Annotated in this window: 40 protein-coding genes (1 of these 40 only partly in view); 12 read left to right on the top strand and 28 right to left on the bottom strand. The window is 43.4% G+C overall.

What is annotated here, in order from left to right:
• Nucleotides 1–241: 241 nt before the first annotated feature.
• On the top strand, nucleotides 242–601 hold the full coding sequence (locus tag E1163_RS28015) for a winged helix-turn-helix transcriptional regulator (RefSeq protein WP_155176702.1): 360 nt from the start codon (nucleotides 242–244) through the stop codon (nucleotides 599–601).
• A 42-nt stretch (nucleotides 602–643) separates the two neighbouring features.
• On the opposite strand, the gene E1163_RS28020 is transcribed toward E1163_RS28015, so the two are convergent.
• The 16 genes from E1163_RS28020 to E1163_RS28095 form a co-directional block, all read right to left on the bottom strand.
• Entirely contained in the window at nucleotides 644–1,594 is a 951-nt protein-coding gene (locus tag E1163_RS28020; RefSeq protein ID WP_155176704.1) for an alpha/beta hydrolase, read from the bottom strand.
• A gap of 118 nt (nucleotides 1,595–1,712) precedes the next feature.
• A complete protein-coding gene (locus E1163_RS28025; RefSeq protein WP_155176706.1) occupies nucleotides 1,713–3,752 on the bottom strand; it encodes a pectinesterase family protein in 2,040 nt (679 codons plus the stop codon).
• A 185-nt stretch (nucleotides 3,753–3,937) separates the two neighbouring features.
• Nucleotides 3,938–5,014: an oxidoreductase gene (locus E1163_RS28030; protein ID WP_246223962.1), complete on the bottom strand. Its 1,077-nt coding sequence runs from the start codon at nucleotides 5,012–5,014 to the stop codon at nucleotides 3,938–3,940.
• A 40-nt stretch (nucleotides 5,015–5,054) separates the two neighbouring features.
• Nucleotides 5,055–7,550 (bottom strand): glycoside hydrolase family 95 protein, encoded by a 2,496-nt coding sequence (locus E1163_RS28035; RefSeq protein ID WP_343033992.1) that lies wholly within the window; start codon nucleotides 7,548–7,550, stop codon nucleotides 5,055–5,057.
• The gene (locus E1163_RS28040; protein ID WP_155176708.1) at nucleotides 7,543–8,346 is read right to left on the bottom strand and encodes a rhamnogalacturonan acetylesterase; all 804 of its coding nucleotides are present in this window, start codon (nucleotides 8,344–8,346) and stop codon (nucleotides 7,543–7,545) included. The genes E1163_RS28035 and E1163_RS28040 overlap by 8 nt, the downstream gene beginning before the upstream one ends.
• A 5-nt stretch (nucleotides 8,347–8,351) precedes the next feature.
• A complete protein-coding gene (locus E1163_RS28045) occupies nucleotides 8,352–9,095 on the bottom strand; it encodes a rhamnogalacturonan acetylesterase (protein WP_246223963.1) in 744 nt (247 codons plus the stop codon).
• Between the two features lie 36 nt (nucleotides 9,096–9,131).
• Complete coding sequence (locus E1163_RS28050; RefSeq protein WP_221418098.1) at nucleotides 9,132–10,796, bottom strand: glycoside hydrolase family 28 protein; 1,665 nt, start codon at nucleotides 10,794–10,796, stop codon at nucleotides 9,132–9,134.
• A gap of 51 nt (nucleotides 10,797–10,847) precedes the next feature.
• Nucleotides 10,848–12,515 carry a glycoside hydrolase family 43 protein gene (locus tag E1163_RS28055; protein ID WP_246223964.1) on the bottom strand — a complete coding sequence of 556 codons (1,668 nt, stop codon included), beginning with the start codon at nucleotides 12,513–12,515 and terminating at the stop codon, nucleotides 10,848–10,850.
• Nucleotides 12,502–13,476 carry a pectinesterase family protein gene (locus tag E1163_RS28060; protein WP_155176710.1) on the bottom strand — a complete coding sequence of 325 codons (975 nt, stop codon included), beginning with the start codon at nucleotides 13,474–13,476 and terminating at the stop codon, nucleotides 12,502–12,504. The genes E1163_RS28055 and E1163_RS28060 overlap by 14 nt, the downstream gene beginning before the upstream one ends.
• Nucleotides 13,473–14,822, bottom strand: coding sequence for a glycoside hydrolase family 88/105 protein (locus E1163_RS28065; RefSeq protein ID WP_343033993.1), 1,350 nt, complete (start codon nucleotides 14,820–14,822; stop codon nucleotides 13,473–13,475). The genes E1163_RS28060 and E1163_RS28065 overlap by 4 nt, the downstream gene beginning before the upstream one ends.
• The gene (locus tag E1163_RS28070) at nucleotides 14,819–16,144 is read right to left on the bottom strand and encodes a pectate lyase (protein WP_246223965.1); all 1,326 of its coding nucleotides are present in this window, start codon (nucleotides 16,142–16,144) and stop codon (nucleotides 14,819–14,821) included. The genes E1163_RS28065 and E1163_RS28070 overlap by 4 nt, the downstream gene beginning before the upstream one ends.
• Before the next feature lie 3 nt (nucleotides 16,145–16,147).
• The gene (locus E1163_RS28075; RefSeq protein ID WP_155176712.1) at nucleotides 16,148–17,215 is read right to left on the bottom strand and encodes a pectinesterase family protein; all 1,068 of its coding nucleotides are present in this window, start codon (nucleotides 17,213–17,215) and stop codon (nucleotides 16,148–16,150) included.
• Nucleotides 17,212–18,747 (bottom strand): pectate lyase family protein, encoded by a 1,536-nt coding sequence (locus E1163_RS28080; protein ID WP_155176714.1) that lies wholly within the window; start codon nucleotides 18,745–18,747, stop codon nucleotides 17,212–17,214. The genes E1163_RS28075 and E1163_RS28080 overlap by 4 nt, the downstream gene beginning before the upstream one ends.
• A gap of 122 nt (nucleotides 18,748–18,869) precedes the next feature.
• Nucleotides 18,870–20,510: a DUF4957 domain-containing protein gene (locus tag E1163_RS28085; protein ID WP_155176716.1), complete on the bottom strand. Its 1,641-nt coding sequence runs from the start codon at nucleotides 20,508–20,510 to the stop codon at nucleotides 18,870–18,872.
• 20 nt (nucleotides 20,511–20,530) lie between these two features.
• Nucleotides 20,531–22,324, bottom strand: a complete 1,794-nt coding sequence (locus E1163_RS28090) for a RagB/SusD family nutrient uptake outer membrane protein (protein WP_155176718.1) — start codon at nucleotides 22,322–22,324, stop codon at nucleotides 20,531–20,533.
• Between the two features lie 18 nt (nucleotides 22,325–22,342).
• On the bottom strand, nucleotides 22,343–25,633 hold the full coding sequence (locus tag E1163_RS28095; RefSeq protein WP_155176720.1) for a SusC/RagA family TonB-linked outer membrane protein: 3,291 nt from the start codon (nucleotides 25,631–25,633) through the stop codon (nucleotides 22,343–22,345).
• A 328-nt stretch (nucleotides 25,634–25,961) separates the two neighbouring features.
• On the opposite strand from E1163_RS28095, the gene E1163_RS28100 reads away from it, so the two are divergent.
• Nucleotides 25,962–27,005: a LacI family DNA-binding transcriptional regulator gene (locus E1163_RS28100; RefSeq protein WP_155176722.1), complete on the top strand. Its 1,044-nt coding sequence runs from the start codon at nucleotides 25,962–25,964 to the stop codon at nucleotides 27,003–27,005.
• A 173-nt stretch (nucleotides 27,006–27,178) separates the two neighbouring features.
• Here E1163_RS28100 and E1163_RS28105 read toward each other — a convergent pair whose 3' ends face one another.
• Nucleotides 27,179–28,486, bottom strand: a complete 1,308-nt coding sequence (locus tag E1163_RS28105; protein ID WP_155176724.1) for a TAXI family TRAP transporter solute-binding subunit — start codon at nucleotides 28,484–28,486, stop codon at nucleotides 27,179–27,181.
• Nucleotides 28,487–29,048: 562 nt separating this feature from the next.
• On the opposite strand from E1163_RS28105, the gene E1163_RS28110 reads away from it, so the two are divergent.
• The 6 genes from E1163_RS28110 to E1163_RS28135 all read left to right on the top strand — a co-directional run bounded on the left by E1163_RS28110 (nucleotide 29,049) and on the right by E1163_RS28135 (nucleotide 34,149).
• Nucleotides 29,049–29,435, top strand: coding sequence for a hypothetical protein (locus E1163_RS28110; protein WP_155176726.1), 387 nt, complete (start codon nucleotides 29,049–29,051; stop codon nucleotides 29,433–29,435).
• Nucleotides 29,436–29,649: 214 nt separating this feature from the next.
• Entirely contained in the window at nucleotides 29,650–30,375 is a 726-nt protein-coding gene (locus E1163_RS28115) for a DUF2490 domain-containing protein (protein ID WP_185156237.1), read from the top strand.
• A 29-nt stretch (nucleotides 30,376–30,404) separates the two neighbouring features.
• Entirely contained in the window at nucleotides 30,405–31,169 is a 765-nt protein-coding gene (locus tag E1163_RS28120; protein ID WP_155176730.1) for a carbonic anhydrase, read from the top strand.
• Between the two features lie 93 nt (nucleotides 31,170–31,262).
• Entirely contained in the window at nucleotides 31,263–32,063 is an 801-nt protein-coding gene (locus tag E1163_RS28125; protein WP_155176732.1) for a carbonic anhydrase, read from the top strand.
• Nucleotides 32,064–32,212: 149 nt separating this feature from the next.
• Entirely contained in the window at nucleotides 32,213–32,887 is a 675-nt protein-coding gene (locus tag E1163_RS28130) for a response regulator transcription factor (RefSeq protein WP_343033994.1), read from the top strand.
• Complete coding sequence (locus E1163_RS28135) at nucleotides 32,884–34,149, top strand: sensor histidine kinase (protein WP_155176733.1); 1,266 nt, start codon at nucleotides 32,884–32,886, stop codon at nucleotides 34,147–34,149. Before E1163_RS28130 ends, E1163_RS28135 begins: the two co-directional genes overlap by 4 nt.
• Before the next feature lie 43 nt (nucleotides 34,150–34,192).
• Here E1163_RS28135 and E1163_RS28140 read toward each other — a convergent pair whose 3' ends face one another.
• From E1163_RS28140 to E1163_RS28155, 4 genes are all read right to left on the bottom strand, one after another.
• Complete coding sequence (locus tag E1163_RS28140) at nucleotides 34,193–34,771, bottom strand: hypothetical protein (RefSeq protein WP_155176735.1); 579 nt, start codon at nucleotides 34,769–34,771, stop codon at nucleotides 34,193–34,195.
• Between the two features lie 366 nt (nucleotides 34,772–35,137).
• Entirely contained in the window at nucleotides 35,138–38,533 is a 3,396-nt protein-coding gene (locus E1163_RS28145; RefSeq protein ID WP_155176737.1) for a two-component regulator propeller domain-containing protein, read from the bottom strand.
• A gap of 342 nt (nucleotides 38,534–38,875) precedes the next feature.
• Entirely contained in the window at nucleotides 38,876–39,781 is a 906-nt protein-coding gene (locus tag E1163_RS28150; protein ID WP_155176739.1) for a dihydrodipicolinate synthase family protein, read from the bottom strand.
• Between the two features lie 57 nt (nucleotides 39,782–39,838).
• Complete coding sequence (locus tag E1163_RS28155) at nucleotides 39,839–40,300, bottom strand: cupin domain-containing protein (protein ID WP_155176741.1); 462 nt, start codon at nucleotides 40,298–40,300, stop codon at nucleotides 39,839–39,841.
• Nucleotides 40,301–40,399: 99 nt separating this feature from the next.
• Here E1163_RS28155 and pdxR point away from each other — a divergent pair, with 99 nt between their 5' ends.
• Nucleotides 40,400–41,827 carry a MocR-like pyridoxine biosynthesis transcription factor PdxR gene (pdxR, locus tag E1163_RS28160; RefSeq protein WP_155176743.1) on the top strand — a complete coding sequence of 476 codons (1,428 nt, stop codon included), beginning with the start codon at nucleotides 40,400–40,402 and terminating at the stop codon, nucleotides 41,825–41,827.
• A 58-nt stretch (nucleotides 41,828–41,885) separates the two neighbouring features.
• On the opposite strand, the gene E1163_RS28165 is transcribed toward pdxR, so the two are convergent.
• Complete coding sequence (locus E1163_RS28165) at nucleotides 41,886–42,947, bottom strand: alpha/beta hydrolase (RefSeq protein ID WP_155176745.1); 1,062 nt, start codon at nucleotides 42,945–42,947, stop codon at nucleotides 41,886–41,888.
• 156 nt (nucleotides 42,948–43,103) lie between these two features.
• Here E1163_RS28165 and E1163_RS28170 point away from each other — a divergent pair, with 156 nt between their 5' ends.
• Entirely contained in the window at nucleotides 43,104–43,742 is a 639-nt protein-coding gene (locus tag E1163_RS28170; protein ID WP_155176747.1) for a class I SAM-dependent methyltransferase, read from the top strand.
• A gap of 111 nt (nucleotides 43,743–43,853) precedes the next feature.
• Here the strand turns inward: E1163_RS28170 and E1163_RS28175 are convergent, their stop codons facing one another.
• The 5 genes from E1163_RS28175 to E1163_RS28195 all read right to left on the bottom strand — a co-directional run bounded on the left by E1163_RS28175 (nucleotide 43,854) and on the right by E1163_RS28195 (nucleotide 51,726).
• Nucleotides 43,854–44,894, bottom strand: coding sequence for a zinc-dependent alcohol dehydrogenase family protein (locus tag E1163_RS28175; protein WP_155176749.1), 1,041 nt, complete (start codon nucleotides 44,892–44,894; stop codon nucleotides 43,854–43,856).
• A 33-nt stretch (nucleotides 44,895–44,927) separates the two neighbouring features.
• Nucleotides 44,928–46,523: a WD40/YVTN/BNR-like repeat-containing protein gene (locus E1163_RS28180; RefSeq protein ID WP_155176751.1), complete on the bottom strand. Its 1,596-nt coding sequence runs from the start codon at nucleotides 46,521–46,523 to the stop codon at nucleotides 44,928–44,930.
• 82 nt (nucleotides 46,524–46,605) lie between these two features.
• Complete coding sequence (locus E1163_RS28185; protein ID WP_155176752.1) at nucleotides 46,606–47,589, bottom strand: hypothetical protein; 984 nt, start codon at nucleotides 47,587–47,589, stop codon at nucleotides 46,606–46,608.
• A gap of 447 nt (nucleotides 47,590–48,036) precedes the next feature.
• On the bottom strand, nucleotides 48,037–50,409 hold the full coding sequence (locus E1163_RS28190) for a T9SS type A sorting domain-containing protein (RefSeq protein ID WP_155176754.1): 2,373 nt from the start codon (nucleotides 50,407–50,409) through the stop codon (nucleotides 48,037–48,039).
• Nucleotides 50,410–50,799: 390 nt separating this feature from the next.
• The gene (locus E1163_RS28195; protein ID WP_155176756.1) at nucleotides 50,800–51,726 is read right to left on the bottom strand and encodes an alpha/beta hydrolase family protein; all 927 of its coding nucleotides are present in this window, start codon (nucleotides 51,724–51,726) and stop codon (nucleotides 50,800–50,802) included.
• Between the two features lie 401 nt (nucleotides 51,727–52,127).
• Here E1163_RS28195 and E1163_RS28200 point away from each other — a divergent pair, with 401 nt between their 5' ends.
• Both E1163_RS28200 and E1163_RS28205 read left to right on the top strand, forming a co-directional pair.
• Entirely contained in the window at nucleotides 52,128–55,436 is a 3,309-nt protein-coding gene (locus E1163_RS28200) for a ligand-binding sensor domain-containing protein (RefSeq protein WP_155176758.1), read from the top strand.
• A 350-nt stretch (nucleotides 55,437–55,786) separates the two neighbouring features.
• On the top strand, nucleotides 55,787–56,254 hold the full coding sequence (locus E1163_RS28205; protein ID WP_155176760.1) for a hypothetical protein: 468 nt from the start codon (nucleotides 55,787–55,789) through the stop codon (nucleotides 56,252–56,254).
• Nucleotides 56,255–56,272: 18 nt separating this feature from the next.
• Here E1163_RS28205 and E1163_RS28210 read toward each other — a convergent pair.
• On the bottom strand, nucleotides 56,273–57,671 hold part of the coding region annotated (locus E1163_RS28210; RefSeq protein WP_155176762.1) for a glycoside hydrolase family 127 protein (this coding region is incomplete at its 5' end). Its footprint extends 257 nt past the window's final position; 1,399 of 1,656 annotated nt are visible.

Consider the following 57,671-nt stretch of genomic DNA (forward strand, 5'->3'; position numbering starts at 1 on the left):
AAACCGGGTATACCACCCAAATTCGTTAACTTTCGTTTAACCTTTCAATATTTCAAATGTACGGAAGGATAGGTTACCAGGATATATTTGTTACCTATTGGTAACTAGTTACTAAAAAGTAACTATCAATATTTTTTCTTAAATTTACAACCTGTTAAATTGCAGTTCAGATGAGAAATAATGGCCGGTTGAACTATAGTTTACACCATTTTTACACCCACCATACTAATTAAGAACAGACATGAAGAAGAAGGAAGCACCAGAACTATCCACCAGATGCAGAGTTCTGATCCAGGGCGTGAGAGACACTCAGGATTTGTTGAATGGCAAATGGAAAACACCGATCATCGGTGCTTTGTACTACCGTGGTAAAATGCGGTTTATGGAATTGCGCAGGGAGCTGGACGGTATAGCACCAAAGATGCTGTCGCAGGAACTCAAAGACCTGGAGATGAACCATCTTGTAACCCGCACAGTCTACAACACCATGCCTGTAACTGTAGAGTACGACCTTACTGAATACGGGAGAAGCCTCAACTCCATCCTCGATGCCATGGGTGAGTGGGGCATTAAATACCGTGAGCAAATGTTGAAGCTTTAACAGCTTTCACCTGTAAGCCACGTATTTTTGATCCTGCGTCTCTTATTTGAAAACCATATTTAGAAAATCTACTGTAAAATTCAATGTAGGTTCAAACCATGGGTGCACAAGCCAGAAGGAATGAGGTGTGCCTTCTATAGTATGTACTTCGCTGTAGATGCTATGTGAATTTAAAATTTTGATCATATCATCCCGGCCTGCGTGGAACCTGGGCTGGGCACTGTTGATGAACAAAACAGGTGGCGTAGAGCTGCCTGCATATTCAAGAGGTGAAGCCTCTTTCCATATTTCCGGGATCTCGCTTTTATATCCCCCCAGCCACTTAGCAGCATATTTTCCCTCCTCTGCCTCAGGGTGTACGAATGATACAATTCCATCGATATTGACTATGGCTTGTACTGTGCTGGTATGCTGTAAATTTCCCTCGTTGCCTTCCAACTTCTTCATTTTCCCGGTCACACCGAGCAGTGTAGCCAGTTGTGCTCCTGCCGAGCATCCCAGCGTGGCTATCTTGGTGGTATCAAGCTGGTAAGTCTCTGCATGGGCCCGCATCCAGCGAATAGCGGCTTTAAGGTCATGAACGGCAGCAGGGTATTTCACTTCCGGACTTAGCCTGTACTCCGCAACCACCGCCACGTATCCGTTAGCAGCCAGGTGCTGTGCCATGGGAATCTGGTTGGCTTTTTCTCCCGAGCTCCATCCTCCGCCAAATATCAGCAGCACTCCGGGATACTTTTTATCTTCCCCCCGGACCGGATAAAAAACATCCACGGTAAGATCCCTCCCTACATTTACATATGGAACGTTGTAGCTTTCTTCAACTCCGTCAAGCTTCTGTGGCGAGATGGGCTCTATTTCCGGATGATACTTTTTGAGCTTGAGGTATGCACTTCGAATAGAGTAGGATGTATCCCGGGGGTAATCATAATGCTGAGCATACATTTGAATAAATACGAACAGAAGCAGTAGCGTGCAAAAATATTTCTTCTTCATGCAAAAGGGCGATAGTTCTTTTTTTTAATCATCTGGCCAGTTCAGCATTTTGAGGTCATTCTGAAAAGTTCTTTTTCAGAATGACCTCTGTATTACATGGCTACATAAGCCATAATCTTTATTGTTTCATCACTGTTTGAGTAAAACTACCTTTATCAGTAACCACCTTCAAGATAAACTGATTGCTTCTCTCAGAGATATCCAAATGAACCTGCTGACCATACATTACCGGTTCATTTATGGCTTCAATCAATTTCCCCTGAATACTATAGATCTCTATGCGGAGTGGCTTTCCAGCTTGTCCCATATTGATGAATAGCTCATTCTGAAATGGGTTGGGGTAAACCTTAATGCCCTCTGAACCTTCAGAAGAAGATATAACAGGTTCTGACACTCCGGCAGTTCTGGAGCTTGAAGTACTACTTACTTTAACTAAAAGCCATTGTGCATTAGGATGGCTGGTATTGGCATACTGCTTACAGTCAGCGCCATTGGTGGTTTGTCCATATCCATCTAAAAACATTCCGGTAGACCGGTTCCTGATCCTGGAATAATCTCCGTCAAATTGCTCTACTGCCCAGTGCGAGTTTTGGTGTGTAGTATTAGCCCATTGTGCACAATTAGCACCGTTGGTAGTGGATCCCATACCGTCAAGTATCATTCCTGTACCCCGGTTTACAAATTGATAGTAACCACTGCCCACATCAACCATCTGCCAATGTGAATTCACATGGTTTGTGCCTGCATACTGGCCGCAGATGTCGCCGTTTCCGGTTCTTCCCATGCCATCTAAAAACAATCCGGTTCCTCTGTTTTTCAATTGATAATAGGTGATCGTTGCAGGTGCGTTAATAGTAAATTTACCGCTATGCGACGCTGTTGTGCTGCCTCCTACTGTAGATACTGTATAGACAAAAGTTCCTGCCTCTGTGGGAGTACCACTTAATGTAACGGTTTTATTTGAGGTACTAATAGAGGTGTTAATACCTGATGGCAAACCTGATACGGTTACCGAAGTAGCTCCTGTCCATGAATAGTAAAACCCAGTGATAGCGTCACCTAAGTTGATAGTTTGCATGCTGGAGCCGGCTCCATGTTTGGTAAGGCTTGTCTCAACAGGATCCCAATTGTCGTTGCCAGCCAAAACGGTAGCTCTTTCGTACAAAGGAGCTTCGGAAGGGGTTAACGCTCTTATACCTGCCCAGTTTGCCCTGCCACTCATATCAGCACCGCCGCCTGTATTTTGATATTCGTATAACTCCAGCTTATCAGATGTTGCTGCATAATCCATATTCCAGGTAGTGGGCCACCCCAGTGGGTCGATCATGGAGGTCATATTGCAGTATATCCAGGTAGTTTTAGGGTAGTTATGCCATGGCCTTCCAAGTGCTATTTTTTTACCGTCATCACCACTTCTCGGACTATTGTCTGCATAAGTGAGTTGGCATTTGTAGAACACAAATCCATATTTCTGTGTCTCAATTGTAGATGGGGCTGTAATCCATCCTCCTCCCCAGCTTCTAATCTCACACTCCTCTAAAAAAACGATTCCTCCCCCGTAGATGTAATCTGTCCTTCCTGTTATCAGGCAACCTTTAAAATAAGCCCTCTTACCATTGTTCCAAAACCAAATGGTATCCTGATAGCCTTTAAAATCACAGTTAATGAATACGGCTTTGTCTCCTCTTACGGTAAGTGCCTGTGCCTGCCCCACAGGTCCCGCAGTATTTTGAACCGTAAGGTTTTCCATTCTAAAACCATCGGCCACAATGGTTAGGGTTGCTGAAGTCCTTATGATATCATCAGACCATAAAGCTGCATCCTCAACCGGGCACTTGCCGCTGGAGCAATCATAGATATGATAGCTAATGACAGTTCCTGTCCTGCTCTCGCCCAGAAAAGTTACGTTTTTCTTATCAGACGGTACAATAAGCTTTTCAGTATTATACAAGCCGGATTTCAAATAGATTACAGTTCGGGTTGAAGAATTACTAGGCACTGCATTAATAGCAGCCTGGATTGAAGTGTAATCTCCTGACCCATCTTTTGCTACTATGATATCTGCATCAGCAGCGGTAGTAGCAAAAGCAGAAGTAAAGATCAGCCCCAGGCCGATCACAGTCAAAATGAATTTGAGTGGAATTTTTAATGTACTCATGGTTTAATAAATTAAGGTTATAGATTGAACAAAAAGCACCATAGCACATGGGGAATGTTATGGCGAGATCGGTGCTACATCAGTAGAGTAACTTTTAAAATTTCAAACATAAGCCTGCCCATAATTGGCGCGGTCTTATTAGTAAGCGTCTGGTTACTGCTAAATGATAGAGCTATATTTTTTCATTATTCGTTATAAATTATGGTTCGTCTTTCTTTATTACTCTTCATGGCCAGTTCAATAATGCGTATGGTATTTCTACCTTGCTCCGGTGTTACCTGTAACTCTGATTTACCGGTAATAGCCTCATAAATATTTTCGTAGTAGGCCGGGTAATTGCCATTTATACTTTTCACGGTTTCCCGATGGTCTCCATGCTCATCCATATAATTAATGGTGCCCCATTGGTTATCAGGCTCCCGGCCCCAGTCCTGATCTGTCAGTGATTTCTTTGCTTCATTGAGTGTGGCCTCCTGTATATCCAGGCCGTATTTAACAAACGAGCCATGGGTTCCCAGTAAAATATACTTGGGCAGCGGCTCTTTAACCAGCATTCCGGATTTGATGGTTACTTTGAGGTTTGGATAATGTAATATCAACTCAAAGTTATCTACGATATGGCTGTTGTCGCGCTGTATATTCATAAAGCAGGTCACCGCTTCTGGTAGCCCGAAGAGTACCTGCGCCTGATCGATCAGGTGGGAGCCCAGGTCATATAATAAACCTGTGCCTAAGGAGCCTTCCTCTTTCCATGTATCGGGCTTTATGAAATTCCTGAAACGGTCGAAATGGCTCTCAAACTCTACTAAACGACCTAGTTTGCCACTTTCCATCACCTTTTGCACGGTCAGAAAATCGCTGTCCCATCTGCGGTTTTGATAAACAGACAGTACTTTCTGCTTTTCATTAGCTAGTTTTATCAGATCATCTGCCTCTGCCGAGGTAACGGTGAAGGGCTTTTCGACCACTACGTGTTTACCAGCCAGCAGCGAGGCATGGGCCAGTGAATAATGCGCACTGTTAGGCACGGCCAGCACCACAAGATCTATCTCAGGATCATTGATTATGCTTAGGGCATCCGATACAATTTCAGCCTGGGGATACCTGTTTTTTGCAATATTGATATTTTCTTCCCGCGTTTCCCTTATCCTGACTAGTTCAAGGCCTTTAACATGGTCTATCAAAGGAGCATGAAATACACGACCTCCCATACCATAACCTATTAATCCTACTTTAATATTCTCCATATTGCTAATATTCATTATTCAAAGGGTTTTCCAAAGGTGCTTAAGTGTTATAAATCTAATCACTCTTCAAGTCCTTACGATACAACACATAGGTTTTCCCTTTCTCCGTAGACAAGTCATATAGAAATGTTTCGGGAACAATTATATCATTAATCTCAGCTTTATCGCTGATCAGGGGTTCTTTTACAGCCGCCTGTAAATAAAATGGATTTGGGTTGTCACCTGAAGCTGTCTTCAATTTTCCCTTGGCCAATTTCAATGGATTAGCCGATCTTATTCTACAGTTACCCCCTAAAGAGGATTGAATTACCAGCTTCTCCACCTTACCTTCTTTCCAGGAAAGGCTGACAATAAAGCCCCCTCTTGCTACCAGGCCTGAAACTTCCCCTTCTTTCCAAAGATCTGGCAAGGCCGGGAGTACAAACAGCGCTCCGTCGTGGCTTTGCAGAAGCATTTCCGCAATGCCGGCAGTGCAACCAAAGTTACCATCTATCTGAAAGGGCGGATGGGCATCCAGCAGGTTCGGATAAGTACCTCCTCCATTGGTTCCTTTATCTTCCCCGGCAGGTGATAACTGGTCGGTAATGAGCTTGAAGGCCCTATTCCCATTCAACAGGCGAGCCCACAGGTTAACCTTCCAACCCATTGACCAGCCGGTAGAGATGTCGCCCCGATGTATAAGAGAAGTTTTGACCGCAGCAAACAGGTCAGGCCGGGTAAATGGTGATACCTGATTGGAAGGATACAAGCCATATAAATGGGATACATGACGATGTTTATCATCGGGTCTGTCCCAATCGGCAAGCCACTCCTGCAACTGGCCATGCTGGCCAATTTGCATGGGCGGCAGTTTTTGAAGTTGGTATTTAACCGTGTCGGCAAGGCTTTCATCTTTTTGAAGTACTGATGCCGCATTCAGAAAATTAGAAAAAACATCAAATACCAACTGATTGTCCATGGTATTGCCGGCAGCCAGGGATGTACCTCCGGGATGCTTGTTTTCGGGAGACATGGAAGGGCTAACTACCAGCCAGTGATGACCGGGTTCTTCCTGCAATACATCGACATAGAAGAGTGTTGCGCCTTTTAATACCGGGTATACCTCTTCGAGGAACCCGGTATCCCCTGTGAACAAATAGTGTTGCCATAAATGCTGGGTCAGCCATGCGCCGCCCATAGGCCACATGCCATAAAAGGCCCCATCTATCGGGCCGGTGATTCTCCATATATCAGTGTTGTGGTGCATGTTCCATCCTCTTGCTCCATACATTTCATGTGCGCTCCGCCTTCCGGTAACGGACAGGTCTTTGATCATGGAGAAGAGGGGTTGGTGTAGTTCCGACAAGTTTGTGATCTCCGCTGGCCAGTAGTTCATTTCGGTATTAATATTTACGGTATACTTGCTGTCCCACGGTGGGGCAATCTCCTGGTTCCAGATACCCTGAAGGTTTGCGGGCTGTGTACCGGGCTGGGAGCTGGAGATCAACAAATAACGGCCAAACTGGAAGTACAGGGAAACGAGGGACAGGTCCTGGTCTTTAGTAAAGTTTTTAAGCCTTTCGTCAGTAGGTTTGTCCTCACTGTTATTACCACCTATACGAAGGCTCACCCTGTTAAAGTATTGTTTATAAAAGCGGATATGATCTTCTCTCAATTGAGCATAATCTTTTTTTACAGCCTGAGAGAGGAATTGCCTGGCCTTTCCCACAGCGTCCCCACTTATATCATCATACCTTTTGAAGTTAGTAGCCATAGAAATGTAGAGGGTAACGGTATCTGATTTTTCTATAGTTACCTGATCGTTGCTGATCACAAGTTTACCTCCTTCAATTTCAGGTTGCACAAGGGCATGAAACCGGATTTTTCCTTGCTTATTGTCCTGGTCACCTGAAGTACCTGATAAAGCCAGCGCCTCGCCCATAGCCTCTGTCAAATATTTTTCATGGGGACTGTCAAAGCTAATGTTGCAGCTTATGCTTCCCGGTTTATCGGCAGTAATCCTGACAGCGATAACCTGGTCGGTAAATGAAGAAAATATTTCACGGGTATAGTTGATCCCATTCAGCTCATAAGAAACTTTGGCAACGGCATTTGCAATGTCCAGGTCTCGGTAATATTTCGCTGCCTTTTCATGCCCCTGAAAATCAATATTCAGATTACCAACGGGCTGGTAAGGCATACCGTAATTATTATTGGCAGGGGCATGGCGAGGGACTTTGCTCATGAGCAGATCTTGCGCTTCTTTGTGTTTACCTGCAAATAGCAGTTCCCGTACTTGCGGTAATATTTCTTTAAAGCCGGCAGGCAGGTTATTCCCTGGTTCGCCTGCCCAAACGGTTTCCTCATTGAGTTGCAGCTTTTCTTTACCGGGGTTACCAAATATCATGGCTCCGATCCTTCCATTGCCAATTGGCAAGGCTGCATTCCAGTTTTCAGCCGGTTCATCATACCACAGCTTCAGCGATTCTTTTGGCTGGCCCACACTCCAGGTAAGGGTAAGACCAAAAAGTATACTGAGTGCTGTTCTTTTTATGTTGAGTACATCAACCACCCTTCTTTAGATCTTTTAAGCCATCAAAAACAAGTTGTGCCACTGCTTTTGCCCCTTCCGGCTGGAAATGGGTATTGTCACTCTCTCCTTCAGGATATGCTTCATATTTACCGGCCGGGAGGTTCATAAAATAGTTATTGGTAACGTATTCCTTTCCTTTGGCAGTAAAGGCATCGATGGAGCGCTGGGTAAGGTCTATTACTTGAACACCGTATTCTTTAGCCACATCTTTTGCGGCCTGTGGGTAGTCTCCGTGCACATTTTCCAGTTGACCATCCTTCCAGGGATAATTCCGGTTTACCGGGGTGATCACTATGGGTATGGCCCCTTTCTGAAGAGTCTGTGTGATGTAGAGCCGCAGAAATTCTTTGTATCCTTCGATATCTACATAGCGTTCCGGCTTATGTTCTGCCGCATCATTATGACCAAATTGCATCATCACTATATCGTTCTTCTTCAGGTTATCATAGACGCTTCGCCACCTGCCTTCCTGAAAAAATGTGCGGGTGCTTCTTCCTCCCCGGGCCCTGTCGTCAACCACAACGCTATCACCGCGAACAATATGTTTTAATTTTTTCAGGCTATCTACTGCCATAAATGGCTGAAATACCTGCCCCCAACCGGTTACGGGATATCTGGTTTTCATGTAGTCTTTCCCTTCATCATAATTATCACTATAATCAGCTACGGTAGAGTCTCCAATCAGATATATGGTAACAATTTCCTGCTTTGCCAAAAAGGATGTCGCCAACAGGCCGAGTGTAATGACCAGTATTATTCTTTCTTTGTTATTCATTTGGGTCAGTCTTTTAAATATTGAACTAATTCAGGCAATTCACTATGTATTTCCTCCACTACAAGATCGCACACCCTAAAGGCTCCGTATGGTGAAAGATGGGTATCATCAGCGCGACCATCAGGCAACGACGAATATTCCCCCGGATTAATGTGAAGAAAAAGTTGTTTCGAACTCTCTTCTCCATAGTTAATCAGCAGTTCACGTGTTTTAGCCTCCAGATCAAGTAATGGCACTTTTTCTTCTTTAGCCACCTGACGCACTACATCCGGGTATTTACCGTGAGTATCGACGAGCTTTCCTTGTTCATCGAATTCCCTGCGAACGATAGGTGTTGCCAGCACTGGTTTTCCTCCTTTAGCACGGGTATCTGCTATATATTTCTTCAGGTTGGCTCTGTATGCAGTATCTGGGTCGGTGTAGCGTTTGGGGTCTTTGATTTTTTGATCGTTGTGCCCGAACTCGATAATCACGTAATCACCCGGACTGATCAGCGACAGTACCTTGTCCCATCGGCCTTCGTCCATAAAGCTTTTTGTGCTTCGGCCATTGACTGCATGGTTATCTATACGGATGCCGTCCTTTAAATACAAGGGAAAAACCTGGCCCCACCCCTTTTCAGGATTACCATTTTTAAAAGGTTTGTCAGCCACAGTAGAGTCGGCCACCAGGTATATGGTTACTTCATCGTTCTGCAGCAGAAAAGCTAACGGACTAAATAAAAGCAGCAGTATGAGGGTTTTCATCATTTATAATTATGTGGTTTTAATGGATACAGAACTATTTTACCTGAGCTTAACGGCCTTCTTTTTTACTTCACTCCCCATCTTAATCTGCTCTTTTTCAATTTCACTTTTATTAAAATGGATATTTTCTGAAGCGTTACCCAGCACACGTACAGCAGGTTGACTTCCTTCTTTGTAGTCCAGATTCGAGATATCTACATTGGTGCCATTAAAAATGGTAAGCGCATTGCCTTTTTCCTGCAGTATTTTCACATTTTTAAATGTTATCTGATCAGAATCAATTATGGTAATACCATTTTTTGCTTCCAATAAGGCATTTTCGAGCGTTACATTTTTTAGTTTCATTTCAGGGAGCCCCTGGAATAAGGCCGCAGTACCTGAACCGGTAGCGGTAATGTTCTTCATATAAATGTTCCTGAATGAAGGTGTCTCCTCAGTAACGGGCATTGGCTCCTGATCTGTCTCGGCTACCTCCTGCCCTTCTTCCAGTATGGGAGACTGGCCTCCGTAAAACATATTGAACCTGATAGCTTCTGTTGGTATATCAATCATATCAATATTGGAGATATAAATATTCTCTACTACACCTCCACGGCCGCGGGTACTTTTAAACCTGAGGCCTACATCTGTACCTATAAAAGTGCAGTTGGAAATATGGATATTTTTTACCCCTCCCGACATTTCACTACCAACCACGAAACCTCCATGGCCATGATACACTGTATTGTTTTTTACAATCACATTCTCTGTGGGTATACCACGCTTCCGGCCATCTTCATTTTTACCTGATTTGATACAAATAGCATCATCACCTACGTCGAAGGTATTGTTATAGATCAATGCATTTTTACACGATTCGAGGTCAAGGCCGTCGCCATTCTGCGAATACCAGGGATTGCGGACGGTCAGGTTTCTGATGGTAACATCTTCGCACATTAAAGGGTGGATGTTCCATGCCGGCGAATTCTGGAAAGTGGGGCCATCAAGCAATACCTTCTTACAATTGATAAAACTGACCATTACGGGGCGTAAAAAGTCTTTTACCGCTTCGAATTCTTCGCGTGTTTCATATGGGGGCACATTAAAATTCTTCACCAGTTTCTGGGCTTTTTCATAGGCCTCAGACGGGTACCATACTTTGCCATCTTCACTCACAATACCCCCTGACTTCAACAACTGTGCCCATTGGGTCGGCGACATTTTACCTTTTTTCACAGGTCTCCACGAGTCTCCGGAGCCATCAATGATCCCCTTGCCTGTAATAGCGATGTTTTCCAGGTCTTTTCCATAGATCGGTGACTGGCAACGGTAGGTATCCAGACCTTCGAAGCTGGTCCCTATGAGTGGGTATTTGCTTTTATCTTTACTGAAAACAATCAGTGCGCCCTGCTCTACATGCAGGTTGATATTACTTTTGAAAACAATAGGGCCAGTCAGCCATATACCTCTTGGCACAATAAGCTTGCCTCCACCTTTTTCAGAAAGGGCATCGATAGCCCGGGCAAAAGCCTGGGTGTTGTCAAATATGCCATTACTCACGGCATCGTAGTCTTTTATACTTACTGCATGGTCAGGAAAAGAAGGGGTGCTCACTTTGGGCATTTCAAATTCAACCCCTGCGTACATTTTATCCTCCTGACTTCTCCCCTGATGGTATGAAAGTACCAATAGCAACATGAATGCCCTCAATATATTCTTTTGCATACGAATTGTCTCTTTATTGTAGTAATAGTCTTGTCTATATAAGTTCTTTCCCTATTTCAAAGGGGTTACTCTAAACCAGTCGTAGTCAGCATAGCCTGAGTCGTTGATCTTATCCTGCCTAACGGCGAATATGCCAACTTTTGCACCTATCCAACGTCCTGGCACTGCTGTGAACTCTCCACCAACAGCTTTAAACTTCTTGCCATTTTCGCTGTAGCTGAACTGGCACCTGGCACCCTCCCGCACTTCTACCTTGAAATAGACTTCATTGTCTTTCAGCTTTGTAATGATCTCCTGCTTTTCTTCGTTGCCATGCCTTACATCGTTCGCCGTGGTAAAAGCGATATAAAGGCCATCTTTCTTGCTGACAAGGCTGATATGTGCATAGTCTTCTCCCATAACCAGCAAGCCTGTCTTCTCATTCTCCAGCTCTTCGTTGGGGTTGAAAGTCAATTTGGTCGTAGCCGCAAACTCCAGTGCAGGAAATTTCTGTAACAGCAGGTTAGGAGCTCCCCATAAGCTTTTTGCATCTTCGGGCAATTGATCGGTGTAAAGCCTGAGTTTTCCGGCTGCTGCGTTGGGAAATGCCCAACCAGCCTTCGGATTTGCATGCCATTGCCATTGTACCCCCAGCCTGTTGCCACTAAACTCATCTGTATCAGGAGGGGTTTGTTTGGGATAGCTTTTACCAACATTCGGTTTTTTGTAGATCATTACGGGCTGTCCTTTGCCATCGCCATCAAGGTCTTCACCGATCACCGGCCAGTCATTTTTCCAAACCATGGGTTGCAAATGCACTATGCGTCCATAGGCTTCTCTATCCTGAAAATGCGCAAACCAGGATTCACCTGATTCCAGTTCAACCCAGCCTCCCTGATGCGGGCCGTTAATGGCTGTATTGCCCTGATCCATCACTATGCGGTCTTCATAAGGACCGTATACATTTTTGGAGCGCAATACGGTTTGCCAGCCTGTAGGCACTCCTCCTGCCGGGGCAAAAATGTAGTAGTAGCCGTTTCTTTTATAAAATTTAGGGCCTTCTATCGTTGGGTGATTTTCGTGCCCGTCAAATACGATGGTGCCTTCATCTAGCAGCTTTGTGCCGTCGGGGCTCATTTTATTGACCACCAGAACACTTTTTATTCCTGCACGGCTACCGGCAAATGCATGTACTAGGTAAGCATTGCCGTTGTCATCCCAAAGTGGGCACGGATCTATAAGTCCCTTTCCTTCCTGCACCAAAACAGGTTCTTCCCACGGCCCTTCAGCTTTTTTTGCCTTAACCATGTAAATGCCAAAATCCGGGTCACCGTAATAGATATAAAATTCGTTGTTATGATAACGAATGGAAGGAGCCCAAACGCCATTGCCATGTTGCGGCTTTGAGAAATGATCAAAAGGAGCCTGCCTATCCAGTGCATAGCCTATCAGCTTCCAGTTAACAAGGTCTTTGGAGTGTAGTATAGGCAAGCCGGGAATAGCATTGAAACTGGATGAGGTCATATAAAAGTCATCACCCACTTTACAAATGTCCGGGTCAGAATAGTCTGCGTACAGGATCGGGTTTTTGAATGTTCCGTTGCCCTGGTCTGCCACCCATACTTCGGACAGGTCATTATTCTGACCAAAGCCTGTATGGCCGACAGCAAAGGCCGCGGTAAATAATAGTATTGCTTTAAATAAGTTGTTGGTTTTCATATGCACTTTAGTTCTCCACATTATCATTAAGTTTTTGGTTGGGGTTCCAATCTTTAAATATCATTTCTAAAGTAAATTTCCCAAGATCATCTTTAGTCAGTTGGCGAGACCATTCCACGCGGGCACCTTTTGCTGCCCCTGGCCCGGATGAATTATACTCTGCATAGAATACTGTATTTTCTGCCTCCGGTTTATTCCAGTTGTGCCACCCTTCGGGCTTTATGTGCTTGCCCATTTCACAATTGATGAATACGGTTTGGGCATAAGGTCTCCAGGGTCTGCCGAGGTACACGCTTTGCTCAGGGGCATCTCCTGTTAATTTGCAGTTGATGAATACCAGCCCATAATCAGCGCCCTGATCAGTAGATGCTGCTGTAATATAGCTCCCTCCGTTTTTTGAAAAGATCTCGCAATTTTCAAAAACGGCAGTTGACCATCCGAAAATAAAATCGGTTGTACCTTCTATATAGCAGTTTTTGTAATATTGCCTGCTACCCTTGCCATGAGGATAAAGTGTATCCTGAAAACCAAGAAAACGGCAATTTTCGAATATCACCTTGTCTCCATCGATGCGCACCGCCACGGCTTGTCCTACAGGGCCTGAGGAATTTTCGAAGGTGATGTTACGAGCTGTAAAGCCTTCTCCAAAAACAAAAAATCCTGATGAGCCTGAGGTACCGATCTCTTCTCCAAACCTGTTGGTCTTGGAAGCGTAATCGTCATAGGTAATGGTTGTCTTGCTCACATCCTCGCCAATGAAAGTAACATTGGTTTTGGAGGCGGGAAGGATTAGTTTTTCCTTATACCGACCATTTTTGATGAAAATGCGGGTTTCATTCTTTCTCAGGTCCGGCACTGCATTGATGGCTTCCTGTATAGTTTTGAAATCGCCGCTTCCATCACCGGATACTATAAAATCGTAGTCTGCCCCAAATAAGGATGCAGAAACAAATAAAAATAAACTGCTCAGGATCAACTTCATTCGCTATGGCTGTTTATAACCTTATCGTACTCCAATGACGCCATAATAAACGGGCCTATGGCTTTGGGATCATTATCCCTTTTTTCTTCATTGATATAATACTCGTAAGTGCCACTTCTGTAAGGATCGCCTCCCAAACCTGCAACTGCACATACCTGAGTAATGCTTATGGAGCCATCATCTTCAGTTTTTATAAGATTTTTAAGCAGCCCCTCGTAAGCCTCAATACCATTTTCGGCAAACTTTTGGTCGAGATAGCCTTTTTCAACACCCTTTAGCAAAAAGTAAGCAAACATGGATGAAGCAGATGCTTCGAGGTAATTTCCTTCTTTTTCGCCCATATTCACTACCTGGTACCACAGCCCTGAAGTATCCTGATACTTTACCAGTCCGGCAGCCATCTTGTTGGCAATGTCAACAATCATTTGTTGCTTGGGGTGGTCTTCAGGCATATAATCCAGCACGTCAACCAGCGCCATAGCGAACCAGCCCATGCCACGCCCCCAGAAGTTCGGGGAAAGGCCGGTTTCTTTATCAGCCCACTCCTGCTCTCGGCTTTCATCCCATCCATGATAATAGAGGCCGGTTTCAGGATCATAGGCATATTTATCTATCAGATAGATTTGATTGGCAACGTCATCGAAAAGTGCGGGTTCGTCAAAATTTGCAGCATACTTTGCCAGGAACGGTGACCCCATGTAAATACCATCCAGCCACATTTGATGCGGGTATCTCTTCTTGTGCCAAAAACCTCCTTCGCTGGTACGCGGGTGCTCCTTCATCTGGTCTCTCAAAGTGTGAATTGCCACTTTATAGTTTTCTTTACCGGTTTCTTTGTACAGGTCAATCAGAAACTTGCCAGGATTTACCCTGTCGATGTTGTAGTCAGTTTGCTTGTAGGTTTTTATCTCTCCTTCCGCATTGATCATGGAATCTGCATAGGCAACGGCATAGTTGTAATACTTTTTGTCTCCGGTAGCTTCCGAAAGTTTCAGAAAGGAGGAACAAACAAGACCATTGGTATATTCCCATTTGGGCTTTGGCCTGAAATCAAGGTATTGTGCATCAGGAGTTCTTTTCATTTCCGAATCTGCCATTTTTACCGCCATCTCTTTACCACTTACTTTTGCAGTCACTGTGGTTGCCGGCACTTCGGCTTTTACCTCTTCTTTGCCCTGATCACCTCCTTTACCTGAGCATCCTGCCAGTAGCCCTACCGACACCATGATGACGGACATAGCTCCAAATCTCTTTGCCTCCCGCATTCCAAACTTCCCGGGGCCGGGGAATACATTGCTTCCTGTCTGCATATTTTGAGTTTTTCTGGTTTTTGATATTTCTATCACTTCACTAGTTGGTTTAAATAAACTTCTATATTGGTATATTCATTGTCTATCCCATATGCAACTGCATCGTTGCTGTCTTTGGGGTTGAGTCCATATTTGGTTTCCCATTTGTCGGGCATTCCATCATTATCTGTGTCCTCAGGGGCTTTTTTGGTTTTAAGTTCAGGCCACCCCCCTACGTCTTTTTGAGAGTCAATAATACCGTTATTAAAGCTGGCCGTGCCCTTTTTCACCTCTTCTACAATTCTTTTATCTACTGCATCCCTGCAATGGCTTGCCCCTGCACTTGCCAGAACGGATTCATAGGCTTCTTCGGCTGTTTGCGTATTTATAGGAATGGCCTCAAAAGGTTCTTCTGCTTTAGTGCTCTCAGGGTTTTCACATTGGACACCTCCGGCCCAGTTGTTTTCTGTTACTTTCTCGCTCCCTGCCACATAATTTCCATGTACATAAAATTTCCCATAGGGTTCGCTGGGGTTTACTATCCTATCTTTTATGGACTTTTTGGTAGCAGGCCCGGCTTTGTAGTAGTTGTTGACCATATTATATCTGCCTTTTTCACCACCATAAACACTGTTATGACCCCAGTTATAAATTACATTGTTCCTGAAATCAACAAGCTCTTCGGGACTGTTGGGTGTTGAAGATGAGCCGCTAAACCTGGGGTTACGGCTGCTATGGTGTGCTATAAGGTTGTGGTGAAAAGAAGTATTTACCCCGCCCCATATTCCACCATACCCATGGGCACCTTTCTTGTGGACTGACTGGCTGAGGCTTTCAGAAATTATACACCATTGTAGGGTAAAGTCTGAGTTTTTGTAAAAAGAAGCACATTCATCAGTAGACCAGCTTACAGAGCAATGGTCGATGATCACATTTCTATTTCCTCTGCCTTTGAAGGCATCATCTTCAACATGTTCTTCATCCCCAAGCCTGAAACGGATATAGCGGATAATCACATTATCGGCACTAACCCTTACCGGATAGTTTTTGATGCAAATGCCATCTCCGGGTGCCGATTGTCCGGCAATAGTAAGCTCTCCATTATCTATGGGTAAGTCTGATTCCAATGCGATATTACCGGAAACGGCAAATGTGATAATACGTGGCCCTTTCGCTTTAATTGCTTCCCTGAGGCTTCCGGGGCCAGAGTCATTTAGATTGGTCACGATCAGAACCTTGCCTCCACGCCCTCCGGTTGCATATTTACCAAAGCCTTCCGCCCCGGGGAATGCCAATTGCTGCGCACTTATTATAGCAGGCAGGAAAATAGCTCCACCGATAAGGACATTCCTGAAAATTTTTACTATTCGTAACTTCATTATTTATTCCACCCTTTCTAAAAATGTATTTACCTCATCCAGCACCATATCCGGGCTCCAGTTATCTTCTACAACTGGTTCTGTATAAGTTGTTTTGAATACATTGGTGATCGTGTACCCGACTGCTTCAGTTTCCGTAAGATAGCTTATCCAGTCTACTCTGCCGGATTTATCAGCTCCTTCACCTGTATTGGCATATTCGGCGTAGCGGACAGTCTTCTCGTTATCCGTGTTGCCCCAATTGTCCCAACCTGCGGGTTTTATGGCATCAGACATTTCACTGTTGAGAAACACAACCGCGGCATATGGTCTCCATGGTCTTCCCAATGTAGTTATTCCTTCCCCTTCACCGGTTATTTTGCAATTGTTGAATACATAACCATAATTAACATATGACTCGGTGGAAGCTGCGGTAATAGCGCTGCCTCCTTTGGTGTACAAATCACAATTCTCAAACCAGGCTGTAGCCGGGCCAAAAATAAAATCCGTAGACCCTTCGATATAGCAGTTACTAAAATATTGCCGGGACCGGCCTCCGTACATGGTGTCCTGATAACCCAGGAACCTGCAGTTTTCGAAAACTGCCTTATCTCCACTGATATACACCGCTAATGCCTGACCAACAGGGCCGGAAGAATTTTGAAAAGTGATGTTCCGGGCATAAAAGTTATCTCCATGCCAGTAGCTGGATGCAGAGCCGCTGGTGCCATACTCCTCTCCTGTGTCCTCATTGACCTTGGAGGCATAGTTGTTATAGGTAAGGACTACCTTTTCAGCGTCCTCACCTATAAGTGTCACATTATCTTTCTTCTTTTCTAATGTAATGACCTCTTTATACACACCATTTTTGATGTAAACGTAAGTTCGTTCTTCTTTCAAAAATAGAATAGCATCAAGCACTTCCTGCACGGTGGCAAAGTCACCGGAACCATCCTGGGCCACCACGTAGTCATAGGTAACCGGATCTTCCTCAATGGTATTGGTGTCTTTCCCATCATCTTCTCCACAGCCTGATAATATTATACCCGGTAAGAGTAGTATAAACAGACCAAATACCTTCTGTTGGATCATTTTTGCCCGCTTGTTATTTCAGATACCAAACTGTTCAGGTAAACTTCGATGTTTTCATACCCTGTACTCAGGTCATGACCATTGGCTTCAAATTCGGCAGGGTTAAGCCCCATTTGTGTTTTCCAGCTATCAGGCATGCCGTCTCCGGAAGTATCCACCGGGGCATCTTTTGAATTTAAAACAGGCCATCCGCCTACATCGCTTTGAGTATCAATAATGCCGTTGGTGCTACCATTAGAACCTTCGTAAGTATAATTTCCATTCTTCACATCACTGAGAATATGCTCATCTACCGCATCCCTTACCAAAGAGGCACCACCATAGGCCAATACTTTTTCGTATGCCACTTCCGCAGTATGGGTATTTACATTATTTCCGATATCGTGGGGTGCATCAAGGCGCATATTGGCTTTATCTTCTTCCGAAATGGTACCATAGCTACCATGAAAGTGAGGGTAAACACCATGGGTCCAGTTATCGTTTGTGGCCAGGGTGCTTCCATGTATGTAATTGCCATCTATATAAAATTTGCCCCAGGTATCGTACACATCGGTACCTTCGACCTTGTTCTTATCAATAGCAATTATCCGGTCGTCTTTAGAGCTTGAAGTGGCAGGACCGGCTTTGTAGTAGCAATTTACAATGTTTACATTCATGGCTTCACCTCCGTAAGTACTATTACCGCCCCAATTGTACATTACATTATTTCGCAGGTCCACAAGATCCGTGAGCGCAAATGCATCACCGGCCGGCTCACCCAGTCTGGGGTTTCGGCTATCATGGTGTGCGAGCAGATTGTGATGGAACGAAGCATATTTGCCCCCCCAGATTCCGCCATAGCCATGGGCTCCTTTACCATGCACTGAGTTTCTCAGGCTTTCTCCAATTATACACCACTGAACAGTAGTATTCTCATTAGCATAAAACGATACACACTCATCGGTTGACCAGCTCATAGAACAGTGGTCTATAATAATATTTTTGTGAAACCGGCCACCCAGGGCATCCCCTTCAACCTGTGCCTCATCCCCCATTCTAAACCTCATGAAGCGGATGATTATATTGTCGGCAGCAATAGTTACCGGATAATTTTTAATAGTAATACCATCTCCCGGAGCGGTTTGTCCCGCGATAGTGACATCTCCGTTATGTATCTTGAGTTCCGAGTTCAATTCAATGGTACCAGATACTTTAAAAAGAATGTACCGTGGGCCACTGGCTTTAATGGCAGCCCTTAAGCTTCCGGTACCCGCATCGTTCAGATTAGTGACATAAATCACTTTACCACCCCGGCCTCCGGTAGTATTTCTGCCAAAACCTTCGGCACCCTCAAAAGCGTAGGCATCTTCATTTACCGGAATGGAATCCTGTACGTCGGTTGAATCCGGATCAGTAGTGGTAGTAGTATCTCCTACAGAAGTGGTATCCGTGCCAGGACCGGGCTTAGGATCAGAATCGTCACTTCCGCAATTAGCCAGAAAGATAAATAAGGATAGGGCGAGAAATAAGCAGAGTTTATTGAATGATCTCATGAATGTGTTGTGGTTAAAAATTAATCAAATTTGGGGTAAAGCCTGCCAGACAATTATGATAGAGTAAAAAAGATGCGCCCTGTTTTTCAAGGACACATCTCGTACATATGAAGAAAATTTAACTATAGTCCCGGCCTCCATCTTGGGTCTCCCGCACTGTTCGCCGCAGAGAAGCCTTTATCCTTAATGTTATAATCCACGTTCTCCCTGTCAACCCAAAGGTCATCCGCTGTGCCACTGTAAATGAACGACGGGAAGCCTGCAATGTCATTCCCGGAAAAGGAGAAATCTGAAGGACTCCAGGTATTGATGATATCGAAAGTAGTGGCTCCCAGGCCTTCAGTACCTTTCACCGCATAAACCTCTGATCCGCTCATATCCCAACCTGGCCCCCAGATAGTATTATAAATTTTAATACCTCCGGTTACGTCGTTTTTACCTGCGCCTCCTCTCCATCTGAACATCTGGCGACCTGCTTCCGGGGCTTGATCTATGGTACAGCTCTCAATAGTAATGGAACCTGTATTTGTTCTACTCGCCAGGAAGTACTGAAACTTGGAGAATGTAGAGTTTTGAAGCAAAATATCCCCGGCAGTCCAGCCGTCAGTGTCTACATAAAATGCAGCATATCCATTAATACTATCAGCTACAGAATTCACTATTGAATACTTGTCTATAGTACCAGTACCTCCTTTGATTCTTGTAATGCCTCTATGCGAGTGAATTTCGCAACCATCAAATTTTATTTCACCTATTGTACCTGACACTGAAATATTAAAGACATAGCCGCCCCCAAAATCACCATGAATAGCAACATTTTTAAATACCAAAGAATCTATTGAAGCTCCATCTGCGATATCATAATTTCCGCTCGCAGTATGAATAAGCGGCAAAGCTGGCGTAAATCCATAACCACTAATAATCAGTACCGAACTATTAAAATTATACCCATTAGCCTGGTAGGCCCTTCCCGGCTCTATTATTACCACAGCACCATCTTCAATATCACCCAGAGTATCGGCCAGGATATTCTCATTTTCTATCCCTGAAAGGTCATAGACAGGGCGATCCCCAAATTCTAAAGGTGGCTTGGTAGTATATACTTCCCAACCTCTCAAAGTCTCTCCTGAATAAATGGCTATCTGATATGTAGTACTGGGACTTAAACTGCCAATAACAGCCTCATTTGCATCTATCTGTTGCTCCGTTAAATCAAACTCAAACAATGGAGTCGCCAACCTAAGGTCACTGGCTGCAAATACTTTCACTCCATCAATCAATTCGCCGGAAGTTGACCAGAATACTCTTGCTCTTGTATCTGTCACATCAAATTGCATATTTGGTGTTCCCTGATTTGATGGGTATTTTTTGGTTTTTACCGAACCCAAATCAGATGGTCTACTATCATACTGAGGATCCGCCGCATGGGCCGTGGCTCTAACCTGATAAGTTGTGTACCATAGCAACTCCTCCCCAACCTTCTCTTCATTTATTATGAAATAGCTAGTGTCAGTTGCAAATGTATAATCAGTCGTCTTGAATGAATCACGGCTTACCTCAATAGTATAAGAAACGGCCTCCTTGAGTTTACCAATGTCTACAATGATGGTGTTGCCTTCTGATTGCAGTACTTCATTTAAAACCGGGCTAAACAATCGGGTTTTCTCAAATACCTCCTCATCATCTTTACAGGCAAAAATTGCCAGCATACCTAGCAGGAGGATACCTGAAGTTTTATAAATTTTTGATCTGATATTTTTCATTTTATGAGTCTTTTAAGTTCTTAGAAACCATATCCGTCATTTTGTAATACACCCAGACTATTGTCTATGCCTATAGTAGGTATTGGGAAGATATATCTTACCGGGTGTGTATATCTGGCCCAGTCTCTTGTGATCCACTCTCGATAATTATTTGGCTGACTTGAATCAATTAACCCCTCTATCCAATTTTCTTGTCTCCAATTGTCAATATCTGGTGGAATGGCTTTAGAATAAAGATCATATATAACCAATGTTCCATCAGGCTCATTCCGTACATACAAGTATTGTGGTAAATCACCGCTATCTACTTCGTCAGCCATTTTTTTCAGTCCGGCAACGGTCGCCTGTACTTTTGCTGAATATAAGTTCCAGCGAATAAGCTCATATTTTCTGATCATCTCACCTCCAAATTCCCATGCTCTTTCATCTACGATGGCATTAAAGAAAGATTCTTTGCTAGCTGAAACTGTATTGATATAGCTATCAACTTTCTCAGCCCAAACCGCATCAGGGAAAGCTCTTTGCCTTACTCTGCGAAGCATTTCCTGCGCTTGTCCGGTAGGTCCATTCAGTTCATTTTCGGCTTCTGCATACATGAGTAGCACATCGGCATAGCGCATCATAGGCCAGTTAATACCTGTACCCTTTGATGTATTGCTTCCTGGAGCTTTTTCCAAATAAGCCCTGCTCCACTTACCCTGAGCTATACTGTTTATACCAACCAATTCCTGAGGTTCCAGGTCTTCTTTGGAGGGAGTCTCGTTAGGGTAAAGATATAATGCACATGTCACATCTCTGCGCTGATCCGCTTCGTCAAATGAATAAAAATATGTTGGGGGAATATTCATGTAATTATTACCGGTACCATAAGGTCCAGACTGTACTGCTACGCCAATATTCCAGCCTACATCACCCTCTCCTATTGCAAATGGCACTTCAAAGAGCACGTCAGAATTAACAGGGTTTATGAATTTTGACTGGTTTAGAAAAACCTGTCGATAATCCTGTGGTAATTGGCGATCCTTAAGCTGTATCAGTTTTCCAGTATATTGACGAGCTGTATCATAATAAGCCAAGTAGTCTGAAGCTCTATCCATGGTCATGTCTGGCTTAAGAAACCAGCCTCCTCTTTGCAAAGACAATCTGGCAATCATACCCAATGTATATTCCCGGTTGACCTGCTCAATACCATACGGTGTCTGATCGGCCCAATACATGTTCGCTTCAGCCTCAATCATATCGTGTATTACAGATGACAGTATTACATTCCGGTCTTCTTTGGGTCGGTTAAACTCAACGCCTGCTTTCGGAGCTTCAGTTATAAAAGGTATATCCCCAAAATAGAAGGTCAGCATACTGTACCAATAAGCACGCAAAGTATACGCTTCACCCAGCAAATGACTCATATCAGCAGCGAGCACTTGATCTTCTGAATTATAGGCTTTGCTGGCGAGAATACCCTCAATAGCAATGTTAGCATCCCGTATGGCTTTATACCCTATGTCCCACACATAATCGAGATCTCCGTTGTTTTCCTGAGCGTTGAGGTCCCATATCTGGTAGCGAGCCGCGTCACTAGCCCAGCCACTATTGTGTTCTATGTCGGTGTTGCCAGTCATGTTATTGGATAACCGTGATCGAAACCCGTCATGACTGAAGTGAACATAAATAGCATTTACTCCTCCTCGGGCATCTTCTGCATTTGAAAAGACGTATTCACTATCAAAAGTTGACAATGAGGCGGGCTCCAGATAATCATCACAGGAGGCCATGATAAAAGCCAGGGTAGTTATTATTAAATATCTTAATTTCATATCTCTGTATTTTTTCACTTAAAAAGTAATATTCACACCTACGGTATATGACCTGCTTCTTGGGTATGCTGAATAATCAACACCGGGTGTTAATGCAGGATAAGAGCTGCTTCTTGTAGTACTCACCTCAGGGTCGTAACCTGAATAATTAGTCCATAATGCCAGATTATAACCTGTTGCATATATCCTGACCTGAGATAGCTTTACCTTTGAGATCAATTCGACCGGCAAGGTGTACCCCAATGTCAGTGTATTGAGCCTGATAAAGGATCCATCTTCTACTGCCCAGTCCGTCAGCACCGCGGTAGCAGTACCAAATGAATTGTTACCACTCCACATACTCTTTCCCGCATTCATCTCCCTCAATTGCTCAAGGTCTGTTACTTCCTCTCCCGGAGTACCGGTGTAGGATCCATCTACATCTATGTAGGTAAAGCGGTTATCAGGATTCATGGTATTCAGCATATTACTGTAAGTAGTACGATAATACTGGTTAAACTCTATTTTGCCAGTGTTATAGATGTCATTGCCATAAGACCAGTTGAAGAATATGGAAGCATCAAATCCTTTGTACCTGGCGTTGAAGCCAAAGCCACCCTGAGCCTTGGGAAGGGCATTGCCAATTACTTGTCTGTCATCGCTATCAACATCTCCATCACCGTCCAAATCCTTTATTTTCATATATCCGGGTCTCAAAGAAGTGACTCCAAGCACACTGCTGTTATCTACAACACCTTCTTTCAGCACATATTCACCAGATGACGCATCCATTTCAAAATCATCAACAGTATACATTCCCTCATGTACATAGCCGTATATAAGTCCTATAGTCTCTCCAACCCGCAAAAGAAAATCATTCCTGTCCTTTAGGCTTGTACTGGCCCAATCAGACTGAAAAAATCTCTCATTAGTGCCATCTAACTCTTCAATTTTTCCTTTGTTCAGACCGAAATTGATATTGGCAGAAAGTGAAAATTCATCATTATCGATAATATACCCTTCAAGTCCCAGTTCGATACCTCGATTGGAGGTGCTTCCAATATTGTCCCACTGAGTTTCGAAACCTGAATTTGGTGGAATTGCTTTATCCAACAAAAGATCCGTAGTGGTGTTATAGTAAGCATCGAAACTACCAGTGATCCTTGCTTTGAAAAGAGAGAAATCAAGCCCCGCATTTCTACTTATAGTTGTTTCCCATATTAGAAAAGGGTTATACAATACTTTTGATTCAGGCGAATAGTAGAGATGAGACCCTCCGTTACCAAATCCTGGTCCGTTATTCTCCTGAGCCGAGAAAAGGAATCTTGACGCATTTCTATCTACCTTATCGTTACCGATTTCCCCATAACTCAGTCTTAACTTTAACTGATCTACAAAATTCACATTAGACATAAATGCCTCTTCGGATAGCTTCCATCCAACTGCCACTGCCGGGAAAAAACCTACACGTTTGTCTTTAGCAAATTTACTGTTGGCATCTCTCCTGAAAGTAGCAGTCAACATAAACCGGTCGTCCCACTGATAATTTACCCTACCAAAAAGGGAAAACTTATTATCTTCAGTGGCTTCTGCTGTCTGGTAGCGAAGCTCTCCTTTTCCTAATTGCATGTTCGCAAACATTTCTTCCGGTGTGATGGATACTCTGAATTCTTCCTGGCGTACAAAAGAACTCTCGCCTCCGTTTGAATTAATTTCCTGACCGACGAGCAGGTCTAATTTGTGTCGTCCCAGATCTTTAAAGCTATACCCTACCGTATTATACCATCGGTATGACCAGCTATTTCGCTCCTCAATTGTGCCTAAAGGCAGACTACTTCCTTCCTTTTGAGATTCACCGGTCAATGGCCCATAAAACCTAAGATTTTCCCTATAATTACTTTGCCCATTGACTACGGTTTTAAATGTAAGATTGTTTGTTGCATTCCAGGACAGTCCACCATTAAAAGCATAGTTTTTATCCGTACGCTTGCGCCAGTCTTGCTCTGCCAGCTCAGTAGGGTTTATCAGAGTTAATAAAAAAGACTGGTAATCATCGTTGGTATCTAGTGAGTTGAGATCAATATCAAGTTCATCGGCGATACCATTAACCGGCCGCGTAGTTATGGCATCCTTCACACGAAGCTGAGAGCTTCCGGAGGTCCCTGAACCGTCTGTTATCGAATAAGTAACTCTTGTTCCAAAATCAAATAAGAGATTATCTGAAATATTCTGACTCAACTTCAAGTTAAGGGCATTTCTCTCATATCCTGAGCCTGAGATGAGTCCTTCCTCACTATTGTTGGTAAGACTAAGGGAAATTTTTGTATTTTCAGAGCCTCCACTAAGACTAACATTATGATATTGAGAAAGCTGGCCTCCACCAAAAAGTTCATCCTGCCAGTCTGTTCCTGCCTTGTTTTTGTATAATTCCAGATCCTCATATTTACCGTAGTACTTTTCAAATTTCTCAACATCCTGCTGCGATTTTAGTTTAGCGGTTTCATAATTAGCCATTACATAGTCGTAGGGTGATAAAACCTCGTACTTACGATTTTGAGGCAATTCATTATACTTGGCAAAGCCATTATAGTTGACTGATACCCTTCCGGCCTTTGGTTTTTTGGTGTTGATGATAATTACTCCGTTGGCCGCGCTTGCACCATAAATGGCAGTTGCAGCAGCATCTTTCAACACATCTATACTTGCTATGTCAGTAGGCGGAATATCACGTATGCTACTCATGATAAACCCATCCACAACGTATAGAGGAGAGTTATCCTGCGTTACGGAGCCTCCTCCTCTTACGCGGATCACAATTTCGGCATCCGGAGAGCCATCCGTAGTCTGAACCCGCACACCAGGCAGGCGACCGGTAATCGCTTCTGCGGCACTGGCAACAGGTATTTTTTGAAGGGTTTCTGCCGAAACTGAGGCAACGGATCCGGTAAGGTCAGATCTTTTCATTGTACCATAGCCGACGTCCACAATCTCTATTTCAGCAAGCTGTGTGATATCCTCCTCCATCGTAATATTAAATGAAGTCTGATTTCCCACACTTACTTCCTGAGGCTTCATGCCGATAAAAGAAAACACCAGAGTGGCATTTCCTTTTACGCTGATCTTAAATGCGCCGTCGATATCGGTAACAGTGCCATTGGAGGTGCCTTTCTCAATAACCGACACACCTGGCAGCATCTCACCGTCCGCGGCCTTAACTGTTCCGGAGACAGTAACGCTTTGCGCGTAACCGAATACAGGGCCAAAAATGGCAACTCCTGTAAGGATCAGAGCAGTTAATGATTTCTTCAATAGGAGAGTAGTTTTACTCATAGTGTAGTGAGGTTTAAGTGTTTAATCTTGCGTAAAATGTGCAATCGATTGCATATTAAGAAAAATATTATGCACCTCAAAATAAAAGTTAACAATTTTATAACACAGCCGTTTTAAATACTGCAAAAGGACTATTGAAGAAAATTTTATATTTCAATAACCTGACATCACCGAACTTTTTATTGAGAAAAATGCAAATATTTTTCATAAATTGTGCAAACGTTTGCTCAATCTTAAACTTTCGGCCTATATTGTCATATCATAGCTCTGACAACAGGTAAGCTCTTTCAGCTAATAAAAGCACCTTATTAACTTCAATTGAAAGCACATGGCAACAAAAACCACTATACATGACATAGCCTCATTTCTTAATATAACCGCCTCCACAGTTTCCCGGGCATTGAACAACAATCCTCGAATAAGTGAAAATACCCGCAAAGCAGTATTAAAAGCTGCTAAACAGTTAAATTATCAACCTAATAATATAGCTGCTGCACTCAGAAATGGAAAAAGTAATCTCATAGGTGTGATTGTGCCAACGGCAGACCGGGCATTTTTTGCCTCCGTAGTAAGGGGGATAGAAGAAGTTGCCAACGAGCTTGATTATAAAATAATCATATGTCAATCGTATGATGACTATAACAAGGAAATACAAACCGTAGAAGCACTGGCAAACGCCCGGGTAGATGGCGTTATAGCCTCTATTGGTAAAGAGACTTTAAACTTTGAACACTATAATGCTTTACTCAATAAAGGCATTCCCATTGTTTTATTTGACCGTACTACTGACCAGTTAGCTGTAAACCAGGTTATGATAGATGATTACGAGGGTGCATATGAAGCTGTCAGCCATTTGATCAGTGAGGGTTGTAAAAGAATCGCACACTTTACGAGTCCCATCAAAATTAGTATCTATAAAGAACGCCTGAGGGGCTATACGGATGCATTAAAAGATCATGGAGTGCCCTTTGATCAGGATTTGGTCCTGGAAAGCAATCTTCAGTTGGAGGACGGCAGACAGAGTATGCTACAACTTTTAGAGCTTAGAGAAATACCCGATGCCATATTTTCAGCCAGCGACTATGGTGCAATGGGTGCTATGCAGGTATTAAAGGAAAAGAATATTAAAATACCTCAGCAAGTCGCACTCGTCGGCTTTGCCAATGAACCTTTTACTTCTTTTACCGACCCTACCTTAACCACTGTAGACCAGCTCAGCCTTACCATGGGACACGTCACCGGCAAGCTTTTTTTCGATCAGCTCAACAGCCAGGATAAAAACGGCCCGCAACGCATGCAAAAAACCATCTTAAAGCCTAAGCTAATCGTCAGGCAGTCTTCGTTGAGGTCTTCTCTGGAGGGTAGCTATTAACCCGATCTACCGGCTACCGCTTAGTGTTCTTCAGCTTCTTTCTGGCCTCTCCAAATACCAGTTTAATAAAGCGTAAACATGATATTTATACGTTATTGAACAGCTTTAAATCGTATTTGCTAAAATCGGAAAATGAAGGAACCAAAGCCATTTGACCGTGTGTGCTTTTTATTCTAAATATTTACTATTCCATAATTATCCTTTAACTCAACCTTCGATTCCAGTGACTGAATAGTCGATTGTGTAAGTAGTAAAAATATGATGAAAGCACTGTTTGCACTAATGCGCTCCTGGATAAGTAGCTGAAATACATCAAACCTGATCCGGAGCAGTTCCTCCAACAGCAATTTCAATTCGCCAGGTGAGGCGTTTTCATAATATGATTTGCTGCTAATAGATATTACCTTCTCATAGTATTCATCAATCTTATCTTTTCTTCTTTGTTTAAGTTTATGATAAATGGTGGAAGCGGCACCCGCAGATACTGCAAGAACAGAAACAAATACTCCTACCAGCTCGGCATACCTCTCCCAAAACGTAGGCTGGTTGCGATCTAAATAGGCCTTGGTACCCGCATGCAAAGGGAATAGAAACGTGTGGTTATCAAAATCCTCCTTAAGTAAAGCAAATTCAAAGTTATGGCGAGCCAGTTGTGCCCTGGAACCATAGATCCACTCCACCATGTCATAAATATCATCTGAATCCGCTTGCTTATTACTGATCAGCACATCATACACGGCCAGGGTACGTACAGGTGTTCCTGAGAAGTTGTCGAAAATTCCCTTGGGGATAGTAAAAGGAACTGCCTGCGAATACCTCAGACAGAAACCGTCGATTACCGAACCATATTCATAGCCTTCGGCATTGAAATCGTAAATCTTTAAACCGTTTTGCCACTGCATGATCTCATTGATAACGGGGCTGTTAAGCGAAGACAGGAGCATGATGACATCAGCATTCTCCACAGCCCGGCGCAGGTTTTTGGTTTCTCCGTGCTTTTTTATGTGGTGCGCATGCAAGGGTGTAAGTCTCAGCATATCCAGAAATTTTTCCATAAGCTTTTGCTCTTCATTTTTATCTATAATGAAAACCACATTCCCATTCACCAGTAGCGAGTCCAGGTTATGCTTTCCTTCTTTATATAGGGTGAGCAGCACTTCAGGAAACAGAGGCATCACGGTTCTTATGTTTGGATAGGAATCATCGATGGCTATAGAATTTTTGACAAGGCCAAAATCTGCTTCCCCGGAATTGACCTTCTCCAGTATGGAGCGTTCCTGCCAGGTAGTATCTACTTTTACAGACATTTTGGTGCCGGCACTTTCGAGGGATTTTTGCAATGGATATATTACCGAATTAGCCGGTTCACCTGCATCTTCAGCATGTTCGGAAATGATGGTAAAGGAGTGATTTCTACCACACCCGAAAGGCAAAAATGAAAGCATGATAAAGGCAGGAATCCAAAAATAATTTTTTCGCATATAACAAGTATTATTTAATAACCGGAAATCCGGATATTCTCGTCTGATTTATTTTTCGCCACAAACCAAGAAATACAACCTGAAGAAAATCTGAATTTTCATTATGCAAGAGCAATGTTGCGTGAAAAACAGTAAAGAGCAGGACGAAGAACAGTACTGCAACAGGTCCTGCTGAGAATAAAGGTTTTACTCAAAAAATGGTACAGGAAAAATACCAACAACGAGGAAATAAAGCAGACAATATATTAGCAACTCATTATCAGCTATTTAACGTTTAGGAAAGCCCATAAAATATTTTTTCAACTAAATTTCCGCTTCTACAGAAAATTCAGATTTTGTTCAGAATCAGTTCTTTTTATTGCACCGTAATCAATGACAGGTAGATGTAAATGAAGCATCACTTGCTGACAGAAGGATCGAAATATTTAAAAACCTGAATGAAGTTTTTCATCAGGAGTTAGTAAGATCCAGTTTTTTAAGTAAAACAGGTATCCCCATTACATGTTGCGCTTAATACTTGATTTAGAAACCTACCCCAGAATAGGTCAAAGGTATTATGAACATGAAAATGGTATTATTGTTAAAAATTTTCAGATATGGGATGTTATTGGTTGGCCTCTTACCGACCCTTACCTTCTCTTTTGGCACCCCGGCCAATACAGCAAACTATAGCGATAATGGGCTAAAGCTCGTGCAGCAAACACGCTCTGAACAGCAACATGCCATTACCGGGCAGTCCCTGCATGTACTCAGCAGCCTTTTTGATATAGAAGAAAGCGCTGAGGAAGATCTTAATGATAATGTTAATACAACCGTCACTGGTAGCGAAAACCAAGACCATTCTTTTGTCTTATGGTCAGGTTTAAATACCAGTCCAGGCACACCTTTGCACCTGGTCCGGTATTATATTCTCTATTGCTGCCCAAAAATTCCTTCATCCCAGTCCTGATACGATCTATCGTTTCCTTATCTATGGTCTCATAAGCCCCCTTTTAAAGGGTGTCCGACCTCTCATTTAGTAAAATCCCCATAATTCAATCCTGCCCAGGCAGGACGATACTCTATTAAACAAAAAGCCTTTCTCTGAAAGGTCCTGACTAATGATACAGTTCATAGCCAGGCTTACACAATTTTTTTTCGAACCAACAAAAGATAAAATACAGATGAAATTTTATTCAACTATTCTATTGCTATTGATTGGCAGCGCATTATATGCACAGGAAAATACATATCATAAATCAAGCGCCTGGTTTTCGGCTATTGGAGATGTTCATATCAACAATAAGTTCTATGGAAAAACAGAGGCCCACATCAGAAGGACCGGCTTTACCGACCACTGGCAACAGCTTCTTATAAGGCCTTCAATACATTATAAGCTAAATAATACAGTGGACTTTGCTCTCGGGTACACTTTTATAAGAAACTACTCTTATGCACCGTACAGCACTCCAATTGACAAGAATGAAAATAATATATGGCAGCAGGTCATACTAAGCCATGCAAGTGGTAAAGTGAAATTCAAGCACCGGTTCAGATATGAAGAGCGGTTTATAGACAAGGTAGCAGAAAAAGGCGGAAACCTTGAAGTAGATGGCACATCCTTTACTACCCGATTCCGCTATCGGTTTACTACTTCGTTCCCTCTGGTAAACATCGGGGAAAAGCATGAGTTGTCAGCCCAGCTTTTTGATGAAATATGGCTCAATCTGGACGACAACAGGATTTTACCCTCAAGGTTTAACCAGAACTGGTTTTATGCCGGTCTGGCCTTCGAGGTCAATCCAAAAGCAACTGTTGGTATAGGTTATCTCAACGACCACCTGGCGCTTTCAGGTGACAACTTTGAAACGAATAACATCCTTCAAACTACACTATCATATCACTTTTAAACAACTATAAATTTTAATTGCAATTTCAAATGAAACACAATTTTCTTGTACTGATCACAATTTTTTATTGCGCTGTATCCTGTAACAGTGATGATGAAGGAGTTTCCCATACTGAAGAATGGAGCTACAATGGGGAAACAGGCCCGGACCGCTGGGCTGAAATTGAAAAAGAAAGCGAATGCGGCGGTGCATTTCAATCACCTATCAATATACTACAAACTCAAACCGACAACACATTGCAGCCGCTCGACATTCATTATGATGCAGGCATAAAAATCAGCAATGTGGTGAATAATGGCCATACGGTTCAGTTCAATTTCGAAGCTGGTAACTATATCACGCTCAATGGTGAAAAATATAAATTGAAACAGTTCCACTTCCACGAACTTTCTGAGCACACGCTAGGTGGAGTTCACTTCCCTATGGAGATACATCTGGTACATGTCAGCGATGCAGGAAAGTATGCCGTACTCGCAATATTGACAGAGGAAAGTGCCACTGGTAGTGACCAGTTTGATTTTCTTGACACCTACCTCCCCCTTGCCGTTGAAGAAAGCAAGACTGTTAACAGTGCCTACAATATGAATGAGGTGCTTCCCGGTGAAAAGCAATATTTCACATATACAGGTTCTTTGACCACTCCTCCATGTACGGAAGATGTGCAGTGGTTCATCTTTAAAACTCCGGTTGAGGTTCCGGTGGGCTTAATAGAAAGCCTTCATGATGCCATGCCGGCCAACAATTACAGGCCCACGCAACCCCTCAACGGAAGGATTGTGAAAGAGTCTGTATAAATAACTTACAAAAATACAGAGGGTTAAGGCAAGTGCAATGGATCGTAGTTGTCTTAGCCTTTCTACTAAACCAACAATAACTATTTAACTATTATGAAACGTAATTTTTTGATTTTGATCGCTGGTTTTGCTTTTGCAACATCATGCAGTACTGAAAAGAAACAAATAGAAGAACAGCAGGAGCAGCAAATACCTACCGAAGAGGCAAATAAAAAGAAAGAGTGGAGCTATAGTGGAGAAACCGGCCCCAACCACTGGGCAGAATTTGAAAAGGGCAACTGCGGGGGCAAGTTTCAGTCTCCCATTGACATCCTTGAAACAGAAGCAGACAGCACACTACAGCCACTGGATATTCACTACAGCACGGACACAAAAATCCATGAAGTGGTAAATAACGGCCATTCTATACAATACAATTTTGATGGGGGAGACTATATCACGCTGGGTGGTGAGAAATACGAATTAAAGCAGTTTCACTTTCACGAGCTTTCAGAGCATACCATTAAAGGGGTACACTTCCCTATGGTTATTCACCTTGTACATGTAAGTGAGAGTGGAAAATACGCCGTGTTTGCGGTAATGGCAGTGGAGAGTGAAGACAACAGCCCAGCATTTCAATTTCTTGACGGCTACCTGCCTCTCGCAGTGGATGAGAAAAAGCCTGTTAATGCCACTTTTAACATGAATGATGTTATCCCTGAAAAAGAGCAATATTATGCCTATACCGGATCGCTGACTACTCCGCCATGTACCGAAGGAGTGCAATGGTTCATTTTCAAACAACCATTGAATGTTTCTTTAAAAATGATCAATGACCTTCGCGCGTTAATGCCAGTCAACAACTACAGAAATGTTCAGCCCCTTAACGGCAGAGTTGTTAAAGAGTCTTTGTAAATTGTGTTTAGGTTGAATAGTGGGAAAGGGGGCTTGCTCCCTTCCTGCTGTTTGTATATGATCTCGAGCCTCTGGCTATTGAGGTCTGCAATACTGTTGAAATAGACGGTTGAAAACAAATTATTTAAAGTTACCATTGATCTTGTACGGTGAAAATCCTGATTGTTGAAGACGAAGAAAATCTGGCCAAAAGTATAGCCGCCTACCTCAAAAACGAGAGTTTCTTATGTGAATATGCATTTACATTCCCTGATGCTTTGGAGAAGATAAGTGCATTTGACTATGATTGCATTCTGCTTGATATCACACTCCCTGGTGGCAGTGGCCTCCAACTACTACAGGAACTCAAAAAAATGAATAAAACCGATGGTGTACTGATCATCTCGGCCAAAGACTCTCTGGACGACCGCCTAAAAGGGCTTAAACTGGGAGCTGACGATTATCTGCCCAAGCCCTTTCATATGGCTGAGCTGGGTGCCCGGGTACATGCCATAGTGCGGCGGCGCAAATTTGAGGGCAACGATATCGTCAGGTTCGAAGAGATACTGCTTGACCTGGCGGCAAAGGCTATCCACGTAAATGGTGAAAAAGTACCTTTGACCAAATCAGAGTTTGACCTGCTCCTGTTTTTGATCTCTAATAAAAACAGGGTGGTCTCCAAAATGGCTATCGCAGAGCACCTTACGGGTGATGATGCCGACATGATGGACAGTTTTGATTTTATCTATGCCCACATTAAAAATTTAAAAAGAAAGCTGACCGCTTGCGGTTGCAAAGACTATATCAATACCGTTTACGGCCTGGGCTACAAATTTTCATTATGAGACTCCTTCAAAAAAGCTTTCGCAGCCAGATTGTCTATAAGGTACTGTTGGTGCTGCTGAGCATTCCGTTATCTATTACTTTTATAAGTTATATCATAGAAAATGAGGTAGATGAGCTTCTACTGCTTTATCGCGACGAGTTTATTGACCATGTAAAGGACCTGGAAAACCTGGAAACAGACCTGGTGGTGCTAAATAATGTAGTACATGAAATTGACCTGATGGAGTTTAATGATGCTCCATACAAGGATACCTATAAAACCATTTATGAGTATGACAGCATCCATGATCAAACGCATCCTTTCCGCACACTTACTTCTAAGGTTATCATTAAAAACAAGCCTTACCTGCTTACGGTACGGTCTTCCCTTGTAAACAGCGATGGGCTTGTGCTCACTCTTGGAGTTGCCCAGAGTATACTGGCCATTTTACTGGTTACAGGTCTGGCCCTGATTAATCGTCGCCTCTCGATTAAGCTATGGAAGCCGTTTTATAAAACATTGAAAGCTTTGAAGGCATACCAACTGGACAAGCATCAGGAAATAAGCTTTGAGCCGACGGAGATTGCTGAATTCAGCGACCTGAACAAGGCAGTGGAGCACCTGACCGAAAGGAACAGAAAGATATTTTTACAGCAAAAAGAGTTTATCGAAAACCTATCGCATGAGCTGCAAACTCCACTGGCGATCCTCCACTCCAAAATAGACATGCTTATGCAAAGCCCTGACCTTAATGAGGAGCAATCGCTGGTGATACAGGACCTGGTGCAGAGCCTGCAGCGACTTACCAAGCTCAATAAAAATATGCTCTTGCTCAGCAAGATAGAAAATATGCAGTTTACGGAAACGGAAGCTTTTGATGTATCGAGACTGGTAAGTACACTGGCCTCCAATATCGCTCATTTGGCTGACATGCGCGGCATCGTCATTTCCTGCAAACTGAATACGCTAAGTATCAACGGCAATAAAACACTTGTGGAGGTACTTGTAACCAACCTGATCACCAATGCTGTACGATATAGTGATGCCGGGGGACAGGTCAACATTAACGTTGAGAATAGTGTATTGACGATCACCAATACAGGTACTCCTTTAAAGGTTCCGGCTGAAAAACTATTCAACCGCTTTGCCAAAGGCTCAGAACACAAAGGAACAGGATTGGGCCTGTCCATTGTGAAAAAGATTTGCGATATTAATGGTTATGCGGTGAGGTACAGCTACCACACTGGGATGCATAGTTTTTCGATCGATTTCAAGTGTTGACCACAATTAGAAAATAGAGACAAACGCTGCGCGGAAGCAGCTATCAATCAATAGCAGCTTCTATATTCTCGGGAAGTTTTTTAGGGTTCAGCAGGTCCTTCACTTTGTAAGCAGCAACAGGCTGGCAGTTGCCATGCAAAGCAGCCCGGATGTAAGCATTTAACCTTTCATTTATATTGGCATTCTCTGCCCAGGCGGCTCGTGTGGCCAGGTCAAGGCTGCCGACCGGGTATGCACCATACTTTAGCTCTGTAAGCAACAGGAAGAATTTTTGATCATCACCTAAATTACGACTTCTCCAATCTTCATAAGGCCCTCTAAAATCGGGCAGATCAGCCTGATAATCTTTAGTGTAAGAGTACTCCAGACTCCGCAATGCACCATTCCATGTAGATCTGGCGGCCGGATACAGTGCCTTAAGCTCTTCCGGAAGGTTTCCGAATTTCTCCCTGATTTCCTCCAGATCATCTATGATCCTCCCGCTGGCATGCTGGTTAAATATTTTTATTCCATAATCACAATCGGAGTACCCTGTAGTAACGGGGGTGACATCTTGCTCTTCAGCAGACCCAGATGATTGATTATTTACTTTGCATCCACTCCAAAGCAGTATGATAAACATGGTTAAAAGATATTTCAAGGGGCTCATGATGGGTTAAAGGTTTACTGGTTTGGCTATTTTACATTTCTGTTTTGAAAATAACCAATACTTCCGAAGCAGCACAACTTCCTGGAAACTACTTTTCAGTCATCAGCCCAAACTAGTTTAGAGGCCTTATTTAGGATTAAGCGGAATTTCTGGTGAGACCCTAATTTTCACTTCTTTGCTGACAGACAGTTGTTAATAGCAATCGGCAAAAGCAGTAGACAAACACGTGTAATATAACCATAAGCGCGGTTTACTGATTTTCAGTAGCAATCTATTTACTCCCTATTTACTCCACACGTTTTACGCTTCATCCCTTATTTATTAAACGGCTATATCTTATTAAACCGTTTGAGCCACCTGGATTACGGGCAACTCAACGGTAAAAGTGGTACCTTCCCCCGGATTGCTCTCAACCAGGATCTTGCCGTTGTGTTTGGCTATGATGCCATATGATATCGACAGTCCCAGGCCTGTACCCTGCCCTACATCTTTGGTAGTAAAGAAGGGATCAAATATTTTGCTTATATGTTCCTGTGAAATGCCCTTTCCGGAATCTTTAATTTTGATTACCACGTTGTCGCCATCACTTGCAGTGGATATTTCTATGGTTCCCGGTCCGTCTATGGCCTGAATGGCATTGGCAAGAATATTCATAAATACCTGGTTGATCTGTCCCGGATAGCACTCTACTTCCGGCAAGTCGCCAAACGCCTTGAATACCTCTACCCTATCTTCCAGACTGTTCTTTAAAATCACGAGTGTGGCTTCTATTCCCTCATTGATGGACACCCGCTTTAAATTATCTTCATCGAGGCGGCTAAAGCTTTGAAGGCTTTTTACAATCTCCCGGGTGCGTATTGCCCCGTCTTTAATGCCGCCAAACAGGTGCTCTATTTCGACCAGTAAATCGTCAAAGGCTATTTCTTTTTCAAATTTTTCAATTTCACCTATAGGCTCCCCTGCGCGGTAGCGGTTGAGCAGCGCCAATATCTCTTCATAATCCACCTGCAGCGAATCTATCCCAGCAGACACAAAGTTTACCGGGTTGTTGATTTCATGGGCCACTCCTGCTGTCAACTGACCCAGCGATGCCATTTTCTCTGCCTGTACCAACTGCGTTTGGGCCTCCTTCAGCTCATGGAGCGCATCATCGAGCCGGGCATTATGGGCCACTACACGCTCCTTTTCCTGCTGCAGTTCCCGGGTTTGCTTATCCACCTGGTTTTCAAGTAGCTTCCTCGCTTTTCTAAGGTTCCGCAGGCGCAATTGGAAAATGGTGAACACAAGCAAGACAGCCGCAATAGCCAGCAATGTATAAAACCAATAGGTCTGCCAGAACGGCGGCACAATAGTCACTACAATGGAGGCGCCCTCTTCATTCCACACACCATCATTGTTAGAACCCTTCACCCTGAAAGTGTAGGTTCCCGCAGGGATGTTGGTATAGGTCACAAATCTCCGGTGGCCCACGTGGTACCACCCCTCATCAAAACCCTCAAGCATATACGCATACTCATTAGCTCCAGGACTGGTATAATTCAGTGCTGCAAACCCAAATGAAAATACGGACTGGTCGTATGAAAGCGTAATTTCGTCTGTTTCGGTAATGTGCTTTTCCAGGGGGGAGCCTTCCCCGATCGGCACGGGCTTATTGAAAATCTCAAAGCTGGTAATTACCACAGGCGGAATGTCCAGGTTATCACGAATGCTATCCGGATGAAAAATATTAAATCCGTTTATACCACCAAAGCACATTTCGCCGGCCCGTGTTTTATAGTAGGCTCCGGCATTAAACTCATTGCTCTGCAAGCCATCGCTGGCATCGAAGTTTTTAAAAACCTCAGCGCGAGGGTCAAACTTTGAAAGACCTTTGTTGGTACTCAGCCACAAATGACCGTTACCATCTTCCAGGATGCCGTAGATTACATTATTGATCAATCCGTGCTGCTCCTGGTAGGCTTTAAACGTACCGGTAGCTTTGTCAAACTTATTGAGCCCATTGTTCGTGCCTACCCACAGTGTACCGCTGCCACCTTCATGCAGGGCGTAGATGTTGTTGTTACTAATACTACCGGCCACGGTCGGGTCATGCTTATAGTGGGTAAATTTTCCTGTCTTTATATCCAGGCGGTTAAGCCCTTCCCCGGTACCCAGCCACATGATATCACCATCCGGCAGCATGCTCCATACGAAATCATTGCTGAGGCTGCTGTCACGGGCCGGGTTATGCAGGTAGTGGATAAATTGGCCTGTTAATCTGTTGAATTTTTTGAGTCCGCTGCCTAAAGTGCTTACCCACAAAAAATCTTTTTCTGCTTCCATAACCCGCCATACGTTCCATACCCTTTTGCGCGGCTTGTCCGGATCATCATGATAGTAAGCAATTTCTCCGGTTTCTTTGTTCAGCTTACCCAAACCCTCACCGTTTTTACCTATCCAGATGCCGCCAGAGTTATCTTCAAAGCCTGACCATATGGTTTTACGGTTGGAGGGGTTTCCCTCACGATCCAGAGTATAGTTTGTCCACTGGCCCGACTCCCTGTTGTAGCTATTGAGCCCCTGGTCTGTTGCCACCCATAGCAGGCTGTCGCTATCTTCAAAAATGTCCCAGACGGTACTGCCCCTCATGCTATTTTTATCACCGGCATGCTCATAATAAGCCCTGAAATTCTGCCCCTGCCCATTGATCCTGTTTATGCCTCCCGACTGCGTACCCAGCCACATATAGCCCAGTTTATCAATGTATACTTCTACAATGGCGTTATCGCTAAGGCTGTACGGGTCCTGATTGTTTTTTATATGGTGTGAAAATGTCTTGCTGTGAGTATCCAGCCCGTATAGGCCTCCACCCATAGTACCAAACCATATTTTGCCACGGTTGTCCTGCGAAATAGAAAATATATGGTTTTCCGGCACATTAGGTTTATAATCAGGGTGATGATGTGCCGTAAAACTTTGCTTCTCAGGTTCAAAACTGTATAATCCATGCGCTGTACCCAGCCAGACTGTGCCTTCACTACTGACAAATAATGACATCAACTGATTATCAACATACTTCTCCCCGTCCCCTGCTTCAAAACTATAGGTGATAAACTTGCCGGAATACGGATCAAAATGCTTTAGCCCATTGGCAGTAGCCAGCCAGAGGCTGCCTCTGAGGCCGATGCCCATATCATTGATAACGTTATCTGCAAGGCTTGTGGAGTCACTTGAAGTAAGACTGTATCGCTGAAAATTGTCTTTGGCAGCATTAAATTTATTTAGCCCGTCCTGCGTTGCCACCCAAACATTACCGGCCTCGTCTTCTGCTATGGCATTGATCATGTTATTGCTCAGGCTGTTGTCATAGGCCGGTTTGTGCCGGTAGCTTACAAACGTTTGGGTATTTCTGTCAAAGCGGCTCAGTCCGTATTTTGTACCTACCCATAATGCACCCCGGCTATCTTCATGAAGGTCAGTGACCCGATTGGAACATAGGCTGGCAGAATCGGCCGCATTATGCCTGTAAATAGTGAATTCATACCCGTTGTATTTATTCAGGCCGTCTTCAGTGGCAAACCACATGAAGCCCCTGCTATCCTGAATGATGGACTGCACAGTTACCTGAGAGAGGCCATCTTCCCATGAAATGTGTTCAAACCGGGTGTTATCACCCTGCGCCGACAACCTAACGGCTGAAAGCAGGCATAAAATGATAGAAGCAGATAAAAAGAGCGTGTGTTTTCGTAGGTCCATAGATCAATCCCTCCTGAAGGGAATCAAATACAAAAAAATCTGGCCAGACAGGCCATTATGGAAAAAAGCCGGGTTAGGATCAACTGCAATTATAGCAAGTAAAACCGGCCTGAGAAATGCATTCTTGCCTAATTGCTGTCACATGTACTTTATTGTGATAAAGAGAAGGATTGACAGACAGGTGGCTAGTAGCAATCGGCAAAAGCAGTTGGCAAAAGCAAAACTGAATCGCAGCTTTACTGTCCAGAAGTACTGGCACATTAAAGACATTACACCCCTTCAGTCCTGCATCTACTTTTAATAAAAGTAATGCCCCGCTACACTGTGAGCGGGGCATTGATATCAAACAGGCTGGCTATGGTAAACTTCCTTGCCACATTCTTTCAGCAGTGAGGCCAGCAATTTTACTTCTACTTCTGATAACTGGTTGAGTGGAGAGCGGAGACTGCCACCTTCTTCACCAAGCAAGGTAAGTCCTGCCTTAATAGCTCTGGGCAGACCTTTCTCCACAATAAATTTTAAAAGTTTCAACTGTTTGTAAAACAAATTTTGAGCAGTAGCCAGATCATTGTTTGCTATGGCTTCATACAACCCAAGGTTTAACTCAGGGATCAGGTTAGGAGCTGCAGTACACCACCCCTTTGCCCCGGCAGAAAAAGCCGCAAGAGCAAGAGGATTGGAGCCGTTGAAGAAGGCAACATCCTCTCCGAGCTCTTTTCTCAGATAATGCATGCGCTGTACATCCCCTGTGCTTTCCTTGATCATGGTTACATTGGGTATTTCAAGCAGTCGCTTAAGCAGGGCCGGCGACATATCTATACCTGCAGTGGCCGGGTTATTATAAGCCATCACAGGAATGGATATTTTTTCCGCCACGGTAGCAAAGTGGCGAAATATCTCATCATCGGTCAATTTCCAATAGCTCATGGGTATAACCATAACGGCCGAAGCACCTGCTGACTCTGCAAACCTGGCATGGTACACGGTACGGTCTGTAGTGAGGTTGGAAACTCCAACAAGAACCGGGACCCGGTTGTCCACTTGCTCAATCGTGGCTTCTGTAATGGCCTCCTTTTCTTCATCAGACAGATAAGGAAGTACACCGGTGCTTCCCAGTGGGGCTATACCATGCGAACCATTTTTCACCAGGAGCTCTACGAGATGTTTAAAAAGTTTTATATCCACCTTTTCATTTTCATCGAATGGGGTAATAGGATAGGCGATTATGCCTTTGAATGGTACTTTCATTGTAAAATCGTTTTAATTTGAATTAAATAAATATTCCCTTTACCGGGGCTGGAATTTTTAAAGGTCCCGGCCTTCTTCTTCACGCAGGGCTACGCCCAGGTTTTGTAGCTGGGGAGCATTCTCACAGGCGATGTACTTAGCGTTATCCACGTCATTCAGGTTCCCATGCCTGTGCCACGCCCAACCGGGGATATACACGGCATCTCCTGCCTTCCATTCTACTCGTTCATCCTCTATCTCTGTCCAACCTGCGCCTTCAACTACATAGAGTACGGTTTCATAGGTATGCCTGTGCCTGTTGGTCACCTGCCCGGGAAGCAGCCCGCCAATGGTCATACTTACATTCCTGGTAGGCAGATCTACAAAAAACACCGGGTGCTTTCTCTCGGCCGAAAACTGATCGTGCTCACCTGCCTGCTCTACATTCCGGTGAATGATTTTATCGACCTTGATATAATTGGGCCTGGCAAAGGTTTGATGAAAATCCTTGGACGAATACTTTTTTTCTGTTGTGTTCATTTCATTTTATTTTTTTGTGTTGTGCGAAATTGCAATACAAAAAAAGCTCATATTTGGACCATCGAAATGACACAGTTTTTATAAAAACAGGTAGTCCAGATGCTCAGACCTTGGAAACTTCAGATAAAGCTCAATTTTGACCGCGAACGAGCGATCTATCTGCAAATTGCAGATGCCATTATCAGCGATATTCGTGAAGGGAAGCTAAAACCAGGCGATGCTTTACCGGGTAGCCGCAGGCTTGCCGATTCGCTGAGTGTGAACAGAAATACCATTGTACAGGCTCTGGATGTATTACTGGCGGAGGGATGGCTGGTATCCATATCCCGAAAAGGCATGTTTGTGCCTGAGTCGCTGCCCAAACCTTTAGGTAAGGCGGAAACACCAAAAAGAACTGCAGAAAATCAGGACACTTTTGAAAAACCTAAAGCTGAAATCTCTTTTAACGACGGTTTTCCTGATACTAAGCTGGCACCGGTAGAGGCACTGTCCCGGGCTTACAGGCAAATATTCAACCGTACGGCCCGCTGGCGCATGATGGGCTATGGGAGTGCTTTGGGCGATTTGCGGTTCAGGGAAGCTCTGGTGCAAATGTTGAACTATAACCGGGGCATGCATCTTTCCACAGACCAGCTTTGCGTAACCAGGGGCAGCCAAATGGCTATGTACCTGGCCGCCCAGGTATTGCTCAAGCCCGGAGATGCGGTGATTGTTGAAAACCCGGGATATAAACCGGCCTGGCAGGCATTTGCACAAGCCCGCGCCCATATTGTGCCCGTTGATGTAGATAATGAGGGTATCAATATGGAGCAGGTGGCATTAGTTTTACAAAAGCAAACCGTAAAAGCCATTTACCTCACACCACATCACCAATACCCAACCACGGTTTCTTTATCCCTTCCCCGAAGGTTAAGGCTCATCGAGTTATGTAATGCCTATAATGTTACCCTGATCGAAGATGACTACGACCATGAATTTCATTACCAGCAAAGGCCGCTACTTCCACTGAGCAGCTATAAAGAACTCAAGAATTTCCTTTACGTCGGCAGCTTTAGCAAAGTAGTGGCTCCAGCCTTGCGGGTAGGCTACCTGGCAGGAAGCCCTGAAATAATCAATAAAATCGGACATTTGCGAAGTATAATTGACGTACAGGGTGACATAATCATGGAGCTGGCCATACTTGAGCTAATTACTTCCGGGGAAATAAAAAGACACCTGAGAAAAGCTACAGCCCACTATAAGCGGAAAAGGGACTTCTTCCATGGCCTTTTAAAAAGCCACCTTGAGAACGAAGTAAGTTTTACCAGGCCCGACGGAGGCTTATCCTATTGGATCCGCTTTAAAGAAAATGTTGATCTCTTCTTGCTCTCTGAGAACCTCTTACAAAAAGGCATTCAAATTATAACTCCGGACAAATTCAGCTACGAACAACCTGTAAATGGTCTAAGGCTCGGCTTTGGCTCTTTGAGCGAGGAACAACTGGAAAACGGAATCAAAGCCATTGCCTCTGCGCTAAGAGCTTCGTAATTCGAAAAGAGTAGTCCCATGGCTTTTCAAAGGAGCTTCGAAAAAGACCTTATGTCAGTTACCTGAACAGTAAATTCTGAGAAAAGAATGTCATCATATTTTTCTCAATCCTTTCCGTTACACGATTGAGATGGTCGCCTTCATAAATTTCAAATGAATGGTCAATCCCATATTTATCAAGCTCATTGTCGAGGGTTTTAATACTTTCAGGGATACCCATAATGTCTCTTGTTCCCGCATCAAAGCCAATACCTCTGAGCTGTTTCAGGTTATAGATATATTGGTCCAGACTATTTAAAGGCCTGTTGGCATCCCACTTATTCAAAACGGCATGCTGCAGTTCTCCATCTTTTACCGGAAGGTCGATATAAAATGGCGGATTTGCCGGGTTGGGGGACCAGGCAGCAGCAGACGCAAAAAGTACTTTGGTGAAAAAGTCCGTATTCCTGAATCCATCTATATTTTTGATACTGTCTGCGCGTAAATAGGAGGCCGGGATCTCATCAGGAACAGGTGGCGAGTCCAAACAGCAGGGATTAAGCAAGTACAACGCAGAGAATACGTCCGGGTTTTTCATGCCTATGCGCATGGCACCATACCCTCCCATGGAGTGACCACTTAAACCCCGGCTGTCGCTTCTGGCAATAGTACGGTAATGGCTATCGATGTAACTTACTAATTCTTTTGCTATAAAATCTTCCCAATTACCTGTTGTAGCCGAATTGGAGTACATGCTGCCCTGGAACAGGGTGTAGGCATCAGGTGTCACCACTATCATTTCATGGGCGGGATCTTTCGCAAATGAAGCATCAAGGATCAATGGCAGTGTCATCCAATGTGGTTTAAAGCCATAAACCTTGGCATCATCATCCGTATAACCATGAAGGTAGTACACTACAGGGTAGCGCCTGGATGGATCAGTATTATAGCTGGCTGGCAGGTAAACAGAAACATAGCGATCAGCGCTGTCTCCGCTAAGATTCCCTTCCAGCATTTGGCTGCTTACTTTGATCCGCTGAACCGTGCCTTTGGTTGTTGGCTTTTGCTGAGCGAGTGTATTTAAAGAAAAGGTCAGTGCAAATAATAAAACGACCGAAAAGCGAGGCATATATTTTTTCATGGTAACAGGTATTAGATGAATGGGGCTTTCAAATATAGTTATTTAGTATCGAGATATGAGTATTGAGACTAAAAGGTATGTTGCTTAAAAAACTACAATGCAGATATTCCTTTAATTTAGATATTAATAAGAGTTAAGTTATAAAAACCCACTGACATGAAGGATAACGAACCCAACCCTTTTGATGCCATTGCACAAGAGTATGACCGGTGGTTTGACGACCACAAAAACACATTTTTATCAGATGTGGAAGCAATTAAATTTTTTCTTCCAAATTCCGGCAAAGGGCTTGATATTGGAGCTGGCACAGGAAGATTTGCTGCAGAGTTGGGAATTCAATATGGCATCGAACCTTCCAAAAATATGGCACAGATCGCAAAGCGAAGGGGAATTGACATCTCTATTGGTAAAGCTGAAAACATGCCTTATCCTGATGAAGCGTTTGATTTTGCCATCCTGATAGCTGTTGATCACTTCATACTTGAGCCTGAAAAGGCTTACCGGGAGATATTCAGGGTACTCGCGAAAGAAGGAAAACTACTTGTGGGTACACTACACAAAGACGGAGAAGTGGCACAAAAACGTATGAACATGGACGACCCGGGAACCAACAAAAATGTTTGTTTTCGCACAGTAGAAGAAACGGTTAAGCAATTAAAAAAAGCAGGTTTTTCGGGCTTCAAGACTTGTCAAACTTTACTAACTGTACATCCGGATAAAGCAGAAAAACCGACTCCCGGACATGACAAAGGTAGTTTTGTGGTTATTGAAGCCTTAAAAGCCACCGGGAGATGACGTGCCTGTTTTTTTGATCACTGTCATAGGCAGAAAGTTGATGAAGCTGAAAGCTGAAGATGCTACCTCTTTCCTTCCAGGCGGCTACATAACCAATTTACAATCCTCATTCTAAAATGAATTAATGACCAAAACTCCCTTGTTTTCAAATTTACTCATGGCTGGCAATGCCGTGATGGCATCTTGCAATGAAATAGTCTTTTCAATCAGCTTTTGAGGTTTTAGCTTTCCACTTTTTATCATCTCCAGCATTTCAGGGTATTTGTACGCCTGCATGCCGTGGCTTCCGATGACTTCCAGCTCGTTTGCCACTACCAGATCCATAGGGATTTTGGGGTGTTTATGCTCTCCTGTCATTAGACCTACCTGGATATGCTTGCCCCGCTTTCTAAGGTTAGCTATAGAATTAAAGCAGGTAACCGGATTTCCTAATGCATCGATGGATACATGCGCACCTCCATCTGTCAGAGATTTGATTTCTGCTATTACATTACTATTGTTCCGGGCATTGATAGTCTCTGCTGCTCCCAACGCTCTAGCCAGGCTCAACGTTTCATCATTGATATCCACAGCTATGACCTGTGCCCCCAGTGCGTTGGCAATCATAATAGCAGATATGCCCACTCCTCCACAGCCGTGTACCACCACAAACTGCCCTCCTCTAACCTTTCCCTGCTCCACTACTGCCCTATATGACGTAATAAACCGGCACCCTAAAATCGCTGCTGTCTCCATATTAATTTCAGCAGGTATCTCTACCAAATTGGTATCGGCAAAGTCAATGGCTACGTACTCCGCAAATGATCCCCAGTGTGTAAACCCGGGCTGGGATTGATGATCACACACCTGGTGGTTGCCAGATATACACGTTCTGCATGTACCACATCCGCATACAAAGGGTACAGTTACACGATCATCAACTTTAAAATTCTTCACATCCTTACCTACGGCAGCTATGGTGCCTGCAAGTTCGTGGCCCGGCACATGTGGTAATTTTATATCTGCATCATGCCCCATCCATCCGTGCCAATCGCTAAGGCACAAACCTGTAGCCTCAACCTTGATCACCACTCCGTGACTTTTTGGTGTGGGGTCCTGAACGACCTGAAGTTTTATTGCTCCCTGAAATTCTTCATAAACTAATGCTCGCATATATTTTTAAACTTTCAACCGGTAGTTTTGCCGCTACTCTTCCATTGGCACAAATTGTAGATATTTTGGGTATTCATCAAGGTCAATCTCATTGTTTTTATAGAGCAATTCCCAGGATATTCCCTGATCTTCACTTTGCATAATATCTCCGCTTTCACATCCTACAACGAACTTATCATCATTAGACACTTCGTGTATAAAATTATAACACCCAAGAGGAAGGTTACCAACAGGCTGCCAATTTTCTCCATAATCTTCCGATTTCAGAAAGGACACATGATTGTCTCGATTAAGCTCATTCACAGCGAGTTTATAGTTACGCCTGGTGCGAAAGAAAAGAGAATCGCTGGTTACATAAATGGGCTGCCCTATTGAAGTAAACACGTTGACCTTTTCATTGGAAACTACCCATGTTTTACCTCCATCATTACTGAATTCCAAGGGGTCTCGTCCTCTCCAGGTATTATGTTTTGAGCCGGTAATTATACCATTTGGCTGCTCGTAAATAAAATTGTATTCACCACCTCCCGTAAGCTTATTAACCTCTAAAGTTGTTTTGTTGATGTGCCATGTACGTTCGTCTATGAATACCCTTACTACTTCCTCATGGGATAAAGCGACTGGATACACCAAACCTGCTATTTTGGATTTAATTGTTTTTGTAAAGCTCTCCAATAAGGAGAATTTCCCGGCATGGTAATCATAAGCCCATAACTCAAAAAGGGTATCTTTCCGATGGACAAGTAATAAAAACCTTGAATTGTCCAGCTTTTCAATAGCAAATACATTCCCCACTCTGTCAGGCAAATTAATACCTTTCCATGAGGAATTCGCGGTATTGAAAAATCCGAATAATCCATTTTCACCACCAACCACTATCTCATCACCAAAGGCAGATAGTGATAAAATTTTACCACTACCTTCCAGGTGGAATTTGTTCATATTTGAGGAGTCTTTCACCATCAGACTGCCCATGTTACACCCAAAAAACATTTGTCCTTTATCAGACATTGCTCCTAAAACTGGCCTTGCAGCGCTCTTCAATTGAGCGTTAGCTGATTGTAAACTGTCCGGTTGATTAATCCTGTTGACAGCTTTTCCTGTAAAAAATACAGGAAATTTCTCTGAACAAAATAAATATGCATGATCACTCTTTAATTTAGATATGACATATGGAGGATTTACCCTTTCCTGACTACCCATAGTTTTTAATGGATGGTAAAGGACAGTTCCCAGATTATTAATTTCACCATTTTTCACTTCAAAGGCCAAAAACCATGGAGGAAGATAACCAAAAGTTAAATACACCATATTCATTATGGTATGCTCACCCTTCATCATAGCTATCATGTATTTTCCCTCCGGAAGTTGCCCAACAAACAGTTCTGAAGAGTAAGGGGTAGTTATGCCGGAAACCATATAACCTGTTGATTCACCTGTGATTGATGATATATAAACATGGTTCCATTGTTCAATAGCAGAGGTTATTCTCGGAGCAGTATTAACTATTTCCAAGACAAACCCTCCTCCTTTTTTATTATATTTTTTATTCTTTTCCAGAGACATGTCCTTAATAGTTGAACAAGCACCGGTAAGGAGCAGAATTAAAAGAAACGAGGTGTATTTCATTAACTATAAATTTTTATTCAAGCCGTTCTGCCTACCTCCCGGAATGGATAAATGAGCAAATCTTAGGCAGGTTAACTACTATTTAATAATTAAGCTTAAAAGCCATTTCATGCGCAATAGCCATAAACTGTTTCGACCCGAAACCAGATGAGGATTTAATCGTGAACAGGTCCATAGCTTCAGCATAGGCGTCATATTTACTATACCCGGGCTTTCTTGTACGCAAACTGAAGTTAACACCTGAATTAACCGGTACAAGGCTCACTACATCCATGGTTGTCGGATTAATAACAAGGTACATCCATATCTTTTTATGGGTGTGGAAAATGATGCCGGGCAGGAGTACTCCTTCAGGTTTTTGCTTATAGAGCTCCGCCACTTCTTCATCACTTTTCAGGGCCAGGGGAAGCTTATAAATCTCTCTGGCCTCAGACTCTTCAATTGAAACAACGGACTTTGGCAAGGTCAATATGTTCTTCTCTAATTGAGACATATTTCTATCGTAATCCCACAAGGATTTGTCATTTCTGTCTAGTCCCTTTGAGGCGGCCTCCATATACTTCTGGATATTCCTGAGCAGGAATTCATATTGAAAAGGTGATAACAGATCATCAGGCACCATACATGTAAAAAAGGGCTTGTTTTTGCCTCCAAGATAAGCTGAGAACAGGTAGCCGTCTATTAAGACCCTGGTATTCATCTCAGGCCTTACATCGGTACCGGGCTCCATGGTTAATATGGCATATTGCTCTTTATTTGCTTTTGTCATAAATTCCTGAATCTCTGATATTCTCATGTACAAGATATCATCATGCATATTCCAGTAATGACTGAAAGCCTGTTTTATCGATTCATTTATATTTCCTATATGGGTTTTATACCTTTCAACAGTTTCTGGTTCCTTCCGGTATTTTTTTAAAACATCTTCATCCGGAGTCCTTAACTGTATAATTAAAGCTCTCTTTTTGAATTCCTGTGCATCTTTTTCATTCGGCATTACAAATTGGGCTTTTGTATAGAAGGGAAGCATCAAAATAATCAAGGCAACCAATAAACAGTTTTTCATGGGATTTATATGTTTAAGCTATGGTTGATAGTGAAACAAAAATGCAATTGGAGTTTGTCTATTTGCAACTTTCATCATCTACTACCAGATCACGATGTGTAAATTAAAATGTCAGATCTCTGAGAAACAAGCAGATATTTAAAATACGCAACAATTATTTTGGTTTTTATCATATTGTCTTGCTAAAATTCTAGTCGTATTACTACATATGTTGCTTTTTAAATACTAAAAAATAGTATCAAGGTTTTAGTTTTAAATATGGAGCCATGAGAATTTTTCTCAAATGATTTAGCCATAGCTTTGCTAACCTTCCGAAGGTTTTCAAAAGCTCTATTGGCCGATAGCGCTGACGCGATACTAGAATTTATGAGATGTGGTGGAGTACAAAAAAAGCCCGAGCTTCCCAGCTCAGGCTTTCAAAAAAGACGAATTTACTCTCCTAATCGTCTACTGCTTTATTATTTTCTGGTGTACTTTTCCTTTTTCGGTTTCAAGGGATACTATATAAACGCCATCGGGCAGGCCTGATACATTGGCGGAGATACGGCCTTGGCTGGTGGCGCCGGTAGTGTGGAAGTATTCTTTGCCTTCCAGACCGGTAATTTTAAGGTCCCATTGCCCTTCGGCTTTTGCAAAGTTGACATGAATGATGTCCAGCGCGGGGTTAGGGAAAATGCTCATTTCGGCTGCGACAAAACCTTCTTCCCCCTCATGGGCAATTTCAGGTACCTGACCGGAAGTAGACCTGGCTGTAGCTTTGGCCGTTGCCGCTGTCGGGCAGTCTCCTTCATGAACAAGTACATTTCTAAAGTAAGAGTTGTTACCACTTCCTGCATCATTGTCGTTGGAGAAGAACAGTCGGTTAAATGTACCGGTATAAAAGTCACCAACAGGAATACTGTAGCTCACCCAGTTGGTGCCTGAGTAATTGTCATAATTGGTAATACCCCAGTTCTGTGTGCCATGTACTTTAAAGGTGGCACCACTTTCAGTACTGGCATCAGTATCAAAGCCTATACCGTGAATTTCCCCTTCGCTGGTACTGCGGAACTCAAACTCCAGTACAGTGTTGGTAGTCACGGTATAGTTCAATGGTATGGATCTCCATGTATTATCCTCCAAAAGTACCGTGGCATCGTCCAGCACGGTATAGTTACCATCATCGGCAATGCTGTACGAACTGAAAGTTACGCCATTAAAACCGATCGTTTCACAGTTCGAACCTCCACCATCAGCATCTTTCACTGATACGAGGTCTATGGCAATGTCGCTGCTCCAGCTACTACCTGTGGTACCTCTAAAGCGGATGGAGAGACTGCTGGAAGAAGGCAGGTTCACAGAAGCACTTTGCCAGGCCGAGCCCTGATTTCCGGAAACAGACCAGGCGGTAGACCATGAGCTGCCTCCGTTGGTACTTGTCTCTACTACGAGGTTGCCCATAGATGTGCCTTCCATGTGGTAAGAAAAGGTCAGTGAAGGTTGTGACAGTCCTGATACGTTAAAGCATGGCATATTAATAAGTGCAGTTTTGCTTGGGTACCCGGAACCTGAAGCCTCTACATACAGGTAATATGAGCCGCCTGCTGCTGAGGCAGGGCCTGTACCACTTGAAGGCGTTCCGCCGGAGTCACGCGTCCAGTCGAGGTCGTCGCCACTTTGCTGTGCCCAGGAGCCTATGCCACTTTCGAAGCTTTCGGTATACGGAAATGAACTGATAGTAGTAGCGCATGGATCCGGCGGAGTAGTGTCCAGTCCCATGGCGTCCCAAAATTCAGCTACCCTGGCATTAGTACCTGAGTTACTACCGCCCGAAGAAGTACAACCACCATGGGTGTGAACGCCAATGGCATGGCCTGTACTTTCATCAATAACAGGAGACCCGGAGTTACCTCCCTCGGTATCTACTGTATAGTAAAGTTTAGTACTGGTAGAGCTCGAATAAGGCCCCGAATGAGTCTGTTGGGTCTGGTTTCTGGTACCTGAATCTACACCGAAACCGGTAATTCTGATAGTACCTGCACTATTCACCTGCTTCACGTCAAATGATTTGCCCTGAGCGGCAATAGCTGTAAGACCGGTCTGGCTGTTGGGCGACGTTTCAAATACAGCCCAGTCCAGGCTGCCATCCACCACACTGGTAATAGTGTACTGGTCACTTGGGGCAGGGTGTACTATACTCCCGTTGGAGTTGGACTGCGGCACGTTGAACTGCAACACCTGCATACTACTGCCGGTACAGTGTCCGGCGGTCACCATTTTACCATTTTTGATGATCCATCCGGTACATCCTACAGGTACGATACGCCCAATGGCGGCATCAGTGGAAGGTATCCGGTCATCAGTAGAGCCACATTGAGACAAAGTGCCTACCGCAGGTTCACCGGCCTCTACTTCTTTAATGGCCACCGAAATGTCAGCATCTCCTTTGGAAATGACTTCAATCCTTACCTGGTCGCCATTAAAGTAAGCACTGCTGTTGCCCCACTGCGCCAGTTTTCGGGCATCAAGGATTTGCACTGCCCCATCTTCCAGGGAGGTCAGCCTGATATAGCTCTCGCTGCCCAGGGTTACATTTTCAAAGTAAAGGCGAAGCCAGGTAGCGCCGGCCACTTCCACGATATGGTCTCGCTCCTGACGTAAGGTTGTGGGGTCTTTATCTCCTGTTGAGGTATATTTCCATTCATAGGAGACCTTTTTCATACTCAGGGGTTGTTGAGCATGAACCGTTGACGAAAAGAAAAAAACTGCTAAAATCAAGGCCGCATAGAATGGGGAAAATGCATAAGCCTTGAGCTTTAGGTTTAAATAAAGCTTTTTCATAATTGTTGGTTTTAGGTTTGGTTGAGCGGTAATATTAGTGACATCCAGCTAGAAAAGCGGTGAAAATGTGGGTCGAAAGTCACATGGGCAATATTTGAAGGCACAACGCTTCTTCTTCCGGGCTAATTCAAAAAATCCAATTTCATTTTAGCTCATCCGGAGGTTGGTCCGGGACAACTGTTCTGGTTACTGGTTTACTGGGTACTGTACTGGTTACTGGTTGACGGTTTCCAGGTGGTTCTGGGTACTGGTTTCATTTCCACCGATCACCGAATAGCATTGGTGCAACGGTATGCTGTTTTAACAGGCTAAATGGGCTGGCTATCGGTGACAAGCCAGAAGTGGAGAGGATAAAATATGGGAAAACCGACCGGGTGTAAAAGTTCTTTTCTAATCCTGCAGGCCTCCTTTCACCCATTGAAGCAGCTCAACTTCATCCACAATAGACCAGGAATGTGGGTGCCTGAACCCGGCACTTCTATATCCCGGCTGCTTTGCAGGCATAAACTCTGCCTTGTCGTTGCCCATAAGTAGCAGCCTGTTGATCATTTCAGAAGCTGCAAGCGCATTGGAGTCGAACAAGCTCCTTCTTCTATTCTGTAGCTGCCATACTATATCAACGTCATGGTACACCCTTACATTTGTATTTTTAAGGTATTTTTCGTTACCTACACCTTTCAGGTCAGCATTAAATGGGGTCAACCGGTCATAATTTTCTTTGTTGTTTACTGGGTCGCCTATTTCGCGAAGCATGATTTCGCTAACAAAATTGGCCTCGCCAACACCTGCTTCAGAATAGTTCTTTCTGATCTCACGCTGGAAATAAGCCCAAATGTTAAATAAATCTACAGGAGAATCGACACTAAACACGCCTTGTGGCTCTATGGGCGCTTCTGCAGGTTTTTCAAAGCAGTACTCAGCATATCTCAGACTGATAGTACCCCCGGCAGAAAAACCACCGATGAAAAACTTATCTCTATCCACGTTATACTTTTCCTTCACATGCTCCAAAGCTGCGTTAAGCCTGCTGACCACCTCATCATCTGCATATAACTTCCGCCCTCCGGCGATCGCTATGGTCAAAATGCCGTGCAAATATGCCACATTATGAATTTTGGTTTCAGGGAAAATACTTTCTGCTTTTTGCCCAAAACCAGGCAAAAGCACCAGCACTCCAGACAGTTCTTTTGATTCAGGTACTACGGCCAGATAATAGCCATCATCAATTTTGCTGTTAAATATTATCTTTTCATAATTCTGGCCAAATGCCACACTGAAACCAAAAAATAGCAGGCCGATCGAAAGGGAAATCTTCATGTGTTAAGGTTTTTGTAGGAGTGATACAACGAATTGTTTTTTTATATATTTTCTATGGGCAGTATAATAGGCAGAAATCAAAGTGAATTCATCATTTCAAAACATCCGGGGCCCTGCCGGGGAACAGACCTGGGGACGGGACGTGGAGCTCGCCTTACTCGATTACAAAAGGTGGATGAAAAGTGTTAGCCTTAACTACCAGCTTCCTCATAAAGTTTTTATAAGAAATTGATGGTGAATAGACAAGCGGGGTTTTTAATGATAAAATTAAAAGTTAAATTAAGTAAGATTTGAGCTGGTTAGATTCCTGCCATAATACCTGAAACAATGGTCTGTATTTTGTGCCAGGTAAATACCGGCATTTCTTCATCAAATCCTGATTATGGGAGCAATGGCTTAAAATGAATAAGAAATACCATATTGTATATCTTTTAATCGCTCTTTTGCAGGCAACGACCGTGGTGGCACAGTTTAACCTGGAAAAGGTCAAGTTCTCCCGGCCTAATGAAGATACAAAACTTTATAACTCCACCATTCCATCGATTCTCCAGGATTCCTACGGATTTGTCTGGATAGGTACATCAGACGGACTGAACCGATATGACGGGTATGAATATACCGTGTACCGCAATGATCCAAATGACTCCAGTACACTACTTAGAAATACCATATTAAGTCTGTATGAAGACAGCGAAGGCACCCTCTGGGTGAGTACATCCAATGGCGGCCTTCATACCTATGACAGGGAAAGGGACTGCTTTAAACGAATAGAAAATTATTCTTACGATTGCGAGATTAGCCAGATCATAGAAGATGCTGACAAAAACCTATGGATTGCAGGCATACAATGGCCGATGGCCTTTGTTGCCAGGCTCAACCGGGCCACGGGCAAGTGGCAGCATTTTGACATCCTCTCCTCGAAAACACCTGTATCAACTTTTATACCTGAATCTGAAAACACCTTTTGGGTAGGCTTGAACAATACCGGCTTTTTTAAATGGAATGCTCAAAATGATTCTTTGATAAGCTATCAACCAGACGAATCAAACCCGAATAGCATTGTCAGCAACGAATTTCATAAAGCCATTAAAGATACCCACGGCAATATATGGATTGGTACAAAGCATGGATTGAGCCGGTTAGACCCCTCTTCCGGCAATTTTACCAACTATACTGTACAAGCCGGTGAGCCTAAAGGGCTGCGTGTTAATAATATCCTGACCCTTTGTGAGGATGAAAACTACATTTGGATAGGTACTGAAAACGGCGGGCTCAGCCGCCTCGATACCCGGACCAATACCATCAGGACATTTATTAATGACAAATATGACCCCAGTTCTGTAGTAGACAACTCCATTCATGCACTTTACCGGGACAGGCAAGGCCGTATCTGGGTTGGTACATATTCCAGGGGACTATGTGTATATGATAAATTAAAATATAAGTTTTCGGAGCTTGATGTGCCTCTGAAAAACAATGTTGTGAATGCCATCAGGCAGGATTCGAAAAAACGCATTTGGCTGGGCACTGAGGAAGGCGTTGTGATGAAGGATCAGGATAAAGTACAACATTTCCAGCATATACGCCCCAAAGAGGGGTTTAGTACAGACCCGGTAATATGTATCTATGAAGACAGACAACATCAAATGTGGTTTGGCACATGGTCAAAAGGTACAAGCAGGTATGATGAGGCAAATGGTAAGTTCATCAATTACTTTCCCGATAAAAATAACCCTGAAAGCCTCTCTGACCCTAATGTGTTTTCCATCTGCCAGGAGTCAAAAAAACATCGGATGCTCTTTGGTACCTATGGAGGGATCAATGTTCTCAGAGATCAGGTTAACGGTATTTTCACTAAGCACACCACAGATATTGAGTTCAACAATTACATCCGTATCATATACGAAGACAGCCAGCAGACTATTTGGGTAGGTACCATAGAGGAGCTGACCTGGTACAACCCTGATAACGGCGAAATAACCCGGTTTGGCAGTCACCTGAACAACGGCGCCAGCGTGGTAAGCGGACTTGTGGGCTGCATCACCGAGGACAAAAAAGGGCGTTTATGGGTTGGAACTACCGAAGGCTTACACCTGATCATAGATAAAAAGCTTATAAAAAAGTACACCACCGAACAGGGGCTACCCAACAATGTTATCAACGGCATACTGGAAGACGACCACGGAAACCTATGGCTAAGCACCAATGAAGGCATCGCACGCTTTAATCCTGAAGACGGTTCTGTTAAAAAATATGATACCAGTGACGGCCTGCTGAGCAATAGCTTTAAAGCTAACTCCTGTTTTAAAAATAGTGATGGGTGGATGTTTTTCGGGGGCAACGGGGTAAACGTCTTCCACCCTGACAGCCTGAACGACAACCCACACTCCCCACCGGTTTACATCACAGGATTAAAACTATTTAACCAATCGGTTTCCATTGGCGATGAAACAGGCATTTTGCAGCGTAACATAACTGAGACCCAGGAGATCACTTTGCCCCACAGGTACAACTTCTTCTCGATCAGTTTTGTTGGCCTCAACTTCACATCAACCAATAAAAATAAATATGCCTATAAGCTCGAAGGCTTTGACAGGGAGTGGAACTATGTAGATGACCAGCGTACAGCCACATTTACCAACCTGGATGCCGGCACCTATACTTTCAGGGTAAAGGCCTCCAACAATGATCAACTATGGAACGAAGAAGGGGCATCACTAACCATACATATACTCCCCGCGTGGTGGCAAACCTGGTGGGCCAGACTGATTGCGGCTACCGTACTGATAGGCGCTACCATCTTGTACTACAGAATGAGAATGAGCAGTATCAAAAAGCGCAATAAGCTGCTGAAAAGAATGGTAGATGAAAGAACAAAAGCACTGGTGGCCAGCCAGCGTACCATAGAAGAACAAAATGAAGAGATAAAACAACAGAATGAGTGGCTGGAAAGCGAAGTAAAAAGCAGGACCAAGGTTTTGGTGGAGTATAGCCAGCAATTGGAGCAGTTTACCTTCATGGCGGCTCACAATCTGCGTGCCCCTATTGCCAGAATACTCGGCCTGGGCAGGCTTCTTAGGTTAACAGACAAAAACGAGGTTGAAGAAGCAAAAGAGATATCGGAAAAACTGGTGAGGGCCACTAAGGAATGTGACCAGGTGGTAAAGGACCTGTCCCTCATCCTCGATATTAAAAGAAACAATACGGCTGTAGTCAGTAACATTGATATCAGGGAAGAAATGGAGCTGATCAAAGACCATTTGAGTAAAGAGATAGAGGAGACCAAAACCCGCTTTGAAGAAGACTATTCAGCCTGTACACACATCAATACGGTAAAACCATACTTTGAAAGTATACTCATCAACCTCATAAGCAACGCCATAAAGTACAGGCATCCGGACAGGGCACCGGTAATCAAAGTGAACACCGATATCAAAGGTGACTTCATGTGCCTCTCAGTAACTGATAATGGCGTGGGTATAGATCTCTCTTCGGCCGGGGATAAACTCTTTACATTATATTCCCAATTTCATGAGCATGCACAAGGCAAGGGCATGGGATTATACCTGGTAAAAACACAAGCTGTTACACTGGGAGGCTACGTTGAAGTAGACAGCGAAGTCGACAAAGGCACCACTTTCCGGATTTATTTTAAAACCAATCAAAAAGCGAATAAAGAGGACGTGCAGGTTTCGGAAAGCAAAGCTTAGTTACATTAGAGAACACTATCTTTTAGCACACATCATGCTGAGCCATCACAAAATAAAGCACATTAAAACTTAAAAAAATTCATTTTATTTTCTACCTTTAGATAAGAAATATTCTTCGCTATACCGTATGAAGTGGACCAAGCTAAAAACCGTGGAGCAAATGGATAGGAAAATTAAATACATGTGATGCTTAGCACTAAAAATAAGTAACCGTCTATTGTTATTTTATTCCTGTCGACTGCTGTTAATAACTGCCAAATACCAGGGCAAAAAGTTAATGTCTCCCCCGGAAATTCTGGCTAATCCTATATATTCCTTGTTTTCCAAATTATCGCAAAGACTCTACTATTATGAAAATAACATATTATTTAATGCTGGTTATTATAATGGCATCAGGCTGTAGTGATGATGATGAGTGTGAAAGTAAAGCAATATTTAAATACAACGAATCCAATGGAAAATGCTTAAACTGCGAGGGAAAGGAAGGGTACAATGTAGTTGACTTTGAAAAAGTTCGTATCTCAAAAAATGCAGAATGCATGGATTTATCAGGGATTAACCTGATAAATTTACTTGACACCACAAATAACCAGAACAGCGATCACCTGATGGACGGCTATAACTTTAAGGGAAGTAACTTCAACAAATCAGTATTAAATTTCGCTTATATCATGAATGGAAATTTTGATGGGGCCGATCTTTCCAACCTTGACTATTACTATGCAACCATTGACGCTAAAATTGATAATTTCACTAAACTCCCGGTAATTGAAGGATGCAAAATAGTAAATAGCGATTCGATACGCTGTAGCAGATGATATTGCTACCGACAGGCTTTAGTCTTTTTCTTCATTTTTATATTCTATCCATACTTTCATTTTACCAACTCCCCTGTTAGACCATGAATAATAGGGTATGGCTTTGAGGTTCTGTCCGTTTATTGTATTTACTCCTCCCAGTAAGTCCTCCTCCCTTTTTATCGAATAAGCTTCATCTGTTACCTTAATTCTGTCAAAGTTGACCGGATTATCCACTTCTTCGATGGCATAAACGATCGGACCATATTCAAGAGCCACCTTCCCTCTGTTTTGCGCTATACTATCATGTGAAACCACCTTTTGTATCTCCATTGGAAGTTCAAGTGTCACAACATCTCCCGCCTCCCACTCGCGGGTAATAGATACATACTCCTCCTCATGGGCTATATTCTGTCTTTTTCCATTTATTAAAACAGAACCCGTGGTATGAGCAGCTTCCTTATAAGAGTAAAGATCAGTGGGCAATACTTCATTTCGGGCCCACCCGGGCACTCTTAACTTTAAGGTAAAAGGTGCTTTTTCTTTAGGATCAATGCGTATGTTCACCACTCCGTTCCAGGGATAGTCCGTCTCTTGCACCAAGCTTATTGTATTGCTCTCAATTTCTATTGTAGCCTTACTGGACGCATACAGGTTTACATAGATTGAGTCTTCATGCTTTGAATAAATAAGTCCCGGGATAGAAGGGATAAAGCGAATCAGGTTTGTAGGGCAGCAAAAACAATCAAACCACGATTGCCTGCTGCATGCCCCTCTGTTAAATTTGTATACACCATCAGATTCCAGGGCATTGGGATAAAAGAACTCTTCACTATTCAATGCCAGGCCTGAAAGGAGTCCGTTATACATTGTACGTTCAATAACATCAAAATATGAGGCACTTCCATACAGGCTATGTAATCTATGGTTCCAATATACGCTGCCTATTGCGGCACATGTTTCACTGTAAGCCGTGAGATTGGGCAGCTCATAGTTTTCACCAAAGGCCTCACTTTCATGCCTGGCACCAATACCTCCGGTAACATACATTTTTTTACTCACCATATTGTTCCAAAGGTTATTTACAGCCTTAGCATAGGACGAATCATTTTTCAGGGCCGCAATATCGGTCATTGCCGCATACATATAGACAGCCCTAACTGCATGCCCAACAGCTTCCTGTTGTATTGTCACCGGCACATGATCTTGGGAATAAGGGCCAAAAAGTTCGTGATTTTCCGGTTTTCCCCTGTTATCGAGGAAGTATTTAGCCAGATTGAGGTAATCTTCGTTTTTTGTAATTTGAAAGAGTTTTATCAACCCTGTTTCTATGATCTGATGTCCCGGGACTGCCTGTATTTTTGTTGTCGAGTCTCCAAATGTGCTTACCATCAGGTTGGCATTTTTAAGGGCTATGTCCAGAAAATTCCTTTTCCCT

The organism is Fulvivirga kasyanovii (assembly GCF_009711405.1).
GTDB lineage: Bacteria > Bacteroidota > Bacteroidia > Cytophagales > Cyclobacteriaceae > Fulvivirga > Fulvivirga kasyanovii.

Bases quoted from the DNA above. Each gene is read 5' to 3' on its own strand.
- E1163_RS28015 (WP_155176702.1), top strand. From the start codon at position 242: ATGAAGAAGAAGGAAGCACCAGAACTATCCACCAGATGCAGAGTTCTG.
- E1163_RS28020 (WP_155176704.1), bottom strand. From the start codon at position 1,594: ATGAAGAAGAAATATTTTTGCACGCTACTGCTTCTGTTCGTATTTATT.
- E1163_RS28025 (WP_155176706.1), bottom strand. From the start codon at position 3,752: ATGAGTACATTAAAAATTCCACTCAAATTCATTTTGACTGTGATCGGC.
- E1163_RS28030 (WP_246223962.1), bottom strand. From the start codon at position 5,014: ATGAATATTAGCAATATGGAGAATATTAAAGTAGGATTAATAGGTTAT.
- E1163_RS28040 (WP_155176708.1), bottom strand. From the start codon at position 8,346: ATGAATAACAAAGAAAGAATAATACTGGTCATTACACTCGGCCTGTTG.
- E1163_RS28045 (WP_246223963.1), bottom strand. From the start codon at position 9,095: ATGATGAAAACCCTCATACTGCTGCTTTTATTTAGTCCGTTAGCTTTT.
- E1163_RS28050 (WP_221418098.1), bottom strand. From the start codon at position 10,796: ATGCAAAAGAATATATTGAGGGCATTCATGTTGCTATTGGTACTTTCA.
- E1163_RS28055 (WP_246223964.1), bottom strand. From the start codon at position 12,515: ATGTGGAGAACTAAAGTGCATATGAAAACCAACAACTTATTTAAAGCA.
- E1163_RS28060 (WP_155176710.1), bottom strand. From the start codon at position 13,476: ATGAAGTTGATCCTGAGCAGTTTATTTTTATTTGTTTCTGCATCCTTA.
- E1163_RS28070 (WP_246223965.1), bottom strand. From the start codon at position 16,144: ATGAAGTTACGAATAGTAAAAATTTTCAGGAATGTCCTTATCGGTGGA.
- E1163_RS28075 (WP_155176712.1), bottom strand. From the start codon at position 17,215: ATGATCCAACAGAAGGTATTTGGTCTGTTTATACTACTCTTACCGGGT.
- E1163_RS28080 (WP_155176714.1), bottom strand. From the start codon at position 18,747: ATGAGATCATTCAATAAACTCTGCTTATTTCTCGCCCTATCCTTATTT.
- E1163_RS28085 (WP_155176716.1), bottom strand. From the start codon at position 20,510: ATGAAAAATATCAGATCAAAAATTTATAAAACTTCAGGTATCCTCCTG.
- E1163_RS28090 (WP_155176718.1), bottom strand. From the start codon at position 22,324: ATGAAATTAAGATATTTAATAATAACTACCCTGGCTTTTATCATGGCC.
- E1163_RS28095 (WP_155176720.1), bottom strand. From the start codon at position 25,633: ATGAGTAAAACTACTCTCCTATTGAAGAAATCATTAACTGCTCTGATC.
- E1163_RS28100 (WP_155176722.1), top strand. From the start codon at position 25,962: ATGGCAACAAAAACCACTATACATGACATAGCCTCATTTCTTAATATA.
- E1163_RS28105 (WP_155176724.1), bottom strand. From the start codon at position 28,486: ATGCGAAAAAATTATTTTTGGATTCCTGCCTTTATCATGCTTTCATTT.
- E1163_RS28110 (WP_155176726.1), top strand. From the start codon at position 29,049: ATGAAAATGGTATTATTGTTAAAAATTTTCAGATATGGGATGTTATTG.
- E1163_RS28115 (WP_185156237.1), top strand. From the start codon at position 29,650: ATGAAATTTTATTCAACTATTCTATTGCTATTGATTGGCAGCGCATTA.
- E1163_RS28120 (WP_155176730.1), top strand. From the start codon at position 30,405: ATGAAACACAATTTTCTTGTACTGATCACAATTTTTTATTGCGCTGTA.
- E1163_RS28125 (WP_155176732.1), top strand. From the start codon at position 31,263: ATGAAACGTAATTTTTTGATTTTGATCGCTGGTTTTGCTTTTGCAACA.
- E1163_RS28135 (WP_155176733.1), top strand. From the start codon at position 32,884: ATGAGACTCCTTCAAAAAAGCTTTCGCAGCCAGATTGTCTATAAGGTA.
- E1163_RS28140 (WP_155176735.1), bottom strand. From the start codon at position 34,771: ATGTTTATCATACTGCTTTGGAGTGGATGCAAAGTAAATAATCAATCA.
- E1163_RS28145 (WP_155176737.1), bottom strand. From the start codon at position 38,533: ATGGACCTACGAAAACACACGCTCTTTTTATCTGCTTCTATCATTTTA.
- E1163_RS28150 (WP_155176739.1), bottom strand. From the start codon at position 39,781: ATGAAAGTACCATTCAAAGGCATAATCGCCTATCCTATTACCCCATTC.
- E1163_RS28155 (WP_155176741.1), bottom strand. From the start codon at position 40,300: ATGAACACAACAGAAAAAAAGTATTCGTCCAAGGATTTTCATCAAACC.
- pdxR (WP_155176743.1), top strand. From the start codon at position 40,400: ATGCTCAGACCTTGGAAACTTCAGATAAAGCTCAATTTTGACCGCGAA.
- E1163_RS28165 (WP_155176745.1), bottom strand. From the start codon at position 42,947: ATGAAAAAATATATGCCTCGCTTTTCGGTCGTTTTATTATTTGCACTG.
- E1163_RS28170 (WP_155176747.1), top strand. From the start codon at position 43,104: ATGAAGGATAACGAACCCAACCCTTTTGATGCCATTGCACAAGAGTAT.
- E1163_RS28175 (WP_155176749.1), bottom strand. From the start codon at position 44,894: ATGCGAGCATTAGTTTATGAAGAATTTCAGGGAGCAATAAAACTTCAG.
- E1163_RS28180 (WP_155176751.1), bottom strand. From the start codon at position 46,523: ATGAAATACACCTCGTTTCTTTTAATTCTGCTCCTTACCGGTGCTTGT.
- E1163_RS28185 (WP_155176752.1), bottom strand. From the start codon at position 47,589: ATGAAAAACTGTTTATTGGTTGCCTTGATTATTTTGATGCTTCCCTTC.
- E1163_RS28190 (WP_155176754.1), bottom strand. From the start codon at position 50,409: ATGAAAAAGCTTTATTTAAACCTAAAGCTCAAGGCTTATGCATTTTCC.
- E1163_RS28195 (WP_155176756.1), bottom strand. From the start codon at position 51,726: ATGAAGATTTCCCTTTCGATCGGCCTGCTATTTTTTGGTTTCAGTGTG.
- E1163_RS28200 (WP_155176758.1), top strand. From the start codon at position 52,128: ATGAATAAGAAATACCATATTGTATATCTTTTAATCGCTCTTTTGCAG.
- E1163_RS28205 (WP_155176760.1), top strand. From the start codon at position 55,787: ATGAAAATAACATATTATTTAATGCTGGTTATTATAATGGCATCAGGC.